General features: G+C 63.2%; 60 protein-coding genes (1 of these 60 cut by a window edge). 23 read left to right on the top strand and 37 right to left on the bottom strand.

Translation table 11 applies throughout. The annotated features are described in order from the left end of the window. The 4 genes from ACIPUD_RS17255 to ACIPUD_RS17240 form a co-directional block, all read left to right on the top strand. A protein-coding gene (locus ACIPUD_RS17255; RefSeq protein ID WP_085352296.1) for a transglycosylase domain-containing protein crosses the window boundary here: on the top strand, positions 1-1292 show its 3' portion. The gene continues 997 nt to the left of window position 1, outside the view; the window shows 1292 of its 2289 coding nt (coding positions 998-2289); its start codon lies beyond the left edge, outside the window; its stop codon occupies positions 1290-1292. An 8-nt stretch (positions 1293-1300) separates the two neighbouring features. Continuing rightward, positions 1301-1879 (top strand): DUF1214 domain-containing protein, encoded by a 579-nt coding sequence (locus tag ACIPUD_RS17250; RefSeq protein ID WP_007593444.1) that lies wholly within the window; start codon positions 1301-1303, stop codon positions 1877-1879. Beyond that, positions 1876-2460 carry a DUF1254 domain-containing protein gene (locus ACIPUD_RS17245; protein ID WP_018458536.1) on the top strand — a complete coding sequence of 195 codons (585 nt, stop codon included), beginning with the start codon at positions 1876-1878 and terminating at the stop codon, positions 2458-2460. The genes ACIPUD_RS17250 and ACIPUD_RS17245 overlap by 4 nt, the downstream gene beginning before the upstream one ends. 425 nt (positions 2461-2885) lie before the next feature. Further along, the gene (locus ACIPUD_RS17240; RefSeq protein ID WP_018458535.1) at positions 2886-3062 is read left to right on the top strand and encodes a hypothetical protein; all 177 of its coding nucleotides are present in this window, start codon (positions 2886-2888) and stop codon (positions 3060-3062) included. 82 nt (positions 3063-3144) lie between these two features. On the opposite strand, the gene ACIPUD_RS17235 is transcribed toward ACIPUD_RS17240, so the two are convergent. The 9 genes from ACIPUD_RS17235 to ACIPUD_RS17195 form a co-directional block, all read right to left on the bottom strand. Further along, a complete protein-coding gene (locus ACIPUD_RS17235; protein ID WP_018458534.1) occupies positions 3145-4047 on the bottom strand; it encodes a universal stress protein in 903 nt (300 codons plus the stop codon). A gap of 253 nt (positions 4048-4300) precedes the next feature. Next, positions 4301-4429: a hypothetical protein gene (locus ACIPUD_RS17230; protein WP_018458533.1), complete on the bottom strand. Its 129-nt coding sequence runs from the start codon at positions 4427-4429 to the stop codon at positions 4301-4303. A 416-nt stretch (positions 4430-4845) separates the two neighbouring features. Further along, on the bottom strand, positions 4846-5196 hold the full coding sequence (gene mnhG, locus ACIPUD_RS17225; protein WP_247455576.1) for a monovalent cation/H(+) antiporter subunit G: 351 nt from the start codon (positions 5194-5196) through the stop codon (positions 4846-4848). Then, entirely contained in the window at positions 5193-5474 is a 282-nt protein-coding gene (locus ACIPUD_RS17220) for a K+/H+ antiporter subunit F (RefSeq protein WP_085352294.1), read from the bottom strand. The genes mnhG and ACIPUD_RS17220 overlap by 4 nt, the downstream gene beginning before the upstream one ends. Then, positions 5471-5959, bottom strand: coding sequence for a Na+/H+ antiporter subunit E (locus ACIPUD_RS17215; protein WP_085352293.1), 489 nt, complete (start codon positions 5957-5959; stop codon positions 5471-5473). Before ACIPUD_RS17215 ends, ACIPUD_RS17220 begins: the two co-directional genes overlap by 4 nt. Continuing rightward, positions 5956-7587, bottom strand: coding sequence for a monovalent cation/H+ antiporter subunit D (locus ACIPUD_RS17210; protein ID WP_446481209.1), 1632 nt, complete (start codon positions 7585-7587; stop codon positions 5956-5958). Before ACIPUD_RS17210 ends, ACIPUD_RS17215 begins: the two co-directional genes overlap by 4 nt. Further along, positions 7584-7925, bottom strand: coding sequence for a Na+/H+ antiporter subunit C (locus ACIPUD_RS17205; RefSeq protein ID WP_018458528.1), 342 nt, complete (start codon positions 7923-7925; stop codon positions 7584-7586). The genes ACIPUD_RS17210 and ACIPUD_RS17205 overlap by 4 nt, the downstream gene beginning before the upstream one ends. Continuing rightward, the gene (locus ACIPUD_RS17200; RefSeq protein WP_446481208.1) at positions 7925-10846 is read right to left on the bottom strand and encodes a monovalent cation/H+ antiporter subunit A; all 2922 of its coding nucleotides are present in this window, start codon (positions 10844-10846) and stop codon (positions 7925-7927) included. The genes ACIPUD_RS17205 and ACIPUD_RS17200 overlap by 1 nt, the downstream gene beginning before the upstream one ends. Positions 10847-11009: 163 nt before the next feature. After that, complete coding sequence (locus tag ACIPUD_RS17195) at positions 11010-11165, bottom strand: hypothetical protein (protein WP_158091577.1); 156 nt, start codon at positions 11163-11165, stop codon at positions 11010-11012. 478 nt (positions 11166-11643) lie between these two features. Between ACIPUD_RS17195 and ACIPUD_RS17190 the strand changes: the two genes are divergently transcribed. From ACIPUD_RS17190 to ACIPUD_RS17180, 3 genes are all read left to right on the top strand, one after another. Continuing rightward, positions 11644-12135 (top strand): GreA/GreB family elongation factor, encoded by a 492-nt coding sequence (locus ACIPUD_RS17190; protein ID WP_446481207.1) that lies wholly within the window; start codon positions 11644-11646, stop codon positions 12133-12135. Between the two features lie 9 nt (positions 12136-12144). Next, positions 12145-12558, top strand: a complete 414-nt coding sequence (rnk, locus tag ACIPUD_RS17185) for a nucleoside diphosphate kinase regulator (RefSeq protein ID WP_446481206.1) — start codon at positions 12145-12147, stop codon at positions 12556-12558. A gap of 655 nt (positions 12559-13213) precedes the next feature. Next, complete coding sequence (locus tag ACIPUD_RS17180; protein ID WP_026233604.1) at positions 13214-13408, top strand: hypothetical protein; 195 nt, start codon at positions 13214-13216, stop codon at positions 13406-13408. Between the two features lie 36 nt (positions 13409-13444). On the opposite strand, the gene ACIPUD_RS17175 is transcribed toward ACIPUD_RS17180, so the two are convergent. From ACIPUD_RS17175 to ACIPUD_RS17165, 3 genes are all read right to left on the bottom strand, one after another. Then, a complete protein-coding gene (locus ACIPUD_RS17175) occupies positions 13445-13840 on the bottom strand; it encodes a response regulator (RefSeq protein ID WP_446481205.1) in 396 nt (131 codons plus the stop codon). Between the two features lie 264 nt (positions 13841-14104). After that, positions 14105-14293 (bottom strand): hypothetical protein, encoded by a 189-nt coding sequence (locus ACIPUD_RS17170; RefSeq protein WP_018458521.1) that lies wholly within the window; start codon positions 14291-14293, stop codon positions 14105-14107. A 235-nt stretch (positions 14294-14528) separates the two neighbouring features. Further along, positions 14529-16490 (bottom strand): hybrid sensor histidine kinase/response regulator, encoded by a 1962-nt coding sequence (locus ACIPUD_RS17165; RefSeq protein WP_247394534.1) that lies wholly within the window; start codon positions 16488-16490, stop codon positions 14529-14531. 407 nt (positions 16491-16897) lie between these two features. On the opposite strand from ACIPUD_RS17165, the gene ACIPUD_RS17160 reads away from it, so the two are divergent. Further along, positions 16898-17158, top strand: coding sequence for a DUF1127 domain-containing protein (locus tag ACIPUD_RS17160; protein WP_083926524.1), 261 nt, complete (start codon positions 16898-16900; stop codon positions 17156-17158). 113 nt (positions 17159-17271) lie between these two features. Here ACIPUD_RS17160 and ACIPUD_RS17155 read toward each other — a convergent pair whose 3' ends face one another. From ACIPUD_RS17155 to ACIPUD_RS17125, 7 genes are all read right to left on the bottom strand, one after another. After that, complete coding sequence (locus tag ACIPUD_RS17155) at positions 17272-17772, bottom strand: GlcG/HbpS family heme-binding protein (RefSeq protein WP_446481226.1); 501 nt, start codon at positions 17770-17772, stop codon at positions 17272-17274. A 29-nt stretch (positions 17773-17801) separates the two neighbouring features. After that, positions 17802-18395 (bottom strand): hypothetical protein, encoded by a 594-nt coding sequence (locus ACIPUD_RS17150; RefSeq protein ID WP_245329517.1) that lies wholly within the window; start codon positions 18393-18395, stop codon positions 17802-17804. A gap of 238 nt (positions 18396-18633) precedes the next feature. Next, entirely contained in the window at positions 18634-19383 is a 750-nt protein-coding gene (locus tag ACIPUD_RS17145; protein WP_446481204.1) for a sulfite exporter TauE/SafE family protein, read from the bottom strand. A gap of 90 nt (positions 19384-19473) precedes the next feature. Continuing rightward, the gene (locus ACIPUD_RS17140; protein WP_018458516.1) at positions 19474-19608 is read right to left on the bottom strand and encodes a hypothetical protein; all 135 of its coding nucleotides are present in this window, start codon (positions 19606-19608) and stop codon (positions 19474-19476) included. A 401-nt stretch (positions 19609-20009) separates the two neighbouring features. After that, a complete protein-coding gene (locus tag ACIPUD_RS17135; protein WP_231188696.1) occupies positions 20010-20321 on the bottom strand; it encodes a conotoxin in 312 nt (103 codons plus the stop codon). A gap of 153 nt (positions 20322-20474) precedes the next feature. Next, complete coding sequence (locus ACIPUD_RS17130; RefSeq protein WP_094183500.1) at positions 20475-21383, bottom strand: DUF1259 domain-containing protein; 909 nt, start codon at positions 21381-21383, stop codon at positions 20475-20477. A gap of 16 nt (positions 21384-21399) precedes the next feature. Then, positions 21400-21633: a hypothetical protein gene (locus ACIPUD_RS17125; RefSeq protein WP_026233600.1), complete on the bottom strand. Its 234-nt coding sequence runs from the start codon at positions 21631-21633 to the stop codon at positions 21400-21402. A 481-nt stretch (positions 21634-22114) separates the two neighbouring features. Here ACIPUD_RS17125 and ACIPUD_RS17120 point away from each other — a divergent pair, with 481 nt between their 5' ends. The 3 genes from ACIPUD_RS17120 to ACIPUD_RS17110 are packed head-to-tail and all read left to right on the top strand — an operon-like array spanning position 22115 to position 24546. Next, positions 22115-23149, top strand: coding sequence for a Cj0069 family protein (locus ACIPUD_RS17120; RefSeq protein ID WP_204510700.1), 1035 nt, complete (start codon positions 22115-22117; stop codon positions 23147-23149). A 3-nt stretch (positions 23150-23152) separates the two neighbouring features. Further along, positions 23153-23749: an ABC transporter ATP-binding protein gene (locus ACIPUD_RS17115; protein WP_085395539.1), complete on the top strand. Its 597-nt coding sequence runs from the start codon at positions 23153-23155 to the stop codon at positions 23747-23749. Next, entirely contained in the window at positions 23746-24546 is an 801-nt protein-coding gene (locus ACIPUD_RS17110; protein WP_085395540.1) for an ABC transporter permease, read from the top strand. Before ACIPUD_RS17115 ends, ACIPUD_RS17110 begins: the two co-directional genes overlap by 4 nt. A gap of 12 nt (positions 24547-24558) precedes the next feature. On the opposite strand, the gene ACIPUD_RS17105 is transcribed toward ACIPUD_RS17110, so the two are convergent. The 3 genes from ACIPUD_RS17105 to ACIPUD_RS17095 all read right to left on the bottom strand — a co-directional run bounded on the left by ACIPUD_RS17105 (position 24559) and on the right by ACIPUD_RS17095 (position 27592). Then, positions 24559-25740: an MFS transporter gene (locus tag ACIPUD_RS17105; RefSeq protein WP_247456219.1), complete on the bottom strand. Its 1182-nt coding sequence runs from the start codon at positions 25738-25740 to the stop codon at positions 24559-24561. A gap of 115 nt (positions 25741-25855) precedes the next feature. Further along, positions 25856-27223 carry an NAD(P)-binding domain-containing protein gene (locus ACIPUD_RS17100; protein ID WP_446481203.1) on the bottom strand — a complete coding sequence of 456 codons (1368 nt, stop codon included), beginning with the start codon at positions 27221-27223 and terminating at the stop codon, positions 25856-25858. A gap of 51 nt (positions 27224-27274) precedes the next feature. Continuing rightward, complete coding sequence (locus ACIPUD_RS17095; RefSeq protein WP_018458504.1) at positions 27275-27592, bottom strand: ArsR/SmtB family transcription factor; 318 nt, start codon at positions 27590-27592, stop codon at positions 27275-27277. A 126-nt stretch (positions 27593-27718) separates the two neighbouring features. Here ACIPUD_RS17095 and ACIPUD_RS17090 point away from each other — a divergent pair, with 126 nt between their 5' ends. Genes ACIPUD_RS17090 through arsC form a run of 3 tightly spaced genes read left to right on the top strand, consistent with a single transcriptional unit; the run spans position 27719 to position 29176 of the window. After that, on the top strand, positions 27719-28081 hold the full coding sequence (locus tag ACIPUD_RS17090) for an ArsR/SmtB family transcription factor (RefSeq protein WP_446481202.1): 363 nt from the start codon (positions 27719-27721) through the stop codon (positions 28079-28081). Then, positions 28074-28778 carry an aquaporin gene (locus ACIPUD_RS17085; protein WP_446481201.1) on the top strand — a complete coding sequence of 235 codons (705 nt, stop codon included), beginning with the start codon at positions 28074-28076 and terminating at the stop codon, positions 28776-28778. Before ACIPUD_RS17090 ends, ACIPUD_RS17085 begins: the two co-directional genes overlap by 8 nt. Next, positions 28775-29176 (top strand): arsenate reductase (glutaredoxin), encoded by a 402-nt coding sequence (gene arsC / locus ACIPUD_RS17080; RefSeq protein ID WP_018458501.1) that lies wholly within the window; start codon positions 28775-28777, stop codon positions 29174-29176. Before ACIPUD_RS17085 ends, arsC begins: the two co-directional genes overlap by 4 nt. Positions 29177-29210: 34 nt before the next feature. On the opposite strand, the gene ACIPUD_RS17075 is transcribed toward arsC, so the two are convergent. The 4 genes from ACIPUD_RS17075 to ACIPUD_RS17060 all read right to left on the bottom strand — a co-directional run bounded on the left by ACIPUD_RS17075 (position 29211) and on the right by ACIPUD_RS17060 (position 33737). Continuing rightward, a complete protein-coding gene (locus ACIPUD_RS17075; RefSeq protein WP_446481225.1) occupies positions 29211-30590 on the bottom strand; it encodes a carbohydrate porin in 1380 nt (459 codons plus the stop codon). 178 nt (positions 30591-30768) lie between these two features. Beyond that, complete coding sequence (locus ACIPUD_RS17070) at positions 30769-31707, bottom strand: tripartite tricarboxylate transporter substrate binding protein (protein WP_446481200.1); 939 nt, start codon at positions 31705-31707, stop codon at positions 30769-30771. A 115-nt stretch (positions 31708-31822) separates the two neighbouring features. Beyond that, positions 31823-32728 (bottom strand): VOC family protein, encoded by a 906-nt coding sequence (locus tag ACIPUD_RS17065; RefSeq protein WP_446481199.1) that lies wholly within the window; start codon positions 32726-32728, stop codon positions 31823-31825. 16 nt (positions 32729-32744) lie between these two features. Next, on the bottom strand, positions 32745-33737 hold the full coding sequence (locus ACIPUD_RS17060) for a zinc-dependent alcohol dehydrogenase family protein (RefSeq protein ID WP_446481198.1): 993 nt from the start codon (positions 33735-33737) through the stop codon (positions 32745-32747). Between the two features lie 112 nt (positions 33738-33849). On the opposite strand from ACIPUD_RS17060, the gene ACIPUD_RS17055 reads away from it, so the two are divergent. The 3 genes from ACIPUD_RS17055 to ACIPUD_RS17045 all read left to right on the top strand — a co-directional run bounded on the left by ACIPUD_RS17055 (position 33850) and on the right by ACIPUD_RS17045 (position 36111). Then, positions 33850-34551 carry a GntR family transcriptional regulator gene (locus ACIPUD_RS17055; protein ID WP_446481197.1) on the top strand — a complete coding sequence of 234 codons (702 nt, stop codon included), beginning with the start codon at positions 33850-33852 and terminating at the stop codon, positions 34549-34551. A 93-nt stretch (positions 34552-34644) separates the two neighbouring features. Continuing rightward, positions 34645-35508 carry a fumarylacetoacetate hydrolase family protein gene (locus ACIPUD_RS17050; RefSeq protein WP_446481196.1) on the top strand — a complete coding sequence of 288 codons (864 nt, stop codon included), beginning with the start codon at positions 34645-34647 and terminating at the stop codon, positions 35506-35508. 9 nt (positions 35509-35517) lie between these two features. Then, positions 35518-36111 carry an amino acid synthesis family protein gene (locus tag ACIPUD_RS17045; protein WP_446481195.1) on the top strand — a complete coding sequence of 198 codons (594 nt, stop codon included), beginning with the start codon at positions 35518-35520 and terminating at the stop codon, positions 36109-36111. Positions 36112-36120: 9 nt separating this feature from the next. On the opposite strand, the gene ACIPUD_RS17040 is transcribed toward ACIPUD_RS17045, so the two are convergent. Next, complete coding sequence (locus tag ACIPUD_RS17040; RefSeq protein WP_446481194.1) at positions 36121-36948, bottom strand: MBL fold metallo-hydrolase; 828 nt, start codon at positions 36946-36948, stop codon at positions 36121-36123. Positions 36949-37043: 95 nt separating this feature from the next. On the opposite strand from ACIPUD_RS17040, the gene ACIPUD_RS17035 reads away from it, so the two are divergent. Further along, complete coding sequence (locus tag ACIPUD_RS17035; RefSeq protein ID WP_204510691.1) at positions 37044-37901, top strand: LysR family transcriptional regulator; 858 nt, start codon at positions 37044-37046, stop codon at positions 37899-37901. Here the strand turns inward: ACIPUD_RS17035 and ACIPUD_RS17030 are convergent. Together ACIPUD_RS17030 and ACIPUD_RS17025 are read right to left on the bottom strand one after the other, a co-directional pair. Next, positions 37898-38659 (bottom strand): hypothetical protein, encoded by a 762-nt coding sequence (locus ACIPUD_RS17030; RefSeq protein ID WP_018458491.1) that lies wholly within the window; start codon positions 38657-38659, stop codon positions 37898-37900. The genes ACIPUD_RS17035 and ACIPUD_RS17030 overlap by 4 nt on opposite strands. 15 nt (positions 38660-38674) lie before the next feature. Further along, positions 38675-38863 carry a hypothetical protein gene (locus ACIPUD_RS17025; protein ID WP_018458490.1) on the bottom strand — a complete coding sequence of 63 codons (189 nt, stop codon included), beginning with the start codon at positions 38861-38863 and terminating at the stop codon, positions 38675-38677. A 254-nt stretch (positions 38864-39117) separates the two neighbouring features. On the opposite strand from ACIPUD_RS17025, the gene ACIPUD_RS17020 reads away from it, so the two are divergent. Beyond that, on the top strand, positions 39118-40104 hold the full coding sequence (locus tag ACIPUD_RS17020; RefSeq protein WP_085352274.1) for a DUF2336 domain-containing protein: 987 nt from the start codon (positions 39118-39120) through the stop codon (positions 40102-40104). On the opposite strand, the gene ACIPUD_RS17015 is transcribed toward ACIPUD_RS17020, so the two are convergent. The 3 genes from ACIPUD_RS17015 to ACIPUD_RS17005 are packed head-to-tail and all read right to left on the bottom strand — an operon-like array spanning position 40101 to position 43105. Further along, positions 40101-40445, bottom strand: a complete 345-nt coding sequence (locus tag ACIPUD_RS17015) for a DUF1491 family protein (protein ID WP_018458488.1) — start codon at positions 40443-40445, stop codon at positions 40101-40103. The genes ACIPUD_RS17020 and ACIPUD_RS17015 overlap by 4 nt on opposite strands. A gap of 55 nt (positions 40446-40500) precedes the next feature. Next, entirely contained in the window at positions 40501-41196 is a 696-nt protein-coding gene (locus ACIPUD_RS17010) for a peptidoglycan-binding domain-containing protein (RefSeq protein WP_018458487.1), read from the bottom strand. Next, entirely contained in the window at positions 41189-43105 is a 1917-nt protein-coding gene (locus ACIPUD_RS17005; RefSeq protein ID WP_446481193.1) for a PAS domain-containing sensor histidine kinase, read from the bottom strand. The genes ACIPUD_RS17010 and ACIPUD_RS17005 overlap by 8 nt, the downstream gene beginning before the upstream one ends. Before the next feature lie 384 nt (positions 43106-43489). Between ACIPUD_RS17005 and ACIPUD_RS17000 the strand changes: the two genes are divergently transcribed. Then, the gene (locus ACIPUD_RS17000) at positions 43490-43915 is read left to right on the top strand and encodes a DUF5330 domain-containing protein (protein ID WP_085362369.1); all 426 of its coding nucleotides are present in this window, start codon (positions 43490-43492) and stop codon (positions 43913-43915) included. A 68-nt stretch (positions 43916-43983) separates the two neighbouring features. After that, the gene (locus tag ACIPUD_RS16995) at positions 43984-44415 is read left to right on the top strand and encodes a SufE family protein (RefSeq protein ID WP_446481192.1); all 432 of its coding nucleotides are present in this window, start codon (positions 43984-43986) and stop codon (positions 44413-44415) included. Positions 44416-44420: 5 nt separating this feature from the next. On the opposite strand, the gene ACIPUD_RS16990 is transcribed toward ACIPUD_RS16995, so the two are convergent. Both ACIPUD_RS16990 and ACIPUD_RS16985 read right to left on the bottom strand, forming a co-directional pair. After that, complete coding sequence (locus ACIPUD_RS16990; protein ID WP_018456864.1) at positions 44421-44837, bottom strand: MucR family transcriptional regulator; 417 nt, start codon at positions 44835-44837, stop codon at positions 44421-44423. Positions 44838-45027: 190 nt separating this feature from the next. Next, positions 45028-45903: a DUF308 domain-containing protein gene (locus ACIPUD_RS16985; protein ID WP_162496370.1), complete on the bottom strand. Its 876-nt coding sequence runs from the start codon at positions 45901-45903 to the stop codon at positions 45028-45030. A gap of 313 nt (positions 45904-46216) precedes the next feature. On the opposite strand from ACIPUD_RS16985, the gene ACIPUD_RS16980 reads away from it, so the two are divergent. After that, the gene (locus ACIPUD_RS16980; protein WP_204510684.1) at positions 46217-47866 is read left to right on the top strand and encodes an ArnT family glycosyltransferase; all 1650 of its coding nucleotides are present in this window, start codon (positions 46217-46219) and stop codon (positions 47864-47866) included. Positions 47867-48053: 187 nt separating this feature from the next. Continuing rightward, the gene (locus ACIPUD_RS16975; RefSeq protein ID WP_018456867.1) at positions 48054-48833 is read left to right on the top strand and encodes a class II aldolase/adducin family protein; all 780 of its coding nucleotides are present in this window, start codon (positions 48054-48056) and stop codon (positions 48831-48833) included. 196 nt (positions 48834-49029) lie between these two features. On the opposite strand, the gene ACIPUD_RS16970 is transcribed toward ACIPUD_RS16975, so the two are convergent. The 3 genes from ACIPUD_RS16970 to ACIPUD_RS16960 form a co-directional block, all read right to left on the bottom strand. Next, a complete protein-coding gene (locus tag ACIPUD_RS16970) occupies positions 49030-50424 on the bottom strand; it encodes a M20/M25/M40 family metallo-hydrolase (RefSeq protein WP_446481191.1) in 1395 nt (464 codons plus the stop codon). Positions 50425-50477: 53 nt separating this feature from the next. Continuing rightward, positions 50478-51806, bottom strand: a complete 1329-nt coding sequence (locus ACIPUD_RS16965) for a glycosyltransferase family 87 protein (protein ID WP_247456206.1) — start codon at positions 51804-51806, stop codon at positions 50478-50480. 133 nt (positions 51807-51939) lie between these two features. Beyond that, a complete protein-coding gene (locus ACIPUD_RS16960; protein WP_446481190.1) occupies positions 51940-53568 on the bottom strand; it encodes a helicase HerA-like domain-containing protein in 1629 nt (542 codons plus the stop codon). Positions 53569-53825: the final 257 nt, after the last annotated feature.

Genomic DNA, 53825 nt, shown 5'->3' with positions numbered 1-53825 from the left:
CCTACACTGAGCGCGTCTTCGTGGTCCGGCTCGCGATCGACACCAACGTGCAGAAGGCGGCGGAGGACGCGGTCGAGAACCAGCTGCGCCAGTTCGGCCGCGACTATCACGCGACGCAGGCCGCGACCGTCGTCTCCGATCTCGACGGCGGCATCCGCGCCATGGTCGGCGGCCGCGACTACGGCGCCAGCCAATTCAACCGCGCCACAGACGCCTACCGCCAGCCGGGCTCGTCGTTCAAGCCTTACGTCTACACCACCGCGCTCCTCAACGGCTTCACGCCGAATTCGATCGTGGTCGACGGCCCGGTCTGCATCGGCAATTGGTGCCCGCAGAACTATGGCCATTCCTATTCCGGCGCGGTGACACTGACGCAGGCGATCACGCGCTCGATCAACGTTGTACCCGTCAAGCTGTCGATCGCGATCGGCCAGAAGGAGCAGCCGAAGGCGCCGAACCCGGCCAAGATCGGCCGCGCCAAGATCGTCGAGGTCGCGCGCCGCTTCGGCCTCAAGGCACCGCTGCCCGACACGCCGTCGCTGCCGATCGGCTCGGACGAAGTCACCGTGCTCGAGCACGCGGTGGCATATGCGACCTTCCCCAACCGCGGCAAGGCAGTGACGCCGCATTCCGTGCTGGAAGTGCGCACCGGCGCGGGCGATCCGGTCTGGCGCTGGGACCGCGACGGGCCGAAGCCGCGCCAGGCGATTCCCGCCTCCGTAGCCGCCGACATGGCTGGCATGATGAGCCACGTCGTCAGCGAAGGCACCGCGCGCCGCGCAGCGCTCGACGGCATTCCGACTGCGGGCAAGACCGGCACCACCAATGCCTATCGCGACGCCTGGTTCGTCGGCTACACCGGCAATTTCACCTGCGCGGTCTGGTACGGCAATGACGACTATTCGCCGACTAACCGCATGACCGGCGGCTCGCTGCCGGCGCAGACCTGGCACGACATCATGCTCGCGGCGCATCAGGGCGTCGAGGTCCGGGAGATCGCCGGTATCGGCATGGGCCAGAAGCTGCCGCCCGAGCGGATCACCAACGCACAGGCCAATGCGGCGCCGAAGGTGCTGGAGACCAAGCCCGGTCCGCCGCCCGTATTGACCAAGCGCGGCGCCGACGTTTTGGTGCGCGTCGAGAAGCTGCTGGATGACGCGGCCAGGACCGCGGCCAAAGCGGCCGCCACCGACCCCAAGCAAGCCAAACCGGCATCGTCCACGAGCGCGCTCGCCTTCCCGCAGAACTATGCGGAAGAGAATGCGAACGCATCCGCCCCGCGCAAGAACTGACCGAACAAGTGCGGCTGATCCTGATCACATTGACGGCCCTTCTGCTCGCAACCGTGGTGGGCGTCGGCGCGACCTGGATGACGACGACGCGCGGCACCGAGATCGGCGCGCTGACCATCGGCCCCTGGACCGCGCGTCCGCGCACCGGCACCGCCGACGTCGATCCCTATTCGCGCGCCACCATCGTGCGCAACGGCGAGCTGCCTATCGGCACCGGCGACGGCGTCGCCTTCACCGCCACCGCCGACGACAAGAAGAAGGTGCTCGACGGCCGCTGCGACGTCGTGGTCTCCGGCGTGACACCGCCGGCACGGTTCTGGACGCTGACGCTTTATGACCGCAAGGGTCATCTCGTTCCCAATTCGCTGCAGCGCTACGGCTTCACCAGCCAGGAGATCGTGCGGCAGTCCGACGGCTCGTTCGAGATCCGCATCGCCTCGCGCTCGCGCGCCGGCAACTGGCTGCCGACCGGCGGCATCGAACGCTACGCGCTGATGCTGCGGCTCTACGACACCCCGGTCGGCGTTGCCACGCGCACCCAGCGCGACGCGCCGATGCCCACGATCACGACGGCGGGCTGCTCATGATCCGGCTGTTGTTCACCATCGTTGCCGGCGTGGTGCTGGGCCTCGTGGTCCATCTCGTCAGCGTGCTGGCGTTGCCGCGGATCGCGACCCAGGACGCCTATTCGCGGCTGACGCCGATGACCAAGCTCAACGCGGTCACGCAGCTTCCGCTCGCCGATCCGCAGACCTCGCCGATGCCGTTCATGGACCCGGCCTTTGCGCTCGCGATCTGCCGCTACGATCTGTCGAACGGGCCGATCAAGCTGACGGTCCCCGTCAGCCAAGCCTATACCTCGGTGTCGTTCTACACTCGCAACGAGATCGCCTACTACGCCATCAACGACCGCTCGGCGGGCAAGAAGGTGATCGAGCTCGACCTGATGACCGAGCCGCAGCACAACGAGCTGCCCGAAGACGAAGAGATCACCGCCGCCGACCGCCTGATCATCGATTCCCCCAGCACCACCGGCCTGATCGTGATGAAGGCGCTCGCCCCCGAGCCCGGCCTGATGCCGCAAGCGCAGTCAACCCTCGCTGCCGCGAGCTGCGGACCGCAGACCGAGCCGCCGGCCAAGGCGGAAGCACCGCGCGGACGGCGCTGAGGCGCGGCTTCGGCGGCGCAAAAACAAAAAAATCGAAAAACAACCCCATGCACAGTAGCGGGGGTATTGAAATCATTAGCCATTTTGATTGCACCAACTAGGCGTTTGCCGAACCGATACATCCCTGCCCGTCGTGCTGTTCAGCTTTGACACGTCGGGCAAAGCACTGGCAGAATGGCATCATCGAAAGTTCACCCGCGCGGAGCAATCCGCCGCGGGTTTTTTCATGCCGGAGCGCAGGTGCCATGATCGAGAAACACTATTGTCCCCCGTGCGGGCGGGACTAGCGACGCTGATGTCCCGAGCCCCGGTCTGTTACTTCAAGATCCTTGCTGATTCCAAATCCTCAATTCCGCTCGGTTTGGCGTCAACTGTTCCCGGTCACGGACGGCCGGTCACCAAGTGCTAAACGCGGAGATTGAGCAATGCCAAAGCATGACGAAACATCGAAGCAGCGGGAGAAGCGGGAACTCGACGAGGAATTGGACCGGCAATTGCAGCAAACCTTTCCGGCCAGCGATCCGCTGAAGATCACGCGGGGCTCAACTAAACCACAAGCAGCAAAGCCGGCTGCGCGCGACAGCGAACGACGGCGCCGCTAGTCTATCGATCATCCGGACAGAGCGGGAGCCGTGGTCTCGCGGAAAGAAGGGTTCGCCGGCGAGCGATGAGCCGCGGTACGCGTCACGCCTTTGGGTCGGTGCCGATCAGCGGATTTGACATTGTGCGTTCAGAGCCCGCGGGAGGAACAACGAGAACGTCCACACTCAACGAACGCAGGACTTCTTCCGTTACGCTCCCGATCAAGGCCCGAACCAATCCAGATCGCCCGTGCGTCCCCATCACCAGCATGTCAGGCTGCCTCTCCGAAACAGCACGGGTGATGACCTGCATGGGCCCGCCCTCGCCGACCTGGAGAGACCATCGTTGCGTGCCGAGCTTGTTCGCCACCAGAAACTTCGTCAGCTCCTCCGTTGCCTTCAGACGCTCGCTATCGACATATCCGCTGATGACGGCCGCGCTCGCACCGGAGCGGACCAATCGCGCTTTCGTCATCGGCGAGAAGGCGTGAAGGATCGTTGTTGCGCCCTGTGTCAAGAGTCCGGTGGACAGCCCCACGCGGATTGCATCGGCGGATGTATCCGACATATCGACCGGCACCAGAGCGCGTTCATAGCGCCGCTGCGCCTCGTTGTTCACCATCAGAACCGGATACCTTCCTCCGCGAATTACACGCTCGATTGTGGTGCCTGTGAAGATGTCGCGCAGAAACTGCTTGCGATGGGCTCCCATTACAACGAGATCCGCGTCGGCTGCTGCAGCCGCTCGCAATATCCCGTCAAAGGGATGGCCCTTGACCACGATCGGGTAGCACTGAACGTTTTGCAGCTCCGGCATGGATGCGATCTGCTCAACCAGCACCCGCTGTGCCTCACGCTCTTCGATGCGGATCAGCTCGGCTGGCTGATCCTCGTCGACGACATGAACAAGGTGCAGAGTTGCATCAGGGGAGCGCGCCAGGAGGCCGGCCTGCCGCAAAGCGCGATTGGACCGCGTCGAGAAATCTGTCGCAGCGACGATATTCATGTCAGAATCCTTACAATTGCGAACGGCCGCCGGCCCGATGGCCTGCCAAGCTCGACCAGCGCGGCAATTCGGTTGCCTTGCGGAGGGCCTATGACGCTGTTGCCTGCCAGCTTCGTTCGTCCAGGTTGGCCTGGACCGACGATCTGGAGCCGAGAAGCAACCAAGCATCGCGCCCCGCGAACATGCGGCGCACGATATCTTTCTCGCTCATAAGCAACTGTTGTACGCGGTGACGGAGGTGAACCTCCCAACGTCACCTTTTAGGATCGTGAGGAATTGGCGCTCGGCGGCGAGCGAATGCCTCGCGGAAGCCATCGGGATCTGAAATCCAGATGAACATGACCCATGAGGTCAGGACGAGCAGCGCGAAGAACACCGACATGAGAAACTCCCGGCTTTGGTTGCAGAAATGTTGAGGTACCATCCCGGACGATCTGAATCGTCCGGGTTACCGGCGGATCTGCAGCTGGGTCCTATAAATCCGGCGTCGTAGCGTTGTAGTCATCACTGCCTCTGTTTGCGGTGCGGCTCGCTTGCGAGCGGCATGTGCATTGCTCTGCTCTGCCGGGCACCGAGCTTCCAGCCCTCGCGAACGCGGCATGGACTGAGTTCGGGGCTGATTGCCTCCGATCAGGCGGCCAACATGCAAAGACTTCGGCGAACTCGCCTACTACTCAGCGTACATGCATCATGTACTTAGAGGTGGGCATGCGATGCAGGAAATCAAATGCGACATTTGGCCTGGATTGGCCGACTGGCCGATCAAGGAACCTGCCGCAAAAAATCGCGCGTCTCGCGCTAATTGCCCTCTGGTCCGCGAACTTGCGCACTCTTTTCGGCGGTATCGCGAAATCGCGCTGCGCCCACCAATACGGTCAGCGCAATAGGCGTGGTTACCACGCCAAGCCCGATGATCAGGATTTCGTGCAGCACGGGCCTGCTCTGAAGTACCGAAAAGCAAACGATTGAAGCAGCTGCAATGAATACGGTGCCCAGCGTTGTCCCGAGCGTCGGCGCGTGGACGCGCTCGTAGAATGTGCCGAACCGCAAAAGGCCCAGCGAACCGACCAGTGTGGCGGCGGCGCCGACAAGAAGGAGAAATGCCGTGAGAGCCGCAGCCCAGGGCGGCAGGTGTTCGATGCTGTTCATTCCATCACCTCGCCGCGCAGCAGAAACTTCGCTAGCGCAACCGTACCAACAAAACCGAAGAGGGCCATGGCCAGAGCCGCCTCGAAATAGAGCGTTTCGCCGGATCGAATCCCGAACGTCAGAAGCAACAACATCGCGTTCACGGACACCGTGTCGAAGCCCAGAACGCGATCCTGTGCTCGCGGCCCCCGAAAGATGCGAACCGCGCCACAGCCGATAGCCAACACCAGAAGTACCTGCGCGGCGACAAGCGCGTAGATCAGCAAGAGCTGGCTCATTCGAATATCTCCAGCAGATGGCGTTCGTAGCGCTGCTTGATCGTGCGGATCCACTCGGCTTCATCGACCAGGTCGAGAACATGGATCATCAACAAGCCCTTCTGGGCATCGAAATTCACCCACAACGTTCCGGGCGTCGAGGTGATGATGCAAGCCAACATGGCCAGTCCGTAGGGATTGCGCATATCGAGCGGAATGTTCACGAACCCGGATTTTCGCTGCCGGCGCCCAAAGCCGAGAATGATCTGGCCAACCGCCAAGTTGGAGCGGATGATATCAATCGCTACCAATCCCAACAGGCGGAGAAGGACGCCGGGTCGCCTGACGTGCGTGCTTGGCAGCTCCAGCACGGTGAGGATCCGCCCGCCGACGAGCGCGATCACACAACCGAGGAGGACATGTCCGACCGTGACTGCTTGATTGAGCAGCAGCCACAATGCGAGAAGACAGAAGCTCACCCGCGGAAAGGGCAGGAATCGCGTCATTCGCCACCCGCCTTTCGGCTGCCTTGGACGCTGATCTCCAGGACGTCGCTGACGTAGCCCGCCGGGGCGTGCAGCGATTGCGCCGTTGCCTGCATGAAACGCATCACCGGACCGGCGAGCACTGTCTGGGTCGCGCAAATGATCAACAGGAACATGATGGGCGCCATTTCGATCAGGCGCACACGCGGCACGGTGCGATCTGGCGAGGCCCAGAAGGAGCGGATACCTGCTCGGGTCAGCGCGACCAACGCCGCAAAACTGGACACGAGGAGCGCCAACAGGAGCGCCCATCCACTGCCGGGAACGGCACCGCCCGGATGCATGTCTGAAGGATGAAGCGCCGCCGTCAGCAGCGCGAATTTGGCTATGAACCCCGACAGCGGCGGAAGCCCGGCGATGACCAGGGCGCATCCGATAAAGGCGACGCCGAGCAATCCCATCGTAGCCACAATGGCCATGCCGACTTCCTCTTCGGTATCGTCCGCATCGTCGTCTTCTCCGTAAGCTTCTCGCGTGACGGCGATCACGTCAGCTCCCGGTTCGCGGCCGCGCTCGATGAGTTCGGCCAGAAGGAAGAACGCGCTGATGCCGAGAGTCGAGCTGACCAGGTAAAACAGTGCTCCGCCGGTGACGCTGACTTGCCCGGTCCCCGTGGCTGCCAGCACGGTTCCGGAGGATACGAGCACCGAAAAGCCGCCGAGACGGGCGGTGTCCTGGGATGCCAATGTGCCGATTGCTCCGAAGGCGATCGTCGCCACCCCGCCCCACAACAGCCAGTCACTGCCGAAGCCCGCTGACGCGCCGCTGCCCTCACCGAAAAGCAGCAGCGATAGACGCAGGATGATATATACGCCGACCTTGGTCATGATCGCAAAGATCGACGCCACCGGTGGACTCGCCGCTGCGTAGGCCGTCGGCAGCCAGAAACACAGAGGCCACATGCCGGCCTTGAGCAGGAAGGCCACGGCCAGCATGCCGGCGCCTGCTTCGAGCAAACCGCGGCTCTCCGCAGAGATTGCAGGTATCCGCGCCGAGAGGTCCGCCATATTGAGCGTCCCGGTGACGCCATAGATCAGGCTGACCCCGATCAGGAACAATAGAGACGCGACCAGATTCACGACGATGTAGTGCAACCCAGCCTTCACCCGTGCGAGACCGGAACCATGCAGCAGAAGTCCGTACGAAGCGGCCAGCAACAACTCGAAGAAGACAAACAGATTGAAGAGATCGCCGGTCAGGAAGGCACCATTGAGGCCCATCAACAGAAACTGAAAGAGCGGATGGAAATGCGCGCCCGTCCGGTGCCAACGGGCAAGAGAGAACACAACCGACGCCAACGCCAGGATGCTGGTCAGGAGCAGCATGAGCGCGGAGAGCCGATCGAGAACGAGGACAATTCCGAACGGAGCAGGCCAATCGCCCAGGCGATAGACTTCCCTGATTCCGGGGTGACCCGAATCAGACATTCCGAGCAAGATCACCGCGACGCAAACGAGTGCAACCGTTGCGGCGACATTGACCGCAGCCACGATGTTGCGGTGCCGCTCTCCATTCAAGAGCAGCATGCCTGCGCCGGCAAGCAGGGGCAGGACGATGGGCGCAACAACCAGATTTGCAATTCCGCTCACGCCTCGGGCTCCTGACCGTCGACGTGATCGGTGCGCGCCAGGCCGCGCGACGCGAGGAGAACGACAAGGAACAACGCGGTCGTCGCAAAACTGATGACGATTGCAGTCAGTACGAGCGCCTGTGGTAGCGGGTCAGCATGTTTCGTTGCATCCCCGATCTCCTTTGCGATCAGCACCGGCGCTCCCGTCCGCACCCGCCCCATGGCCACAATGAAGAGATTGACCGCGTAAGAGAGCAACGAAAGCCCGATGATGACTTGAAACGTGCGCGGCCTGAGGATCAGCCACACTCCGGACGCCGTAAGCGCACCTATGCCGATGGCCAGGCTAAGCTCCATTACACCAACTCCTCTTTCGCTCGCTCATCGTGCGCGCGTTGCCCCGCCTGGAGCGGCACGCCATAGCGACGCAGCGATTGATGCGCGATTGCGATGAGCATCAATACCGTGGCGCCGACGACGAGCGAGAACACACCGATATCGAAGAGAAGAGCGCTAGCCGTGGGGACGCGACCGAGCAGAGGCAGTTCGGCATATGCAAAGTACGAGGTCAGGAAGGGGTGTCCGAAAACGCAGGCGGCAGCTCCCGCACACCCTGCCAGCAAGAGGCCGAAACCCATCCAACGCACCGGCATGACGTGAAGACGAGCTTCCACCCACACCGTGCCGCGAGCCATATACTGCAGGATGAACGCTGTTGCCATTGCGATGCCGGCGACGAAGCCGCCGCCCGGAAGGTCGTGCCCGCGCAAGAGAAGGAAAATGGCCACGACGCCGATCACGGGAAACAGCAGCCCCATCATCAATGCCGCGGTAGCAAGCGTGTCCTTGGCAGTGTCGCCCTTCTGTCGATCGGGATGAGCCTCGTCGTGGGCATCCTGGGCATGCTGCTGTTCGGGAACGGGAATGCTTTCGGGGGCCGGACGGAAACGGCGCAAAAGCGCAAAGACGGTCAGTGCGACGACCGCAAGCACGGTGATCTCGCCGAGCGTATCGAACCCGCGAAAATCCACCAGGATGACGTTCACCACGTTGGTTCCGCCCCCCTTCGTGTAGGCGTTTTCCACGAAGTATCGCGAAATGCTGTGGTTGTCCGGGAGCTGCATGGCCGCCAGCGCAAGCGTGCCCAAACCGAGCCCGGCGAGGAGCGCGATGGAGAAATCGCGAACGCGGTGCCACCGAATGCTGTCGGGCGCCTCTGCCGGGCCTGGTCGCGCAATGCGTTTCGGCAGCCACCGCAAGCCGAGCAACAGGAGAACCGTCGTAACCGTCTCAACGACGATCTGCGTCAGCGCGACATCGGGAGCGGATAACCAGACCAAGCTGACGCAGGTGACGAGACCCGCGGTCCCGAGCAGTATCAGCGCCACCACCCGATGAAATTTGGCCTGGACCGCGGCCGCCACCGCGCAGCCAACGCCCACCACCCAGAGTAGTCCAAAGACGAGGTCGAATTCCCTTCCTGACGGTCCCGTCAGCGAGAGGCCGCGGGCGTAAAGGGGCAGCAGGGCAGCGACGAACGCCACGCCAGCCAGCAGTCTCAATTGTGGTTGGAGACGCCTCGTGCCGAGATTGGTGGCGAGCCATCGCGCAAACCGCCAGGACAATGTCACCAACACCCAGTCAAAGATCCGCTTGCCATTGATGCGACCGAGCAAGGGCGGTCCCTCATGCGCGAGCAGGTAGGAGCGCAGCATGACGTAGACGCCCAACCCGCCGGCCATCGCCACGAAGCTCATCAGAAGTTCAGGCGTAATTCCGTGCCAGAGACGAAGGCTGTACTCCGGCATCGCGGAGCCGAGAACCGCCCGGGCAGCCGTATCGAGGATCGGCGCCACTGTGAGAGCCGGCGCGACACCGACGATGAGGCATGCCAGCACGAGCAGTTCGGCCGGAAGTCGCATCAACAGGGGCGGCTCATGTGGAACGCGTGGCAAGCCGGTTGGAGCCGGGCCGAAGAACACGTCGCGAATGAAGCGCAGCGAATAGGCAACCGTGAACGTGCTGGCGAGAGTGACGATGTACGGCAGCGCCTGATCGACGAGGGAATTGTCATGGACCTCGATCGTCTCGGCAAAAAACATTTCCTTCGACAGAAAACCATTCAGCAGCGGCACTCCCGCCATTGCCGCGGCAGCCACCATGGCCAGCGTCGCCGTAATCGGCATGAAGGCCCACAGCCCGCTAAGGCGGCGGATGTCGCGCGTGCCGGTTTCGTGATCGATGATGCCGGCCGCCATGAACAGCGATGCCTTAAAGGTCGCGTGGTTCATGATATGGAAAATCGCCGCGATCTGTCCGAATGGGGTATCGAGTCCGGTCAAAAGCGTGATCAGTCCGAGATGGCTGATCGTCGAGTAGGCCAATAGCCCCTTCAGATCCTGCTGGAACACGGCGAGAAAGGCGCCCAGAAAAAACGTGATCAGGCCGATCGAGCCCACCAGCCACAGCCATTCATTCGTTCCACCCATTGCCGGCCAGAGCCGCACTAGAAGGAACACTCCGGCCTTCACCATTGTTGCCGAATGGAGATAAGCTGAAACGGGAGTTGGAGCGGCCATCGCGTGCGGCAGCCAGAAATGAAACGGGAACTGGGCGCTTTTTGTGAGAGCGCCGAGAAGGATTAGAACGAGTGCGGGGACATAAAGCGCGTGCGAACGGATCGCGTTTCCGGAAGCCAGCACCTGCTCCAGGTCATAGCTGCCGACGATGTGCCCGATGAGCAGCACGCCGGCGAAGAGGCAAAGCCCACCCGTCGACGTGATCACCAGCGCCATCCGCGCGCCGTCTCTCGCCGCCGCGTTGTGGTGCCAGTAACTGATCAGCAGGAATGAAAAGAGACTGGTCAGCTCCCAGAAAAAAACCAGTTGGAGCAGGTTGCCGGAGAGCACGATTCCCAGCATTGCTCCCATGAAGGCGAGCAGCAGGGAGAAGAACCGCGGAACGGGATCACTGGGTGACATGTAGTACCGGGCATACAGCACCACCAGAAAACCGATGCCGGTGATCAGCATGGCGAAGGCCCATGCGAACCCGTCAAGCCTCAGCACAAATGCGAGTCCAAGTTCAGCGACCCAGTCCGTTCGCCACCCGACAACGCCGCCATTCGTCACGTTCGGATAAGCCGCACCGATGAGGCAAAAAGCTGTAAGTGCGACCGCTCCAGCGAGCCATGCCTCAGCGTTGCGTGCATTGACCCGCAAGAGCGCCGCAATAAAGCTTCCTGCGAAAGGAAGGACGAGAACGGCAAGCAGGAACATTTGCGTTCATTGCCCCAGGCTGCGAGGTGGAGAGATGCTTTCGCTGATCCTCAATTGCTTAGCCGAGGCGGATCGATATCTCCACTGCTAGATTTTAGCGCCATTGTGATGGTTTGGCCGGAAACCGCCATTCCGGCGGACACTGGCTCCGCGATTGAGCGGTTCAGATCCAGTGTGGAAGGGTGCCAGTCGCGGCGGCAACGACGGCGGCGAGAGCGCCCAGCAACGCACAGAATCCGCAGAGCGCGATCCCCCGCCAGCCACTCATCTCGACCGGCTCGGTGTCCTCAGCTGGGCTGACCTCGGAGCGGTATCGCATGTCATGGCGCCCGTTCAGTGTTCCATCGCCAGGTGCAAGCGATCGATGCCGACTATAATAATGGTTCTGTAGAACTACGGCTCACATTCACGTCAAACCGCCGCCCGGGGCCTACCGGTGCGACAAGAGCGATCGCCTGCAGCAACGTCAGCCTGTCCATCCCACGCGGTGTAATCTTCGACGCACGTTCTTGCGCAGCTGGGTAGACCCGCGTGCTTGTTCGATGTCTCACTTCAATGACGCTCCTTGTCTCCTCTCGATACTTCGCGTGCACAGGTGCTGTGCGGTTTCGTCGCAATGTTTCCAGGGAAATGAACCACTATAGTCAGAGCATCATGGCTTATGTCATCGACATTGATGCGCGCACCGCGCGTTTTGCTCTTCACGCCGGCCGCCTCCAAGCAGGCGGTTAGCCGGGCGGTGTTCGCGCCGTCCGGGCCCTTTTCCAGCTTTCGTGACCTCCAGTCGAGAGGTCGTCTTGAAGCAGAAGGAGTGCGCCGTGCTGCCTCTTCCAAAAATTGCACTGACCTCATCAGACTATCCGCGGCTCGAACAGCTCGCCCGGCTCGCCGTCCAAAAAGGAGATTTGGACGGGATATTCCTCATGGGCGAAATCAACCGCGCCGATATCGTCGCGGACGAAACGGACAACGTCCGTCCTTTCGTGACGATCGGATCATGGGTCACCCATTGCACGAATTGGGGCGCTCCGCGTCGCGCCGTGCAACTGGTCTGGCCTGAGGAGTGCTGGTCGGATCCCGCCTGCATTTCGGTGTTGACCCCGCTGGGTACAGCTTTGATCGGACTGCGGGTCGGCGATCAGATGCCGTACTTCGTCGCCGGATGTCTGAATGTCGTCAGGGTCCAAAGCCTGACCCCATCGGATTCAAAGGTCGTCCCATTCTTCCGGAGAGGGCCGACGCGGTCAGGCAACCCGTTCGATGACGACCCCGGACCAACTGCAGCATAGGAGCGACCAATGCGCAATTTCGAAGCTGAGAGCCGGCGAGAACAGCCGGCGTTGCCGCCGATCAAGATTACTGAGGACGAATCACGGCGCCTCAGTTCCTTGGCCCATTCGAGCATGGATCTGTTTCCGCGAGTGGCCCATTTTCTGGCTCGAGAGATGGAACGTGCCACGGTGACGGACGAGAACAACTTGCGAGGCGTGATCAGGATGGGATCGAAAGTGACCTATCGCGATGACGAGACGGGTGCGAGCCGAGAGATCGTGCTGGTCTATCCGCATGAGGCAAACATCGAGCTCAGTCGGATCTCGGTCCTGACGCCTGTTGGAGCGGCCTTGATCGGCCTATCGCCGGGACAGCGGATCGACTTCGAGACGCCCCACAAGCGCACCAGGGGCCTGACCGTTCTCGCTGTGTCCGAATAAGGCGCGTACGTTAAGTCAGACCGAGCATCGCCGTCTTGCGATGTGGGCGCGTAGTCCCGAGGACGTCGCGCCCGGATCTGGCCCTTCGTATGAATTCGACAGCGCACACGCCTTGGTTTCGTAGCGCTGTGGATCACCGCGCCTCTCACTATTGCAGGACTGGTCGCCCAACGACTCTGCGCGGCTTCGATCCATCATAGTGAGTTTGCAACGCGGTGTGCCCCCCAGAGGACCGGGGCTCAGGGGTCGTAAAAGTCGTTCACGAGGACGTCTCAAGTCGCGGCCGTGCGGTTGATCTACACACTCGCTCTTTGGAAAAGGACAGGAACATTCCTGCGATTGCCAAGTTTTCCCGATGCCCTTCCCCAAGGGCGACCCCGAGTGGCCCCAGCTCCATGCCCCCAATAGCCCCGCGAGCTGGGGCCCGTTTTTTTTCGAAATTTGGGCTGATAACGGGAACCAAGAACCACTTCTTTGGTTGGGCATCATTCGCAACCGCACCTCAAATAACGTGGTGCCGACACACGAAGGACCTCAGCTGGCCCAGCCCCGAGCTGAAGCCCTTCTTGTGTCGTGCGCGCATTTTTAAGCCGATTCGGAACGAATATTCGACCCTTGAATCATTCCACGTCAGCTAAGTGTCGGATGTCCAACCGTGTCGCGCTTAAATCAGTTCGCCCGTGAGGCCGCAGCGGCATTGCTGCGCATGGCAAAAACAACAAAAAATCCCACGGTCGCTGCTGGCTTGGTCCAGCGTGCGGCAGACCTGAAAGACCGCACCGGCGAGCTTCCTGCCATTGATGTCGAGGCCATGGCCGAAGAGCCGCCCAAGCCCTTGACGAAGAACTAAGGCTGCCTCGGTCGGAGAAGGCTTCGTCCACTCCCCTCAGGACTGCGCGGGCGGAGTTCCGGTATTCAGAAGTTGAGCTACGGCGGTCACGATTTGCGCAGGTGCAAATGGCTTGGTCAGCAAGATGCTGTTGGGCACGCCGCGGGCGGGCCATTGATCGGCCGCCGCGCCTGTCATGTAAATCACAGAGATGTCCGGATTTAGCTCCCTGGCGCGATGGCCGACTTGCCAGCCATCGAGCTTTCCGAACAAATTTATATCGGTAACGAGTGCGCGATACTTGGTTTGGTTGCCCTGCAGAAGACTAACTGCATCCTCCCCGCTGACGGCGACTTCGGCTTCAAAGCCGCCATCTGACAATGCGTCGGCCACCATGTCGCGGATAAGCTGTTCGTCTTCGACGACGAGGATAGTAACTCCCGTCCCTTGCATGCTGGCCCCCTGCGCACCCCGCTGTGCGATCGGGAAGGAACTCGCGATAAAGAGTTATGTTCCATTTTGAACACAGGGAGCAAGGGTCCCCCGCCCAACGGATGTCAGCTCGACTTCGGGAGTGCAGCTTCTTGCGCGACTTCCCGATCAATTCGCGAAAGCCCACGACATACTCTTGGAGGATGCGCCACCGGGCCTCGTCGCCCTCGCTGACCAGCCGCACGGCCGCAGGCGGCCCTGATCCAGATCGATCTTTTAACTCTCTCAGGGCTGCGGCGGGTCTTCTGGCGGGCTTGGTGGCGGCAGTCCGTATTCCAAGGCGCGCTTTGCCGCCAGCTTTCTGTAAGCCGCGGCCTGGTTCAACAGCTGAGTTTTGAAGGTCGAATCCTGCTCGCCCGCCGCCAATTTCTCCAGACCGACGGCACGCTCCAGGTATTCGTTCAACAGTTTCATCGCCGCCCCCGGCTTTTTTCGGACCCTTAAAAATCTCACGGCGCGAAAAAAGGTCAAGCGGGGAAGTCCCGGCTACCGATCCACTCCCTCAGGGTGAGCGCAGTATGGGAATCCTGGTGCCGTTGAGGCACCAGGCAGTCAGGGAAGGGATGACGGCTAAGGCCCAGAGAACGGACGGTGCTACGGTGGCCGCCGCCGGCCGGCGGTCAGGATAGTACCGCTGGTCAGACCCTGGTCATTCAAACTGATCCAGAATCTCTCGCACCTTCAGCGCCAGTTTTGCTTGCGAGATTGGCTTCTCCAGCAGGTTGACACCTTCATCAAGCCTTCCCTGATGGACCACGGCATTACGCGAATAGCCCGTCATGTACAGGATCTTCAGTCCCGGTCTAATTTGATGCGCGCGCCTGCCGAGCTCGCGACCATTGATCCCCGGCATGACCACGTCAGTGAGAAGAAGGTCCACCTTCGAATCGTCTTGCAGGAGAATGGTCAGAGCGGCCTGAGCGCTGCGGGCCGAGAGGACGCGATAGTTGAGATCCCGCAGGACGTCAGAAATATAGACGCGCAGATCCTCATCGTCCTCGACGACGAGAACGGTCTCGGATAGCTCACCCTCGGCAATTTCCTCAGGTGCGATTTCTTCGGGCCGTGTGCTTCCGGAGAAGCGCGGAAAGTACATCTTGATGGTGGTGCCTTGCCCCACCTCGCTGTAGATTTTTGCGTGGCCTCCGGATTGCTTGACGAAGCCGTAGACCTGGCTCAGGCCAAGGCCGGTGCCGTGGCCCGGCTCCTTTGTCGTAAAGAAGGGTTCAAAGGCGTGACTGAGAACGTCCCGCGACATTCCGCCTCCGGTGTCAGTCACGCAAATGGCGACGTACTGACCGGGCGCCAGTTCAGGATTGAGCCGGCAGTAATCATCGTCGGCGGAGATGTTGGCTGCTTCCAAAGTCAGCTTTCCGCCGTCGGGCATGGCGTCACGAGCGTTGATTGCCAGGTTGACGATGGCTGACTCCAGATGATTGGCGTCGGCTTCGATTTCCCAAAGACCCGCACTTCCGACGGTCTGGACTTCGATGCGCTCTCCGAGCGTGCGCTGAAGAAATTCCTGCAGGCCATTGACGTAGTTGTTTACGTTGATTGGCCTGGGATCGAGCGCTTGTCGGCGCGAAAATGCCAACAAGCGACTGGTTAACGCCGCGGCTCTCTGTGCGCCGCGCTTCGCGTTTGCGAGCGCCCGGTTCAGATTGGCTCCGGGCGCCTTGGCGTGCCGCTCAGCTGTTTCGAGATTGCCAAGGACGATCATGAGCAGATTGTTGAAGTCGTGCGCGATGCCACCGCTGAGTTGCCCCACCGCTTCCAGCTTTTGGGATGCGGCGAGTTGCTCCTGAACGTGCTTGAGCTCGTCCTCGGCGCGCTTCCGGTCCGTAACGTCGCGCGTGACTTTGGCGAACCCGACAATGTTTCCGGCCTCGTCCGTGATGCGATCGATGATGACGGATGCCCAGAAGCGGGAGCCGTCTTTTCGCAGGCGCCAGCCTTCCGCCTCGAAGCGACCATGCTCCGCCGCCTCTGAAAGCGCACGCTTGGGCACACCGAGTTCGATGTCTTCGGGCGTGTAAAAAGCGCTAAAATGCTGACCGATGATCTCCGGCGGCGCGTAGCCCTTGATCCGCTCTGCTCCGGGATTCCAGGTTGTCACGTTGCCCAGTGGGTCGAGCTGAAAGATCGCGTAATCGACCACGGCCTCGATTAGCTGGCGATAGCGCCGCTCACTATTGAGAAGCTCTTCATGGGCTTCCTGACGTTCGGTAACATCTCGCGTGACCTTGGCGAAGCCGATCACTTCGCCGGCTTGATTGCGGACGGCATCGATGATGACCGATGCCCAGAAACGGCTTCCGTCCTTGCGGACTCTCCATCCTTCGGCACTGAAGCGGCCTTCTCGTGCTGCGACGCTCAAGGCGCGCTCTGGAAGCCCATTGGCGCGATCATCTGGCGTATAGAAGGATGCGAACGACTTGCCGATGATTTCGTCGGGCGAGTAGCCCTTCAACCGCTGGGCACCGGAGTTCCAGCTGCGGACTGTGCCGTCGAGGTCGATCATGTAGATGGCGTAATCAACGATTGCGTCAATGAGCAGTTGAAGGCGCGCAGTATCGTCGATCCCGTCAAGTTTTGACTGATGGGCTTGCAAATGGTCGACTCCGGTGTCGGGGGAAACCGTTTAACCGCGAAGTCTTTTTATTGTTCCGTGGTGCTGCTTCGTGCGTTGCATGCCTCTGTCGGGATCTGGATCTCAGTTGTACCAGTGAGGGAGCGAGGATCTCAACCATCAGGCGGCGCTCCGATCAGTGCTCCTCGGTCGGATACACTCATTTGCAGGGTGTGATGCTCCGCGTTGCGGTCAGCTTGATCCAGGGACGGGCGGCGCCGAACGTTCCTTTCAGCATGACCGGCACTCCAGCGACGCCTCCAGCTTCCAGATCAGCGGATCGCTTGTGCGGCAGAGACGAGCATGATAGAAAAGGCCATCGGGTCAAACACAACCGCCCGACCAGCTTTCGAGCCAAGCGTTGTTTCGCTCCATTATGGAGGTGAAACATGTCTTGCGACAGCACCACTGGCTCAATCGGCACATCCAGCGCAGCCTTCGTTCCTTCTCCAAGCCCTGCATGGTTCTGGAAACTCACGCTCGCGCTGCTGGACGGCATCACACGGCGCCGCCAATACGACGAGCTTCTCGAACTGGATGACCGGCTTCTCGCGGACATCGGCTTGTCGAGAACAATCGTTGGGGAAGCTCGACGGTGTTACTTCTCAGGTTGGCGCGACAAATCGGATATTGTCGATTCCTGTCGGTGAGCGCCCCACACCTGCGCGTGCGAAGGCGGCGCGTCTGCTTGTCCCTGTGGATCAGACGGCCGCCAGGCTCGTGAAAGGCCGAAGGACTTTTTGACCGCGATCTTGACGTCTTCTCAGAAGTCCAGCTTGTCGCGTATGGCATCAATTCCGGCTTTCGCGCACGCTTCGTCCGCGTCACCGCCCGGCGCGCCGGACACGCCGACCGCTCCGACCAGGGAGCCGCCGGCTTCAACGATCAGTCCTCCGGCAATGACGACCGCTCCGGGAAGGTTGCGAATGCCCGCCTGCATCATCCCCGGCCGGCTGATCGCATTGAGCTCGGTCGTGCTGGTCTTGAACGAGGCTGCTGTCCACGCCTTGCCTGCTGCCGTCGAGGGCGTGTGAGGGCCTGCAAAGCGATCGCGCAACATCACTTGCGTGACGCCGAAGCGATCGACGACGGCAACTGCAACCTGGTATCCACGGGTGCGGCAGTTCGCCAACGCAGCGCGCGCAAGATCGAGCGCCAGTTCTGGACCGAGCGATTTGTAGGCGACCAGACCTTCCTCCGCCCGTACTGGGCAGATGGACGCAATCAGCAGGGCCGTCGCGACCGACAGGCATCGAACGTTCATGGCAATCTCCGGCATAGGTGACCAAAGGCCTATTTGCTCTCACCATATGTCAGATCATCGAACAGGGTCACGCTATCTGCCTTGGTCCACAGGCCGATCATGCCCGCGTCCGGAATGGTGGCGTCTTCCACCTCGAACAATTGCTTTCCGTCATAGCTCACCTTGAACCGACTTCCTGCAAAGTCGCAGCGCAGCAGGTGCCATTGCCCGGACGACACCGGCGCGCTGACGCCATAGCCGCCTCTGCGACCCACGATCTCGAGCGACATTCGAACGCCATTGATCGTCTTGTAGAGAACGACATTGTCCTCCAGCGCGTTAGCCCGGACCACGTAGTAGTGGTCGGCATCCTTCGCACGCCAAATGAGTCCCGCGGCGCGATCCTCGGAACCGGCAACGGCCTTGAATTTCACCTCGACGAAGCCATCACGGATGGCGGTATCGCGCTTGATGGCGAGGGGAAACGTCGCCCGTCCGGATTGCTTGAGAACGTTCGGCTTGCTTGGCGCCGTAGCCTCGGCCTCGACGGTCCATTTCGGCTGTCCCTTGCCGGTCATCGTCAAAGTCCATCCGTCGGGCGAAGTTCCGGCGGCAGCGTTGTCGAAATTCAGGGTCTCGGCCATCGCATTTCCTCCCACCAAAAAAGCCAGCATGGATGCCAGCGCAAGCCTGGCCCATGCAGAAGATTGAATTCGCGCACGGCCTGCCGCGCTCGATCTGCACTCATCACTCATCGGAGAATGCCAGGAGGCCCCCGTGAAGACGCGGCGCGTCTTCGGATCGAACGCGGCGTGATCGAAATCGCTGTTCAGTCCGTTCGGGATGGCGATGACGCCCAGTCGCTTCAATGGCATGATGCCCTTATCGATCAGCGGAAAAAGGGAGGGTCGAGACGACCAGCGAGAGCCCCGCCAACAGCAACAGTGCCAACACAGCCTTGCGAAAGGTCTCGTCCTGGATGGTCCCGAACATCTTGAAGCCGGACCAAAGGCCGGCGACCATGAAGGGAACGCCCAACGCGTACAGCACCAGTGTTTCCCTGGTAATGGTGCCGGCCGCCGCCTGGGACAAGGAGATGACCACGAAGGCGATGAACAGCACCGGCTGAAACACGGCCCGCTGCAAATCCTTCGGCCAACCGCGCCATTGGCACGATATCGTGGAGATCACGCCGCCGAGCCCCGTCAACCCGCCAAGCATCCCATTCGAGATGCCTATTGCGATGTCTGCTCCGGTGCCGATTCTCATGGGCGCGAGCACAGGGCGCGCCAAGCCGTAAATGGAGTAAATCATCAACAACACACCGACGCCGAACCTCAGATAGAGGGGATTGAGATAGACGAGAATTTCAACGCCAATCGGAATGCCGATGACCGTTCCAAGCGCGAGAGGCCATGCCCTGCGCAGATCCAGGACATGTCGCAGCCTATAAATGCCGTAGCCTTGGGTGAGCAGACCGTACCCCGCGATCAAAGTGGCGGTCTGGATCGGCGTGATGATGTGCAGCCAGACACCAGAGACCACCAGGCCCATCGCGAAGCCAGAGAAGCCGCTGACGAAGCCGCCGGCAAGGGCGGCAAGAGCAAAGATAGCGAAGCCAAGTGCGTCCATATGATCGTCCCGGGATCGAGGTGGCGAGCGCTTGGATGGGACTCCATCTCACGGGGAGGTCTCGGTATCCCCGAATCGTCAGTTGTTATGTCAGATGCTTCTCTCGCCCATCGAATAGCTTCGAAGCGTGCCGTCCTGGTCGTAGACGAAGCGATAATGGACTTCGTCCGACATGCCGCGGATTCGACTCGGGTCGCACGACAGCGGCTTCATGACGTAGGTCATGGCAGTCCTCCATTGAGATCACGGATGAATTTCGAGTTGGATGGTTCACGATCGCTGCCGCCCGGCAGAGTCCGTCGGCACGGTGATCCCACCGCCGACAGCGAGGCCCTGGTGGGCGCGAAACGGATAAAGGGGCTTGGAGAGGGGATCGGAAAACGGAAGACATGCAGCGTCCTTGTCGAAACCGGGACGCGATTCTTGGGCATGTCGCCTCACGGGGAGATCGCTTCCCCGTGAGGCAAATATTACGCGCCGGTCGAATTTGTCAATGCCGTCGAAGCTTTGTTTCTAACCACTAGACGGCGCGGATCCGACCAAGCTTCTCGTCACCTGCTGGTGCTCGTGAACGTGTCACCCATATATGTCGCTGTCGGCTTGGACCGCAGATGATTGATTTTGGCTCAACGGCGCTCGGCGTTGTCAGGCCGGGCCCGCCAATCACGTCCCACCGTTTGATGATCCTGATCCGATTGATCGGCTCGGCCGGCGCGATCGCCATCGGTGCCGCCTTGCGCCTTCCAATCACGTTCGATCTTAACGTCTTCGGCGTTCTTCCTGTCTTGGTCTCGGGCCTGTTCAGCTTGCTCGGGAGTTCGATCCGGCTGCACCGGAACGGTCGCCTGCGCCTGACGTGCAGGAGCCGTCTCGTCGGCGCGTGAGGGACTGAGCGTACAAGACAGTAATACTGCCGCGGTGATCACTAGGACACGCATGCCTACCTCCTCCGTTCGTAGAACGGTAACGACCGATACAAGCTTGGGTTCGGAACGGTCGGAGCCGTTTCAGTGCTGCAATGCGATACTTGCGCGTGAATTTGGCCAGCTCGCATTTCACCGAACCTCTTCGCGCGCAGCTCCCGCCTCGCATCAGCTCTTCGTGCTCGCCGTCTTGTCGAGCGCCGCGCGCAGGCCCTCCGCAAGCTTGACGGCATCATCGTTGGCCCAGAAGTGCATGAAGAAGAGCCGAGGCTGTTCGTCCAGCATGTGGCTGTGCAGCGCGGTCACCTCAATGCCGCGCGTCCGAAGCGCGAGGATAACCGGGTTCACTTCGTCGCTGGTCAGCACGAAGTCGCCCGTAATGGCCGCCCTACCCGCGCCCGTCGGCTGGAAGTTGATGGCGATTGCGACGCCCATGGCGGCGACGGGGGTCAACAGCATGCCGTCCTCCGTGATGGGGTCGCGCCGCTTCACGTTGAACTGGTAGACGCCGCCGTTCGCCTGCCCCTTGACGCCGATGATCTGGTCGAGCTTCGCCGTGTCGAGGTCGATGGCGGGCGGCGGATTCGCCGGCGCCGTGACCGTCAGCGGGGTCTTGCTTTCGGCCAGGGCATCATGGATCGCCGCGGCCAGCTTGACCGGGTCGCCATGTCCGGCGACGTGCATGTAGAACGTCGCCGGGCTCGCACGCAGCAGATGATTGTGCACGGCGGTGATCTCGAGCCCGCTCGCGATCATCTTCGCCATCACCGGATTGATCTCGGTTTCGAGCAGCACAAGATCGCCCATGACCATGGCGCCGCTATGCGCAGGCTTGAACGCGATCCAGCCACCGAGCGCCAGCGCCGGCTTGATCGCGACGCCGTCCAATGTCACGGAGAGATCGGTGCGGGGAAAGCCGTAACGGCGGACGTCGTCCGAGACGGCGGGCTTGCGGCCCAGGGTCTCGTCCACCTTCTGCCAGTCGGCATCCTGGGCATATGCCGGGATGAAGGGGCCGAAGCGAAATGCAAGAAGGCAGACGCCAATGCCGACCACGGCCCAGATGATTCTTTTCATCGTGCTACTCCTCGGCTTAGTTTCGCTCTTTAACCCGACCACTGCTGTCGACGACCAGCGTCACCGCCTTGCCGTTCTTCACCGCCTTGGCGGTGACGCCTTCAGCCGTCGACTTGATATCGCTGACTTGCGCGTAGCCGGCCGCCTGGATCTTGGCGACCAACTCCTCCTGTGTCAGAGCGTGCGCGCTCGACAGCACGCCCGCGATCGCAAGCAACAGGACCGTGCGGAAGATTGCTCGTGTTCGCATGATCATTCTCCTGGTCTTGTCCTGCCCCAAGTGAAGTCCGTTTCGCGATCTTCCCCTACTCGGTGCCAACACGGCGCAACAGGCCGCGGGCATCAATGCGCACAGCGATGCGACCGGCGCGGACGCCGTGCCGAGAAATCGAGCCAGTCTGCTGGATGCAATCGAGGAAAGTATGATGACATGGTGCGCCCTTGGTGATCAGGACGCGATGCTTGGGCATGTCGCCTCACGGGGAGATCGCACATCCCCGAACCCCAAGTAAAAACCCGAGGGCGGCGGCTGTCAACGGGCGTAGGCTTCGGGCGGCCCACCGAAGTCGCCGACGAACGTCACAAAGAATTCACCGCTCCGCGGAACCGCGCCAGCCATGTCTTGAAACTCGCGGACGGCCCCGCTAGTGTCCTTTGCGTGGGGACAAAGCAGACTCCCCGTGAGGCCTCGGTCCAAGCTCTGCGCAGCACGCCATTCGTGGAGCTTGCGCATGGACATCGAACGACACCCTTCTCATCGACACACCGTCGCCATCCTCTCACGCGGAGACGCTGCCGCGCGGCGGGATGCGACGGCGCAAAACAGCCGCTTCGTACACGTCTTCGAAGCACTCGCCGCCGTCGGCATTGAAGCCCAGCCGGCGATCTATGATGAAAGCTTCGCCGAGGACGTTCGTGAACAATTGCTCGCGATTGACGGCGTGCTGGTCTGGGTCAACCCCATTCAAGACCGTCGAGATCGCGCTGGTCTCGACGCATTGCTGCGGGACGTCGCGGCTCAGGGCGTGTGGGTCAGCGCTCATCCCGATGTCATCCTCAAGATGGGCACCAAGGAGGTACTCTATCGTACCCGCTCGATGGGCTGGGGATGCGACACGGCGTTATATCAAAGCGCCGAGGCCATGCGCGCCGAGTTGCCGACACGGCTCGCCGCTGGTCCGCGCGTGATCAAGCGCAACCGGGGCAATGGCGGCCAAGGCGTCTGGAAGGTCGAGAGTCTGCCGACCTCCTCCATGATAAAGGTGCTGGACGCGACGAAAGACGCGCCCGAGGAACTGACGCTGGATGATTTTCTCCGTCGTTGCGCGGAGTATTTCGAGAACGGCAGCGTGATCGACCAACCATTCCAGCCTCGCTTAAGCGAAGGCGTGGTGCGTTGCTACATGGCGGGCGATCGCTGTGCCGGCTTCGGCTATCACAAGGTCAAAGCCCTGGTCGACTCGCCGGCCGCCCGTTCCGAGGCCGGACCGCGCCTCTACACCTCGAACGCAGAGCCGCGTTTCCAGCGGCTGCGTCGGTTGATGGAAGACGAGTGGACGCCCCAGCTGACGTCGTTGCTGGATATTGCGCGACTTGACCTGCCTGCGATTTGGGACGCCGACTTCATGCTTGGTCCGGTCCTTCCCGACGGGACCGACAGCTATGTCCTCGGCGAGATCAATGTCAGCTCGGTGCATCCTTATCCGGACGAGGCGCCGGCGGAGATCGCGAGGCGAGTTGCCGATCGGCTCCGGCGCAAGCTTTGACACATGCTGACGGTCCGCGCGCTCAAGCGCTTGCACCTCTCCGTTTCATTCGACTTGCAGGACGGCGAATGCGTCGCCCTGCAAGGGCCTTCTGGCGCCGGGAAGACCCAGCTCCTTCGCTCGATCGCGGACCTCGATCCCAACGAAGGAATGGTCGAACTGGACGGAACGCTCAGGGAGGCCATGCCCGCTCCGGCTTGGCGCAAGCGGGTGACCTACCTCGCTGCCGAGCCGGGCTGGTGGTCAGACATCGTGCAAGATCACTTCAGCTGCTGGGATGATGCCTTACCGCTGGTCATGAGACTGGGGTTGCCGTGCAGTTGCGGTCCCTGGCCGGTCCAAAGACTGTCGACCGGCGAGCGACAACGGCTGGGGCTGGTGCGGGCGCTGATGCTGCGGTCGCGGGTTCTTCTCCTGGACGAGCCGACATCGGCCCTCGATTCGGCATCGACGGCGGCAGTGGAATCTTTGATCGCGGAACGCATTTCGAACGGAACGAGTGTCGTCTGGAGCACTCACGACAACGCCCAGGCCTGCCGCGTCGGGTCGAGGGTCCTTGTGATGAATGCCGACGGCGGGATCGAGGACAATCGGCCGTGAGTTACATTCACTTGGCATACGGCGATTTGGTTCTGCCCGCGCTCCTTGTCGTCATGGACGGCGCTCTCTCGCTCGCTCTCCGCCTCAAGCTTGAAAAGCAGCTGGCCATCGCCACCGTGCGGATGGTGCTTCAGCTGGTGCTCGTTGGATACGTATTGACGTTCCTGTTTGCCGCGGTCTCGCCGCTCTGGACCGCCCTCGCCGCCGTCATCATGGTTCTCTTCGCGTCACGGGAAATCGTCGCTCGGCAAAAGCGACGCCTGCCGGGTATCTGGAGCTATGGCTTAGGAGCGGGATGCATGCTGCTGGCGGCCGGTACCGTCACGATGTTCGCGCTTCTGACGGAGCTACGCCCGGATCCGTGGTATCATCCGCGCTATGCGCTGCCATTGTTGGGCATGATCCTGGGCAACACCATGACGGGAATAAGCCTGGGCCTGGACGTGCTGACGAATACACTGGTGCGCGAACGAGCCGCCGTCGAAGCTTGCCTTGCTCTTGGCGGTACCCGGTATCAGGCGTTGCTGCCGGTCCTGCGGGACGCATTGAGAAGCGGCTTCACGCCAATCATGAACAGCATGGCTGCGATCGGCCTTGTCTCTTTGCCGGGGATGATGACCGGTCAAATCCTTGCAGGCGTCGAACCGATCGACGCCGTCAAGTATCAACTCTTGATCATGTTCTTGATCGCCGGCGGGACGGGATTGGGGACGCTCGCCGCCGTGACGGGAGGCGCTCGCCTTCTGACCGATCATCGGCATCGATTGCGCCTCGATCGATTTTCCACCGCCGAGTAGAATTGCGCGACCTCATATCGACTTCGCCCCACCAGGCTGCACCTTCCGCGCCCACAGCAGCGCCAGCGGCCCCAGTGCAATCCCGACCGCGAGGACGCTGAACGCCAAGAGCCAGCCGGTCGCGCTCTGCGGGCCGCCGGCTGCATCGAGGGCGGCGCCGGTGCCCCAGGCGCCGACCGCCGACAGGCCGAAGCCGACCGTCGAATGCAGAGCCAGGGTCGCGCCGCGATGTTCGGACACAGCCGCGGCCGACATGCCGGCGGTCAATGCGCCCGAATCCGCGGGCACGGTCAGGCCATAGACGAGCAGCAGCAGTGCCAGCACCCATGCCGGCGCTGTCGCGTTAAGGCCGATGACCAGCGCGACGCAGGCCGACGCGATCATCACGACCGTGATCGCGCGATGGCGCCCGAATTTCAGCGCGGCCTCGTTGCCGAGGATGCTGGCCGGCATCGAGATCACCGCAAAGCAGAAGCTCAGCACGACGGGGCTCAGCCACGACGGGGCGCCTTGATGGGCGACGACGAAGGTCCAGAACCCGACCAGCCAGGTGCGGATGCCGTAGAGCTCGAAGCAATGGGCGCCGTAGCCGAAGATGTATCCGAGCGCCTCGCGATTGGCGAAGACGGGCGCGAAGTTCAAGAGACGTCCCGCCTTCGGCGCGGGCCGCTGCTCCTGCATCAGAAGGCACGCGACGACCATCGCGATCGGACCGAAGCCGGTGACAAGAAAGGCGGTCCGCCATCCCCAACGGTCGGCGATCAGCTGCGCGACCAGGAACGAGAGACCGACGCCGACCGAGAAGCTCGACGTGTATAGCGTGACGGCGCGTGAACTATCGCCGGCGGGAAGCCGATCCGTCAGCGCCTTCAGGCCCGGCATGTAGGCGCCGGCAAATCCAAGCCCTGCCAGGGACCAGATCGCGGTCGCGGACCAAAACCCTTGCGCGAAGATTCCGAACGCTGCGGTCGCCAGCCCGCTGACGATCGAGCCCCAGAGCAGGACGAGCCGTGCGTCGATCCGGTCGGTCAATGTCGTCAGCACGGGCACGGCGAGCATGTAGCCGAACGCGTAACCGCTCGCCATCAAGCCGCCTTCGGCCGCCGAGAGGCCCCACGCCGGCATCAGATGCTGCGCCAGATTGGCGGATAGCGTCACGTGCGGCAGCAGATTGCCGACCTGGCCGATGCACATCACCGCGATCAGAGACCGGCCGCTCAAGTTACGAATGCTGTCCTCCCGCCCCCGCGCCGAAACGGCGCACGAACCACAATGGATAACTCTCCGACATCAGCCGCAAGAACCGACTTCATAAACAACCGCACCCCGAAGCGCCGGCCTTCTTTGCTGCTTCGTCGGCGGCGCAACAGGCCGTTGATTCCTGCTTCGCCGGCCCACCGCAACATCCTGATACAGCGCCGGCGGCTTCGACGCCGCCGCGCGTGCAGACGCCGGTCTCCGGTAGCACGAGCTCCACCCTTGCGGCGGCTTTCTTGTCGCCGGCGAGATCGGCCGCAATCGAGCGCACCTGCTCATATCCTGTCATCATGAGAAAGGTTGGCGCGCGACCATACGACTTCATGCCCGCCATGTAGAAGCCCGGCTCTTCGTGCGCGAGCTCGCGGGCGCCGTGCGGGCGCACGGTGCCGCAGCTGTGCTCGTTAGGATCGATCAGCGGCGCCAGGGCGACCGGCGCCTCGATAGCGGGATCGAGCCGCAGGCGCAATTCGGACAGGAACGAAAAGTCGGGACGAAAGCCCGTCGAGACGATCAGCTCGTCCACGATCACGCTTCGCGCACCACCATCCGAGCCAGCCGCGATCTCGAGGCGACCTTCGGCCTCCGCCAGATGCGTGACGCCGAATTCGGTTTCCACCCTGATCTTGCCGGAGGCAACGAGCGCAGCGAACGCACTGCCGAGCTCTCCGCGTGCAGCGAGCTTGTCATTCCGGCCGCCACCAAACGCCTTGGCGGGATCGGCGGCGCGCAACAGCCAGACAGCTTGCGTCCCCGGCGCCTCGCCCGCGAGATGCACGAGATCGATCAGTGTGCCCACCGCGGAGTGGCCAGCGCCGAGCACCGCAACGGTCCTCCCGGCATATCTGGCGCGACCGGGCCCCCGGACATCGGGCATGCCGTAGGCGATGTGGCCAGCGCATTCACGCTCGCCGATCGCGGGCAGACCATTACCTCCGGCAGGATTGGGCGAGAACCATGTACCTGATGTGTCGATCACGGCATCGGCGCGCAGCACTTCGGGGCCCTTGCCGTTTTGGTAGCGGATTTCGAAAGGGGCCAGCTCACGCCCCTTCGTCTTCGCCTTGTCGAAGCCGACGCGGCTGATAGCGGAGACACGGCTGGATGTCCGGATCACCTCGCGCAATGGCGTTCGCGTCGCAAGCGGCGTCAGATATCGATCGATCAGCTCGCCGCCGGTCGGATAGGCGCTCGGGTCCGGCGAATTCCATCCCGTCGGCGCGAGCAGGCGCGCGGCGGCCTTGTCGACATTGTACTCCCACGGCGAGAAGAGCTGGACCTGCTGCCACTGGCGCACCGCGTGCCCCGCTTCGGATCCTGCCTCCAGAACGATGGGTGACATGCCACGCTCCAGGACGTGCGCAGCTGCTGCGAGGCCGACAGGCCCTGCCCCGATGATGGCGACCGTCTTAGCGTTCATTCGGCTCCTCCCATACTTCTAGAATCATCGAACAACACTAGCCAAAAAAGATCACGCCGCCGTTTGCGTCGTCTTGCATCCGACTTCGTCTGCGCAGCACTCCGCCGCCAGGAAATCGACCAGACCCCGCATCGCGTCGAAGTTTGCGTGGCAAATCAGAGTCGTCGATTCCCGGACCTGGCTGACGAGCCCGACCGAGACCAGGGTCTTGATGTGATGCGACAGGGTCGACGCCGGTACCTTCAGCTTGTCCTGCAAGCGACCGACGGGCATGCCGGAGTGCCCGGCCCGGACCAGGGCCCGGTAGATCTGGAGTCGCGTCCGGTTACCCAAAGCTTCGAGGCGTGCTGCTGCGTCGTCGATCTTCATGGCCTCACAATGCACCCGCTGGTCCGTGCCGTCAACCCTATTTCTAGAATATTCGAAATACTGGGGCCGGTGACGCGCTTCGGATTCGGATTGACGGAGCCGCCATACTTCCATAGGTCTGGATATATGGAAACCGAAGAAGCCGTCCTGGCCCTCGCCGCCCTGGCCCAGTCGACCCGTCTTGAGGCCTTCCGGACGCTGGTCCGGCACGAGCCTGATGGTCTCGCTGCGGGCGATCTTGCCCGGCTGTTGGAGGTCCCCCAGAACACGCTCTCGGCGCATCTGTCGATCCTGACGCGGGCACGCCTCGTCACCTCCGAGCGGCGCAGCCGCTCGATCGTCTACCGCGCCAACCTTGCCGAATTCCGCGACGTTGCGGTCTTCCTGCTGCGGGATTGCTGCGGCGGGCGGCCGGAAGTTTGCGAGCCGGTCGTCGAAACCCTGCAAGCCTGCTGCAAGCCGAGACGAAAGGAGCGGAGCCGTGCCTGATCAATTCGATCTTCCGCGACGCCTCGCAGCCGAGGCGCTGGGCACGGGCATTCTCGTTGCCACGGTGGTCGGCTCCGGCATCATGGCCGAGACGCTGACCAAGGATGTCGCGCTTGCGCTTCTCTGCAACACGTTGCCGACCGGCGCCATTCTGGTCGTCCTGATCACGGTGTTGGGCCCGATCTCCGGCGCGCACTTCAATCCGGCAGTGACGCTGGTTTTCACCGGCAGGCGCGAGCTGCCGGTGAACGACGCCGCACTTTACGTCGTCGCGCAGGTTGCCGGCGGCATCGCGGGAACGATGGCGGCGCATCTGATGTTCGGGCTGCCGCTGCTCGATTTCTCGGCGAAGGTGCGAACCGGGGGACCGCAATGGTTCGCCGAAGCCGTCGCCGCCCTCGGTCTCATCGCGACGATCCTGGCCGGCATCCGGTTTCAGCGGACGGCGGTCCCCTGGCTGGTCGGCCTGTACATCACGGCGGCCTATTGGTTCACGGCCTCGACCTCATTCGCCAATCCGGCCGTGGCCATCGCAAGGTCGCTGACGAACACGTTCTCGGGCATACGTCCCGCCGACCTGCCCGGATTCATTCTCGCGGAGCTCTGCGGAGCCTTAGCCGCCATGCTGTTGATGAATTGGCTGCTCGGACAGCCCCAGGCGCGAGGCCCCATCCCAATCGCGGAGACAACCCGATGAGCGTCACGATCTATCACAACCCCGCCTGCGGCACCTCGCGCAACACGCTGGCGATGATCCGGCAGAGCGGCGTCGAGCCCGACGTGATCGAGTATCTGAAGACGCCGCCGTCCCGCGAAAAGCTCGTCGAGCTCGTCAAGGCCCTCGGCATCTCCGTTCGCGCGCTGCTGCGGGAAAAAGGCACGCCCTACAAGGAGCTCGGCCTCCACGACCCCAAATGGTCGGACGACGAGCTGATCGACCAGATGCTCGCGCACCCCATCCTGATCAACCGTCCAATCGTGGTGACGCCCAAGGGCACACGCTTGTGCCGGCCCTCGGAAGCCGTCATCGATCTCCTGGACAATCCCGTCGGCCGGTTCGTGAAGGAGGATGGCGAGGTGGTCGAGGCGCGATGATTGCCGACATGGCCTCACTCGCGTTTGCCTCGACTTAAAATTTCAGGGTCGTGCGCAATCCGAAAACCGAGGCATTGCGCAATGCCCGTCCCGGCAGCGGACTAGCCGGAGCCGTCGCGCCGCCACCGGGATGGACGATGTATTGAAAGTTCGGCTGAACGGTCCAGCCATCCTTGATCTGGTATTGATAGACGGCCGTGAGCAGCCCCTCGAAGCTTCGCACCGGCCAGCGCGGATCGACGAACCTGGCATAATCGGTGTCGAGCGTCTGGGCCCGTTTTGAGACATGCGCATATCCGGCGGCAATGCCGAACTTGTCGTCGGGGCGTGCATTGCTGAGCCCGATGAGCTCGACGCCGCCATCTGCATAGACATCGACCAGATTGCAGTCAGCCGGCGCGCCGGACACGCGTGCGAAAATGCCGATGCCGCGATCGTCGCTGTTCGGCATCCGATAAATCTGCTGCTCGAAGACCGCCCAGGCTCCAATATCGCCCGACAAGAGCCGCGGTTCCCCGCTGCTCGTTGGCGCGGCCAGCGAGACGCCGTTGGATGCGAAGCGCTGATCCCCGAACGATCCGAAATGACGCCAGCCACCGACCTTGATTTGGCCGGTCAAGTTCGGATCACCCTTTTTGTTGTTCCAGGCATATTGAACCTGGCCGAGCAGAAGCGGCGGATCGTTGACCGGGAAATTGACGCCATACCGGTTACGCTCCTGCGGATCGCCGGGACCGGGACCGGCTTGATCGCCGTCGAAAATCGCGCCTAGGACGGACAGCTGGTCTGTCACGTTCCACAGGAGGCGCGCGCCCACGGCCGCCAAGGGCGGCGACGGCCCGCCGCTTGGCAAAGCAAGCGACGTGATCGCCGGCCAACCCATCGAGGCGTTGGTGAACACATCCGTGTACTTGGTATTGAAGAACTCGCTGTCGGCCGCCAGCTGCCCGAGCTTGAGCGATAGTTTCTTGTCGCCCCACTGCTTCTCGAAATAGGCCTCGTAGAGTCGCGTCGAGGGCAACGCTTCGATCCCGCTGACGACGAAGAAATTCTGCAGATTCGAGCGCGAGAGGCCTTCGCCGTGGATCTGAAACATGTTGGCGTGAAAGGTCAGCTTGTCGATGCCGACGAGTTTTTCGAAATCCAGATCGACGGCGAGATTGAGCCGGCCTTCGTAGACCGCACCCTTCTTCAGACCGCCGGTCGGATTTCCGAGCACCTCGCCGATATAGGTGGCCGCAAACTTCACCCCGTATCTTTGCCAGGGGTTCGGCAGCAGCCCGAGCGTTTTCTCCTCGATGGTGCTCTCGCCTGTATCGGGATCGGCAGGCTTGTCGTCGTCGGTTTTCTTGTCTTCCTGAGCCGCGGACTGGGCAGCCGCGACCAGGCAAGCCGCAACGATCAACGCCCGCATCGAATACCTGATTGCTCTGGCGGCCACGCTCACCTCCCGAGCGATCAATGACGCACGCCGCTGCCCGACATTCAAGCGGGCCGTCAAACGATGTGCGCCGGCGCGGCAATCCGATTCGCGCGCTGAGAACTACCGCATGCGCGAGGCGGTACTATGTTCACTTTTGCACTTTCGACCATCAGATCTTCGGGATCTTCGCCCGCTCCACCACGCCGATCCATTTGCTGATCTCGGTCTCGATCAGCGTCTTCATCTCCTCCGGCGAGCTGCCGCGAACCTCGCCGCCGACGGCGGTCTCCAGGCGCTGCTTGAGGTCGGGATCCTTGAGAGCGTCCAGCGTCGCCGCATTGAGTGCGGCGATGATGCCGGGCGGCGTTCCCTTCGGGGCCAGCAGGCCGGCCCAGGTGCGCACGTCATATCCCTTGATACCGGCTTCCTGAACCGTCGGCACGTCGGGCAACAATGCGGTGCGCGCCGGCGAGGTCACCGCCAGGCCGCGGATCGCACCGCCCTGAATCTGCGAGGCGAGCAGGACGGGGGTGCCGACGATCACCGGAACCTCTCCGCCGAGCAGCGCGGTGACGGATTGGGAATCGCCGCGATAGGGCACGTGCACGATCTCGACGCCGGCGGCTGCGTTCAACAGCTCTCCTGCAAGATGGTGCGTGCTGCCGAAACCGACCGATCCGAAGCTGAGCGCACCGGGCTTCTGCTTTGCCATGGCGACGAGCTCGCCCAGCGATTTTGCCGGATAGTCGCTACGCACGGCAATGACGAGCGCGTAATAGACCAGCGTCGAGATCATCTCGAAGCTCTCGGCCGGCTGGTAGGCGAGGCTCTTGTAGGTCGCCGCGGAAATGGCGTGAGCGCCGGTGACGAGCCCGATCGTGTAGCCGTCGGGCGCCGCCTTCGCGATGGCATCCGCGGCGATGTTGCCGCCGGCGCCCGGCTTGGCCTCGACAATGATCGGCTGCCCGAGCTTTTTCGAGAGCCCGTCGGCGATGATGCGCGACAGCGTGTCGGCCGCGCCGCCGGCGGCAAATCCATGCAACAGCCGGATCGGGCGCGACGGATAATTCTCCGCCGACGCCGAAGTGGTTGCGACAAAAACCGCCAAACAGAAAAATCGCCGCAGCAAGCCGCTTCATCCGTTGCATGGATGCGTCCTCCCTTTTGGTTGTTCTATCGTTGGCCGCGACGAGGCGGCGTTTCTTCAACTCGCGTTTGATCCGCTAGCGGGCGAACTCCGTGCATTCAGGCGATGGCGGCATGCCCCAGACGTCGCGCGGCAGGCCGACCCAGACTTTTGGCCGCTGCGGTCGATCGCGATGCCAGGGACGCGGCTCGAAATAGCCGAGCGCCTCGTCGGTCATGCGGTCGAGATCGAAGAACAGCTCGACCACATGCCCGTCGGGATTGCGGTGGTAGATCGCGGTGTTGTGCCCGGGGCCATGACGCACCGGCCCCCAGAGAACCGGCAGCTTGTGCCGCGCGAGATGATCGCAGGCCTCGTGCATGTGGGCGGCACCACGCAGCTCGAACGCGACATGATGCAGGCCACGGACGGGCGCGCGGGCGAAGTTCAGCGTGTGATGTTCGAAGCCGCTGCGCATGAACACGAAGCGATCCTCGATCCAGTCGGAGACGCGCAGGCCCATCATGTTCGCGTAGAACTCCGAGGCCGCGCGCGGATCGGGCGTAGCAAGCGCGACATGGCCGATCTTGCTGACGGCAAGCGCTCCGATCCGCTCCTGCGCGGGCGTCGGCGTCCAGCCCTGGATCAACTCGAAGCGCGTTCCTTCGGGATCGCTGAACGACAGCAGCCTGGAAACGCCAGGCAGCGGATCGCTCTGAAGTTCGGGCCGCAGATCGGCCTGCTTCAGCGCCGCGCGGAGCGTCTCGATCTCGACATCGGGAGCTATCTCGAAGGCGATGCTCGTCAGCGCCGCGTGGCCGGGTTCGATCGCCAGCGAAAGCTGCTCGGCATCGTTGGCGAGGAAGATGCGGTTGCCGTCGCGGCCGACGAGGCCAAGACCGATCACGGCGCGGTAATAGTCGAGCAACCGCTCGGGATCTGGCGAGGCAAAGCTCGCGTGCCGGAGCCGGGTGAAGCGTGCAATGGGTGCTTGTGTCGTCATCGTGCGATCCACCCCCTCATGGCGTCATGATGATCTTGCCGAGCGCGGAGCCCTGCTCGAGCAGCGTGTGGGCCTGCCTGACCTCGTCGAGCTTCAGGACCGCCGAGATCGCCGGCTTGATCGCATTGCGGCTCAGCGCGTCAATCACATTGCGCATGAGCGCGCGACGCCCGTCGCGATCGTGGTCGTAGATATGAAAGGAGAAGCAGCGTATCGCCGGGCAGATGTCGAGATGGTCGCGCATCGCCGCCATCAGGTTTTCTTCCGGCAACCCGGCGAAGGCGTTGTACGACAGCAGCGTCCCCCATTTGCCGAGCGCGCCGAGATAGCCGGTGAACTCAGGCCCACAGACGTGATCGAGCACGAGGCCGACGCCCTCGCCCTTCGTCAGCTCGCGGGTCCGCGCCACCACGTCTTCGCCGCGGTAGAAGATGATCTCATCGGCGCCGTTGCCCCGCGCGAATGCGGCCTTCTCCTCGGTGGAGACCGTGCCGATGACATTCATCTGTGCGAGCTTGGCAAGCTGTACCAGCGCGGTGCCGACACCACCCGCCGCCCCGATCACCAGCACGCACGCCGGTGCGCGCGGATGGCGGCACTCGTGCAGCAGCGCGTAAGCGACCTGGTAGTTCGACAGGCACACGGCCGCCTGCAGATCGACATTGTCGGGCAGCACATGAATGGCGTCCGCAGGCGCGACCACATAGTCGGCGTAGCAGCCGCCGCGCTGCGACAGGTCGCGTGCGCTCAGCAGCACCTTCTGGCCGATCGCAAGCCCCTCGACGCCGGACCCGAGCGCGGCGATGCGGCCGGCGACGTCGTTGCCCGGATTGGCCGGCAGTGGCGGCATCCATTTGTAGACGCCACGCCGGATCAGCACATCGGGCTGCCCAACGCCGAACGCTTCGGCGCGAATCTGCACCTGGCGTGGTCCGGGCACAGGCACCGGAAGCTCAACCAATTCGAGTGCATCCGGCCCACCCGGCTGACGCACCAGCACCGCTCTCATGATGTCACACGCCTCCCCAGCTATATTTTCGAAAATCATACCGTTTACGAAAATTATTGCAAGATGGTCGTTGGCGGGGCATGTTGAGTCATCGATTCAAATGACAGAAATCATGTCCGAAAGCGCCATTCGCTCCCGCAAGGAATTCGGCAAGACCGTTGCCGCCGACATCACCCATCGGCTGCGCGAGGAGATCATTGCCTGCGCACTTCCGCCGGGCGAGCCGCTGCGATTCGACGTCCTGCGCGAACGATTCGGCGTAAGTTTCACGACGCTGCGCGAGGCGCTGACGGCGCTTACCGCCGAAGGCCTGGTCGACGCGCAGGAGCAGCGCGGATTTCGCGTGGCGCCGGTCAGCCGCCAGGACCTGGTGGAAGTCACCGATGCCCGGGTGCTGATCGAGGTGGAATTGATCCGCCGCGCGATCGAGCGGGGCGACGACGACTGGGAAATCGCCGTCATCTCGACCCTGCACAGATTGAAGCGAATCGAGCAGCGCGGTCCGGAACATCCGCTGCGCGATCCCGAATGGAAGATCGCCCACCGCCAATTCCACCAGGCGCTGGTGTCCGCCTGCGGCTCCGCGACACTCCTCGCCATTCGCGCCGATCTGTTCGATCGCGCCGAGCGCTATCGGCACCTTTCGGCCAATTTCCGGCCGCGCCCACGTGACAAGGCCGGCGAGCACCAGGCGATCATGCAGGCCGCCATCTCGCGCAATCCGGATCTCGCGGTGCAACTGATCGAGACGCATATCCGCTCGACCGCCGACAACGTCGCGACCTACGCCGCGCACCTGCTCGATACTGAATAGGCGACACGGCTTTTTATCGCCGTGGGCTTGCGCCTCGGTCCATTTTCGAAAATAATAGCCAAGATCGAAAATGCCAACCTTTGAGGCGTAACCATGAAGCTGCTGTCGTTTTTGGACGGGAATCGGGAAAGCTGGGGCGCCGTTGCCGAAAATGGTGTCGTGGATCTCGGTCGCGCCCTGCCCCAGTACCCTGTTCTCGCGGACTTCCTCGGCAGCGACGACTATGCGCGGCGCGAGGCCATCGTCGCCGGGCACAAGCCCACAATGGCGCTCAGTGACGTCAAATATCTGCCGGTGATCCCGCGTCCGGAGAAGATCGTCTGCGCCGTGCGCAATTATCTCGACCACCACAATGAAGCCGTGGCGTTCGGGATGAAGCGCGAGATCACGGAATTTCCGCCGATCTTCCTCCGCGTCTGGCGCTCCCAGGTCGCGCACAACGCGCCGGTGATCCGGCCGAAAGTCTCGGACAATTTCGACTGGGAGGGCGAGCTTGCCGTGGTCATCGGCAGGGGCGGCCGTCACATCAGCCAGGCCGACGCCTGGGATCACGTGGCGGGCTATTCGATCTACAACGACGTCAGCGTGCGCGACTGGCAGCGTCACGCCCAGCAGATCGCCTCCGGCAAGAACTTCGTCGGCACCGGCCCGTTCGGACCATGGCTGGTGACGCCGGACGAGATCGGCGATCCCACCAAATTGAAGCTCGAGACGCGCGTCAACGGCGCGGTGGTGCAGTCGTCCGACACCTCGATGCTGATCTTCTCGATTCCGCGGCTGATCGAGTACAGCTCGACCATCTTCGACCTCGTCCCCGGCGACGTCATCGCCACCGGCACGCCGGCCGGCGTCGGCTTCACTCGCAAGCCGCCTGTTTTCCTCACGCCCGGCGATGTGGTCGAGGTCGAGATCGAGAACATCGGCGTGCTGCGCAATCCCGTCGTCGACGAAGCATAGCGCCTGCGCATGTCGTCTCAAGACGTGTCCCATGACATCCGCAAGACCGCGCTTAGCGTCGAGACCACCTGGCACGAGCGCGGTCCCCGGCTGGAGAAGCCTCTGCTGGTCGGGACGGCCATTGCGGTGATCCGCAATCCTTTCGCGGGCCGCTTCGAACCCGACCTGATGCCGTTTCAGGCATCCTTGCGCGAACTCGGGCGCGAGCTCGCAACACGGCTGATCGCGCAGCTCGGCGGCGCCGCGCAGATCGAAGCCTATGGCAAGGGCATCATCGTCGGCGAGGACGGCGAGCTCGAGCACGGCGCGGTCTGGCACGAGGCCGGCGGTCAGGGCATGCGCGAGGTGCTCGGTCAGCCCAAGGCGATCGTTCCGGCGGCGAAGACCATCGGCGGTCCGGGCACGCGGCTCATGGTTCCGCTCGGGCACATCCACGCCGCCTATGTCCGCAGCCATTTCGGCACCGCGGAGATGACGCTGTGGGATTCACCACGGCGCGACGAGCTCGCATTCGGGCTCGTGATGGCGACCGGCGGCCGGCCTCACGCGCGCATCGGAGGCCTCGCGGCATCCGCGATCTCCGCGCACGACGGACAGCGCTGACGGGCGCGATCAATGCGCGTTGCAGCGGCAACGCTCGTAATCGACGGGATCATGGCTGTTGACGATCGTGACGCGTTCGCCGTGGTTCAGCTTCAGCGCGCGCAGTCGCACCTGGTTGGCGATCCGCATGCCGCGGTCCATGTCGGCGCGACGCTGGAAATAGCCCAGCACCAGCGGCATGCGGGGCGATGCGTCGAGCTGGCCGTGATGGAAATAGCTGTCGCCGGCGTGCAGCAGCCATTTGTCGCCTGATCGCACCGCGATACCGCAATGGCCGAGCGTATGGCCGGCGAGCGGGATCATCACGATGTCCGCCTCTGCGTCGCCGAGGGCGCGCACGCCCTTGAAACCGAACCAGTCCTCGCCGGCTTCGCCATAGAATGTCCAGCTCGGGCCATGGCTCCACTGCCCGGTGACATAGCGCCCTTCCGGCGGCGCCGGCTTGCGCTGCACCGCCATGTCGTATTCGGCGCGATGGACATGGATCGCGGCATGCGGGAAGTCCGGCACGCCGCCAGCGTGATCGCGGTCGAGATGGGTCAGCAGCACATGGCGCACGTCCTTGGGGGAATAGCCGAGTGCCTTCACCTGTTGCACCGCCGTCTCCGCCGGATCGAGCCTTGGCGCGGTCTGCCGCAGCCATCGTCGTCCCAGCCGATCGGGCGTTGCGATATCGCCAAGTCCAATGCCGGTATCGACCAGGGCGAGCCCGTCATTGGTCTCCACTAGCAGGCAATGGCAGACCATGCGGGCGCGCTGGAACAGGCTGCCGGTGCCGTTCACGAGGCGCCGCCCCATCGGGCACATCGTGCCGGTGTTGAGATGGTGAATTTTCATCGCGCGTTCCCTGCCTGTTGTGAGCAGAGCGTTCTTGTCATCGCTAGATCCATAGGTAAAATATCGAATATTGATAATATCTCTAGGCATATCCTATGGACATACGCGAACTCCGCTACTTCGCCGCCGTCTACCGCGAGCGCAACCTGACCGCGGCGGCGCGCGTCTGCTTCGTTTCGCAGCCGTCGATCTCCACCGCGATCACCCATCTGGAGGCCGAGCTCGGCACCACGCTGTTCATCCGGCACAAGAAGGGCGTCGCGCCAACCGCCTCGGCCGAGCAGTTTCACACGCTCGCCCGCCGCATCATCGACGAGACCGACGCGGCGCGCAGCCTGTTCAGGAGACCGAGCACCAAAACCAATGTGACGCTCGGCCTGATGCGCACGCTCGACGTGCCCCGGACGATCGCACTGCTCAAGCCGCTGACGGCGCGCGCCGACATCGCACTCCGCCTCGTCGGCAGCGACGAGCGCGCCGACGCGCGGATCATCTCCAAGAGCATGCTGCGCGCTGACGAACATTTCGTGGCGCTGTGGAGCGAGCGCTATGTCGCAGCGCTGCCGCCGTCGCATCCGCTGGCCCTGAAGGAGAAGCTTCGCACCGCCGATCTCGCCGGCGTCCCCTTGATCGACCGCTGCCATTGCGAGCAAAGCGAGTTCTTCCGCCGCAACCCGCAGGCCCGACAGACCGCGGCGATCGCGCAATCAGAGGATTGGGCCATGGCGCTGGTCGCAGCCGGCGTTGGCATCGCCATCGTCCCGGAAGGCGTAGCGCGCGGCAATCCGGATGTCGCGGTGCGCGAGATCGAGGTCAAGGTCAAGCGCGAGGTCGGGCTCGCCTATCGCGCATCCGTGCCGCTACCGGATGCGCTGAAGGATCTTGTCAGCAAGCTCCGGAAGCAGCGGCGCAAGCCCGCGGGGCAACGATCGCGCGCCCGCGGAAAATCCTAACCCTTCGAGACGACCGCACGGCCGTAGGGCGGCTGGGCCGCGACCGGCGGGTTGGCGGTCTGGGCGGCGAGTTCGCCGATCAGGCGGTCGGCATCGGCGGCCATGCCGTCGGGCGCCTGGATCACCAGCCGCTCCAGACCCCAGCGATAGGACGACACGCGCTGCTCGAGGCACTGCTGCACCCACTGGATGATCAGCGAATTCTCCTGCATGCGCTCGACCGCGTCCTCCTTCTCCTTCGGCGAGAGGGAAGAGACACGCGCCATGCTGGCGTTGCGCTTCTTGTCGAGGTCGATGACGCGGATCGCGGAGGCGAAGAACGGCTCGAAGCGGGTGATGTCGTTGCGCACGTCTTCCATCAGCTGCGTATAGCGCGAAGAATGCGAACGGTGCGGCTCGTCGATCAGCGTGCGACCATACATGGTGCGGTCGAACACGATCGTTTGCCGCCAGGGCGAGGGCAGCGCTTTGTAGTCGCCGAACACGCTCTTCCAGGCGGGCCGCGACAGCGGCGGCTCGATCAGGGGATAGGCGAGGTCGCGAAGCTGGCGCTCCTCGTCGGTGAGCTGGAATTGGGATGGCTTCAGGCCAACGCTGGAGGTGACTTCCGCGCCCAGCCAGCGATGCATGTCGTCGCTGCGCATGTCGGCACGGGTCCGGCCGAAATCGCCGCCACTACAGGCGGCAAGCGTCGCGCCCAGCACTGCGAGCATGAGGGCCGTTACGATGGGCCGGATCTGACGGAGGTTCTCCGGCATTGCAAAGTCCGAAGGCTAACGGCGACGACGACGGCGCCCCGGCGCTGTGCCCTGCTCCGGCCCGTGATCGCCGCTGGTTTCGTCGCTCTCGCGCTCGATGCGGATCACGGGAAGGATCAAAATCGTGCCCATGTCCGCGCGCGGAGCCACGTCCACCGACGCGCCCACCCGGCGACCGGCCGGAAATTCGATGATGGTCCCCATATCAGCTCTCTTCAATTGCCGCGCGACCCGGCGCGCCTCTGCAACATGGGGATCATTAAGATCAGTTCATGGTTAACGGGGTGTAAACGTGCCGGCGGCACCGTAACCGCACGGGCGGGACCCACCGTCCCGTTGCGGCACGAGAACGCTTCAAAGCAGGCGTTCGGCTTCACGCCTCGTTTTCCTTAACGAGCCTTTAAAGGAGCCCGCGATAGGCTGCCGGCGAGTATCTCTTCCAGGTCGCGTATCTCTCCATGACCAAGTCGTTGTTTCCAGGATTCGACGGGCTGATGACCCTCTCCCGTCGCGAAGGCGTCGATGTTCGTCCGACGCTGCTGCGCGTGCTGACCGACCTCTATGTCCAGTCGAGCACCCACAGCGACGACGAGCAGCGCCAGTTCGTCGAGCTCGCCACACGACTGATCGACCAGGTCGACGACGCGACGCGCGCGGCCGTCAAGGCGCGGCTTGCGATCTATCCGTCGACGCCCGCCCCGATCATGCAGAAGCTCGGACTGTCGGCCGCGCAGGAGGGCCGCAGGGTTCCGCTCGCGCGCGAAATCCCGGCGCCCGCCTCTGCTCCCCCTCCTGCCCCCTTGCCGGTTCGCACGCCAAGCGACGCCGAGCTGCGCATGGCCTCGAACATGGCAATGCAGCCAACGGACGCGGCCGATATCCACGACATGTTCTTCCGCGCCGGCGCCCCCGAGCGCGCGCTGATCCTGCACAATCTGGCGCAGACCCCGCTGAAGGCGGCGCCGCGGATTCCGATCGTGCGCGCCAAGCGCGCGATCCAGATCCTCGAGATGGCGGCGATCGCGGGCGATGTCGAGAATTTCACCTCCGAGCTCGGCGACAGCCTGATCCTGCCCTCGCGCGTCGCAGCCCAGATCGTCGACGATGCAAGCGGCGAAGCGCTCGCAGTCGCCGCGCGCGCGCTCGACATGCCGAGCCCGGTGTTCCAGCGTATCCTGCTGTTCTTCAAGCCGGAGATCGGCAACTCCGTGACCGACGTGTACCGGCTGTCGCGTCTTTACGATCGCCTCAGCGATCGCGCGGCGCTGGTGATGCTGGCCGCCTGGCGCGGCTCGACGCTCGCCGTCACCCGCGCAAAGTACCAGCCCTCGCTGCATGACAGCGAGCGCCAGCGCGCACGTGCGGGCGCAAGCCAGACGCGCCCGGGCGTGCAGCCCGGCTCCGCGCCCGCGGTGCGGACAGGGACTGACGGATCGGATCGTTAGGCCTTCGCCAGCTCGAGAAAATGTCGCCCGGCGCGGTCTTCGGTCTCGACGATCCAGATATCGGAGTCGAAGCGGATTTCCTTGGTCAGGCGCTCCTCCACCGCGGGCTCCGGCATCGGTTGCGGCGCAAGCGGCACAAAGAAGCGATCGACCGGCCGACCGTCGTCATAAGAGGTCTGCGGCGCCGGCACATAGAGCATCGCATTGCCGTCAAGCAGCGAGACCTTCACGAACACCGCACCCGCCTCCTCCGCGCCGCGACGCCGCACCGCGCCGTACACGCCCTCGGTCTGGCACCGGCGCAGATAGGCTGAGACCCAGATATTTGATTTCAAACGCATGGAGCGCACGATAGGACAGCGCTGCAATCAGCACCAGCCTTCGCAACAGTCACGACTATTCGACGGGGTGTCCGATCGCGGCGCCGAGCTCGCGGAGCAGGCGGTCGGACAGCTGGCCGGTGACCTGCATCTTGTGCTCGCGCTCGAATTTCTGGATCGCGGACTGGGTCTCGGCGCCCATCGCGCCCGTGATCTTCAAATTCCCGTAGCCATATTCGGACAGCGCGCGCTGCACGCCGGCGATGCGCCGCGCGGCCGGGCTCTGCTGCACGGGGATCGGCGCCGGAGGACGCGTGACGGAGGGCGGCGCCGAAATCGTTTGCTTGACCAGATTGGTCATGGGATCGCCCGAGCGCGGCGTCGATGCGGTCGCCTCGACAGGCCTTTCAGGCGGCTTTTCCGCAGGTCTGGGTTCGGCACGAAACTCCGTCGCTCTCGGCTCGAGCGGCGAAGTATCGGCGCCGACGGGACGCGGACGCGGCAAGGGGTTCGACAGCGCCAGGGACGACGGTGCGGGAAGATTGATCACGGTGCCGAACATCGGCGCTGGATGCCGGCCGGTCTGCAGGAACAGCGCATTGGCAACGATCGCGCCGATGGCGGCAACGGCGACGAGACCGGCCAGGGTATCCTTGGGGCTATGCAGCAGCACGCGCAGCACGAGATTGCGCTCGGTCTCGACATCGATGACCGCGGCCTTGGCGCCACGGCGGCGCGGAGCGGCTTCGTCCTTGGCAGACTTTTTAGGCACTTTTCTTCACCAGAGCGGGTTGGTCCTGAACTTGGTCGTGAGGATGGTCCTGAACTTCCTGGCGTAGCACCGGCGTCAGGGTCGCGATCTTGCTCTCGCTCGCCTTGCTGTCGGACATCTTGCCATCAGAAGTCTTCATATCAGACGTCTTGGCTTGCGGCGTGTAGACGAGCGGCAGCTTGACGGTGACGGCAGTGCCCTCGCCGAGCCTGCTTTGTACCGTCAATTCGCCGAGATGCAACGCCACCAGGCTCTTCACGATCGAAAGTCCGAGGCCGGTGCCTTCGTGACGGCGCTGATAGGTCTTGCCAGCCTGGAAGAACGGCGCGCCGATGCGCTTGAGATCGTCAGGCGCGATGCCTATACCGGTGTCGCTGACGCGCAGCGCAAGCTGCGAGCCCGAGACCGCGGCCGTTACGGTGACCTGACCGCCACGCTCGGTGAACTTGACGGCGTTCGCGACGAGGTTGAGCACGATCTGCTTGAAGGCGCGCGGATCGCCGGTCATGACAGGCAGATCCTGCGGCGCATCGGTGACAAGATCGACGCCGTTCTCCCGCGCCTTCAGCGCCAGCAGATTGCAGCAATGCATCAATGATGCACGCGGCGCGAACGGTTCGGACGCCATCTCGAAATTGCCCGACTCCATCTTGGACATGTCCAGGATGCCGTTGACGACCGAGAGCAGATGCTGGCCGGAATCGTTGATGAGCTGGGCGTATTCCCTCCGCTGGGCCGCGCCCAGCATCAAGGTCTGCTCCTGCGTGATCATCTCGGAGAAGCCGATGATGGCGTTCAGCGGCGTGCGCAGCTCATGGCTCATGGTGGCGAGGAAGCGCGTCTTGGCGGCGTCCGCCGCCTCTGCAGCGCTGCGCGCCTGATCGAACGCCTGCTCCCCCAGCTTGCGGTCGGTGACATCGCGCATCACGGCGACGACATCGGCCTCGCGCGTGGCATCACGGCCCATATCCTGATCGAGCGGGCGGCAGCGCATCTCGACCCAGATGAAATCAACCTGGCTGCGCTCAGAGCCGGCACGCTCCCGGCGCAACCGGAACTCGACACTGCGCACGTCGCCGCGCGCGGCATCGGACAGCGCCGTCAGATACGCCGGCCGATCGGCGACATGGACGCGATCGAACAGGCCGTGGCCGAGCAGTTGCGCGACGGGCACGCCGAGCATGGCTTCCACCGCCGGTGAAATGAACTGCACCGCGCCGTTGCGCTGATGCCGCGAGATGACGTCGCTCATGTTCCGCGCCAGGAGGCGGTAACGCTCTTCCTCACGCAACAGCAGCGCAACGCTGGTGCGCGCGAGCGATTCCGCTCCGAAGGCCAGACCTGCGGCATAGAGCGTCGCCGAGGCGACGCCGAACGCTATCAGCACGCCGCGTTCCGCAGCGCTGGTATCGCCAATCGGCAGCCAGCCGAGCTGGCTGACGAGGATCAGGATGCCGGCGCAGGACAGCGCCAGCAGCGAGGCAAAGGCCGCGACGCGGCGCGAGGCCGACAGCGCAGCTTCGAGGGGAACGACAACCAGCCAGATTGCGGCGAATGATTCGATGCCGCCGGTCGTCACCGCAACCGCCATGATCAGGCCCGAGAGCGCCAGCGACGACAGCACATGCGCGCCTTCGTAACGGCCGGTGCGCGACAGGAACCAGGACAACAGGATCGGCGCAATCAGCCAGGCGAAGGCTGCCACCTCGATCGCGCTCGGCGCGCCGCGCATGGCGAGATAGACCGGGAATGCGGCAAAGGCGGCTAGGCTGCCGAGCAGCCGCGGGGCCATGAAGGCACGATGGCGCGCTCGCGTCAGCGCGTCGTAACGCGCGGAGGGATGCAGCAGCGCATCGAGACAATCGCGGATGATACTCAAAACTGTCACGGGTCTCGCGCTTCGGCTCATTCGTCGGGAAGACGCGCCGGAACGCCTCCTTATCGTTGAGCCACCGTGTCAGAGCGACCTTAAACGAACACTAAGGCATCGCGGCGCGCCGCCGGACACCCCGTCATCGCAGGGCTTTTTAGACGATTTGACGACGTCATCGGCGAGGATGGTGAACACAGGGTTTCACCGTGATCCGCATGGTTTCGAAATGGTGGACGGGCGTGGCGGCAGCGCTCACGGCACGGACGTCAATCGAAAATTTACGACACCATCGCTAGCAAAGATTCTTGAGTCAATTTTCCGCGAATTAAGCGGAAGGCAATCACTTGCGATTTATCGAGAGTTGCTAGGTCCGACATCCGCGGAGATCGCCGCGGCGGGATCTAACATACAGGTCGCAAGATGCGCTTTCTGCTTCGCATCACATTCTGGCTCGGGCTGGTGCTGGTGCTCCTGCCGCGGGACAAGACGCCCGAATCGGACAAGCTGCCGCAGATCGGCGCTGCCGACGCGGTGCAGGCTGCGACCGCGGCCGTCTCCGACATGACCCAGTTCTGCAAGCGCCAGCCGACGGCGTGCGAGGTCGGCGGACAGGCCGCCACCATCATCGGCCAGCGGGCGCAGGACGGCGCAAAGAAGATCTACCAGATCATTAACGACAAGAAAGAACAGCTCGAGAAGCCCGACAAGAAGGCGCCCGACCACACCGGCTCGATCGCGCTGGCCGGCGAAGGCGATCTTGCTGCGAGCGAGGCGCCGCGCGACACCCTGTCCCAGGACGACCTCGCGCTGGAATGGCGCGGCCCGGCGCCCGCGACAGCGAATTAGCGCCCAAACCCTATCGATTTCGGCGCTTTGCGTCCCTATATTGACCTGAACGGGAACTTTGGGCCAGCATGACGACGATCGATGAAATCAGGGACAATTTCGAGATTCTGGACGAGTGGGACGACCGCTATCGGTACGTCATCGAGCTCGGCCGCACCCTGGAACTGATGTCCGAAGCCGAGCATTCGGCCGAGAACAAGGTGAATGGCTGTGTCAGCCAGGTCTGGCTTCAGAAGCTGATTGATCGTCGCGATGACGGCGCGCCGATCCTGACATATCGCGGCGACAGTGACGCCCACATCGTGCGCGGGCTGGTCGCGATCGTGCTGTCGCTTTACTCCGGCCGCACGCCACAGGAGATTCTTGCGACCGACGCCATTGCCGTATTCGACGAGTTCGGCTTTCGCGACCATCTGACGCCGCAGCGTTCCAACGGCCTGCGCTCGATGGTCGAGCGGATCAAGACCGACGCGAAAGAGGCGCTCGCGGAAGCGTCGTAGAAACTCTACTTCCGCTTCCGCTGCTGCTGTCCCAGTCCCATCTGCTTCGCAAGCTGCGAGCGGGCCACCGCATAGTTCGGTGCGACCATGGGATAGTCGGCCGGCAGGCCCCATTTCTCGCGATATTGCTCCGGCGTCATGTTGTATTGGGTGCGCAGATGGCGCTTCAGCGACTTGAAGCGCTTGCCGTCTTCCAGACAAACCAGATAATCGGGCGCGATCGACTTCTTCAGCGAGACCGCCGGCTTCGCTGGCTCGAGCGGCGCCGTCTCGGTGCGGCCTGACGAAACGCGCACCAGCGCGCCATGCACCTGGCTGATCAGATTCGGAATCTCAGCCGCAGGCGTTGGATTGTTGCTGAGATAGGCCGACACGATGCCCGCCGTCAGCTCAACGAAATTCTTAGCCCCAGCATCCGACATCGGCCCCGCCTTTCTCCACCTTGCGTCTCACGCGAGAGACGACGCCAAAGTATTCCGTGTCAACAATACGTTCGGCTGAAATGGGACGACTAAGGAATCCGGGCTGATTTACTGACGAAGTGACAAGAACACCACCGCTTTACTTGTCTACGCTAACCTTTGCCTGCACCAGATTTGCCTGCGCCCGCTCTCAAGCGCCGCGCTGGTCGAGGTGGGAGCGCAGCTCGTCGATCGAGGCAAAGCGCATCATCCCCTCAGGCATCTGGGCTTCGATCGAGCCATCGGAATAGAGCGAATAAGCCATGCCGTCGACGATGCCGGATTTGAGCACGGTCACAGGCGTCTGCTCGGCCGCAGCCGCAGGCTCGGGTGCGGGCGGCGGAGCAGGCTCAGCGAAGGTCGACGGCGAGCGCGGTGGCGGGCGCCGCGCGGCGGCCGGCGGCTCCGGAGGCCTCATACGGTCCGGCTTCGGCCAGGCGTCGTCAAAGCTCGCAGGCGGCGTCTCCGGGGCGGCAGGCTCCGCCGACGGCTCGGCATGCGGCAGCGGCGGCAAGCCCTCGCCGGTCTTCGCTTCCGCGCGCTCACGCTCCTTGCGGGAGGTCGAGGCGAACAACAGGTTGCGCCGGCGCGGCGGTTCCGGAACCTCAGGCGGGCTCGGAGCTTCCGGCGCTGCCGGCGGCTCGACGCGCGGACGCTCGCGCGCGGCTGCTTCGTTCTGCCAAGGCGGCGGTCCTGCGGCCGGCAATGGCGGCGCCGGCTCCATCTTCTCGGCGCCCGCCGGCTCAGGCGCGGGGGCAGGCGTCCCGGCCATCCCGAGACCCGGCAGCACGGGCCTGACCCGAACGTCGGATGGTGCAATTGATCCAGCCAGCCGGCGAGCGATGCCCTTCAACTCCGCGACCACCACGTAGAGGCCGGCCAGTAACAGTCCGGAGCAGACGCCGATGGTACCGGAGATTATGAGGGTACTGCCGAGACTGAATTCCCTGACGGTGAAGCCGAACAGGATCGCAAGGAGGCCCGCCAAAACGGCGAAAATCCCCGCGATCAACAATGCCAACGCCATCGAACTCACCCCCGGCCGCGCGCCCATACGCGACACTCGTCACGCCACGATACCGTCATCCGGTGTTCCACGCCAACGTCGAATTATAGGCTGCGTTCCTAAAGGAAAGGAAATCAGGGACTTATTCACATTCCCTTCAGCTACGGCTCGCTACTTCTAGGCTGCTCTCAAGTTGGTCGGATTTGCTGCGTTGCATCAGAAATTTGGCCATAATGCCCAATTACTTGGTAATGGAACTGCGCTATAGGGATTCCGGGGAGCAGGCCCGCGCGCACCAGCAGGGCCAAGAGGGGATTCCGGGTCACCAATAGCCATGACATCCATCACGACTTCGGCGATCGACACGCCTCTGCGGCGCTCGGTTGAACGGACTTGCGACGATCTCGCCATGCTGGTGCTGGCTGCGGTCGCCGTCATTGCAGGCTTGACCTTCCGCGACTATGGGCTCGGCTGGGACGACTACACCCACGCCGAATATGCCGACCTGCTGCTGCGCATGTTCGGTTCCGGTTTCAAGGACACCGCGGCACTCTCCTTCGCCAACCTCTATATGTATGGCGGCGGCTTCGACATGGTCGCGGCCCTCCTGCACAAGGTGATTCCGCTCGAGCTGTTCGAGACGCGCCGTCTGGTCGGCGCCGTCGTCGGCGTGATCGGACTTGCCGTGACGTGGCGGCTCGGCCGCCGTATCGGCGGCCCGCTTGCGGGACTTGCCTCACTCTTGCTGCTCGCGCTCTGCCCGATCTTCTACGGCCACATGTTCATGAACCCGAAGGATGCGCCCTTCGCCGTGGCCATGATCATCCTGATGCTGGGCCTTGTGCGCCTCGCCGAGGAATATCCGCAGCCTTCGCCGCGCACGATCTTGATCGTCGGCCTTGGTGCCGGCCTCTCGCTCGGCACCCGCATCCTCGGCGGCCTTGCGCTGGTCTATGCCGTAATCGGCTTCATGCCGCTGTTCCTGGAGGAACTGCGCAGCGAGGGCCTGCGCGAGTCGGTCCGACGCTTCGCTCATGTCGTCTACGTGCTGCTGCCCGGCCTCGTGCTCGGCTATCTCGTGATGGGGCTGATCTGGCCGTGGTCGATCATGGAGCCCGGCAATCCCTTCGAGGCGCTGACCTACTTCTCGCACTTCTTCGAGAAACCCTGGAAGGAGATGTTCGACGGCGCGATCGTATCCGTGCCTGACATGCCCTGGTCCTATCTGCCGACGCTGTTCGCACTTCAGTTGCCCGAGGTGATGCTGGTGCTGACGTTCGGCGCCGTGATCGGCACCTTGGTTATGCTGCCCCGCCGCGAGGTCCCAGCCCGCCGCAAGACCATCCTGCTGATGCTCACGCTCGCCGCGACGCTGCCGCTCGCGATCGCGATGGTGAAGCGACCGGCGCTGTACAATGGCATCCGCCATTTCGTCTTCGTGATCCCGCCGATGGCGGTGCTCGGCGGCGTCGCCTTTGGCTGGGCCATGGAGCGCCTGCGCGCCAATCATCGCACCTGGCAGCCGGTCGTGCTCGCCACCTTCTGCTTTGGCCTTGCGCTCTCGCTCGCCGAGATGATCCGCCTGCATCCCTATCAATACACCCACTTCAACCACATCGCCGGCACCGTGCGCGGCGCCGACGACCGCTTCATGCTGGATTATTGGGGCCTCGCGCTGAAGCAGGCCTCCGACGAATTGCGCGAGCAGCTGGTCGAACGCCAGGAAGTGCCGCCGCGCAATCGGAAATGGAAGGTTGCCGTGTGCGGTCCGCAGCGTCCCGCCCAGGTCGCGCTCGGCCCCGACTTCACCATTGGCTGGGATTCCAATGCCGCCGATTTCGCCATGACGCTCGGTGAGTTCTACTGCAAGGGCCTCACCGCCCCCGTGCTGGTCGAGATCAAGCGCGACGACGTGGTGTTCGCCCGCGTCTACGATATCCGCGGCAGCAGCATTTCCAGCCTGCTCTCGATCCCGGCGCCGTAAAAATTCTTCTCTCTTGTAGGACCGTAGCCCGGATGAGCGCAGCGACATCCGGGGCCTATCAGGCAGCCCCGCATGTCGCTTCGCTCATGCGGGCTACGCTGGACTGCCGCGCTTTGTGTGCCTTGCTGGCAGGTCGCGGCAGGACTACGCTCCCTCCCTGCAACAACGATGTTCGGAGAGATCAGCCATGTCGCCAGCGGAAGCGCGCCTGAAGGAAGTGCCGTCGAACATGACGGAGGCCGAGTGGCAGCAACGGGTCAATCTCGCCGCCTGCTATCGCCTCGTCTCGCTCTACGGCTGGGACGACTTGGTCGACACCCACATCTCAGCGCGCGTGCCCGGCCCCGACCATCATTTCCTCATCAACCCCTACGGGCTGATGTTCGACGAGATCACGGCGTCGAGCCTCGTCAAGGTCGATCTGCACGGCAACCAGCTCTCCGAGAGCGAATACAGCGTCAACCCCGCCGGCTTCACCATCCACTCGGCGATCCACGAGGTTCGCGAGGACGCCATCTGCGTGCTGCATCTTCACACCCTCGACGGCACCGCTGTCTCGAGCAGCGCCGAAGGCCTGCTGCCGCTGAACCAGACCGCCCAGCTCGTCACCCACGACCTCGCCTATCACGACTACGAAGGTATCGCCCTCGACCACGACGAGCGGCCGCGGCTGCAGAAGGACCTAGGCGACCACAATCACATGCTCTTGCGCAACCACGGCACGCTGACGGTCGGGCGCTCGGTCGCCTCGGCCTTCGAGCGCATGTATCACCTCGAGCGAGCCTGCTCGATGCAGGTGCGTACGCGCGCGCTGGGCACGCCGGTCTACCCGGTCGACGATGTCGCGATCGACAAGAACACCGAGCTGCTCGCCAACCGCGACCGCGCCGAGCTGCGCGCCACCAACCTCGTGTGGCCACCGCTGCTACGCAAGCTGGACCGCGAGCTTCCGGGCTACCGCTCTTGAAATTTTCGGGATTTGGTGTAGGGTAACGGTCAACGAACCTCTACGCCTTTTGGAATGAAACGCCGCCCAATTCCGGGCGGCGTTTTTATTTGGCCCCGTCATTGCGAGGAGCGAAGCGACGAAGCAATCCAGGCTGGCGCCGGAGAGAGATTTCTGGATTGCTTCGCTACGCTCGCAATGACGAGGAAAGAGCGCCCTACTTCACCTCCGCCAGCGCCGCGAGGATGCGGGCCCAGGAACGGATGCCTTTCTGGAAACTGCGGAGGTCGTACTTCTCGTTCGGCGAGTGGATATTGTCGTCGTCGAGGCCGAAACCGACGAGCAGCGAATCCAGCCCAAGCGTACGCTTGAAGTCCGCGACGATCGGGATCGAGGCGCCCGAGCCCATCAACACGGTCTCCTTGCCCCATTCCTCGGTCAGCGCGGTCTTGGCCGCGGCGAGCGGCTTCATGTTCCAGTCGAGCGCAATCGCAGGCCCGGCAGAGTGGTCGCCGAACTCGACCTTGCAGTCTCCCGGAATGCGCGCCGTCACGTACTCACGGAAAGCCTTGCGGATCTTTTGCGGATCCTGCCCTTCGACCAGTCGGAACGAGACCTTGGCCGAGGCCTGCGACGGGATCACCGTCTTCGAGCCCTCACCGATATAACCGCCCCAGATGCCGTTGACGTCGCAGGTCGGACGCGTGGAAGCTTGCTCGACCAGGAGCCTGCCCTTCTCGCCGGCCGGTATCGATAGCCCAACGGGCTTGAGGAATGTGTCCGGCGTGAAATCGAGCTTCTTCCACTGCGCGAGAATATCCGGCGGCGTGTCCTTCACCCCATCATAGAAGCCCGGAATGGTGATGCGATTGTCGTCGTCGAACAGCCCGCCGAGAATTTTGGTCAGCACCCGGATCGGGTTCATCGCGCTGCCGCCGAACACGCCGGAATGCAGGTCGCGATTGGCGGCGGTGATCTTGAGCTCCTCATAGAGCAGGCCGCGCAGGGAGGTCGTGATCGCCGGCGTGTTGCGGTCCCACATGCCGGTGTCGCAGACCAGCACGTAGTCAGCCTTGAACTCGTCCTTGTTGGCTTCGATGAAGGGCACGAAGTTCTTCGAGCCGACTTCTTCCTCGCCTTCGATCAGGAACGTGACGTCGATCGGCAGCGACCCCGTCACCTTCTTCCAGGCGCGGCAGGCCTCGACGAAGGTCATGACCTGGCCCTTGTCGTCCTCGGCGCCGCGCGCCACGATGATCTTGCGACCATCGGCATGGTCGGTCACAACAGGCTCGAATGGCGGACGGTGCCAGAGCTCGAGCGGATCGACGGGCTGCACATCATAGTGGCCGTAGAACAGCACATGCGGACGGCCGCCCGCGACGCTCTTGCCGACGACCGCGGGATGGCCGGCGGTTGGCCTCACTTCAGTGGCAACGCCGAGGCTCGCGATGTCCCTGGCAAGATGCTCGGCCGCCGCCTTGCAATCGGCCGCGAAGGCCGGATCGGCGGAGATCGACTTGATCCGCAACAGCGAGAACAGGCGCTCCAGGCTGTTGTCGAACTCCTTGTCGATGTGGTCGAGCACGGATTGAAGCTGCGCATTTGCCATTGGTCGTATTCCCTGCGTTCGAATCCCAAGACGTCGGGGCTCAAGATGTCTTCTCAAGAACTATCGGCTTTTAGCGCTGCCGCGGCGTTGGGGCCAGCCGCAACCGGCGGATGCCGGATGTGCCATGCGAGACTAGCTGCGAGCACCGCCGTGGCGACGAGGTTGTTGCCCCAGGCCTGCAAGACATTTGGAAACCACGGCAGCGCCAGCAGCATGAGGATGCCGGCGGCGCCAAGGGCGAGCCAGGTTCCCAGGCGCACGTTCGCCCGCTCGTCGAAGGCGGCACGATGCATCAGCACCGTCATCGGGAAGAACAGCCACATGAAGTAGTATTGCCGCGCCAGAGGCGATGCCACCGTCATCAGGCAGAACAGGATGCCGAGTTCCTCGGCGTCCGAGCGCGCCGTGCGCCGCGCTTGCCGTGGCATGACCGCGACGAAGCCGAGTCCGAGCAACGCCGACAGCGCCAGCACGATCCAGTTCGCCGTCCTGTAATCGACGTCGATGACATTCATCGTGCGCGGCGGCTTGCTCGGATCCTCCTGATTGTAGTTGATTGGCCGGACCAGCCGGTGCGTGACAGCAATGAGTGACTGGTTCACCCACGACCAGTTCTGCTCGTCGCGCTGGCCAAATCCTTTTTCCGAACTCGACCCGACCATGCCCTGATACCAGGTCTTGACCTCGGCGGCGTTGCGCTCGAAGCCGCGAATGGGGGCCGGCACGATATAGAGAAGGATGCCGGCGAACGCGACCGTAGCGACGGCGGCTCCCCACTTTCGCCGCCAGACCAGATAGGGCAGCACCGCAATGGGAAACACCTTGATGGCGGCGGCGAGCGCGAACATGAAGCCTGCGAGCCAGGAGCGCTGATGCTGCAAACTCCAGAAGCCGTAGAGCATCATCGCCAGCAAGACGAGGTTCGGCTGGCCAAGATCGAACATGTCGAACACGAAGGTCACGGTGACGAGAGCGGGCAGCGCCTCCAGCCAAGGGCCAGGCGTGCGGCCCGAACCGCTCATGACATTGGAGAGCATCCCGGTGTACCACCACGCCGCAATATTCAGGATCGACAGCACGCTGTAGAGCGCGATCTTGCCGAACCAGCTCGGGACTGCCAGCAGGATCGCCGGCAGCGGTGGGTAGATGAACTCGAAGTACTGGTGGATATCGCCGGGATAGAGCGGCCCACCCTTCAAGACCTGCTGCCCGGCCCAGTACCACAGGCCGTAGTCCTTGGTCTTGCCGTGCCCGAAGATCTCGGGACCAAGGACATCGGCAGCCAGGATGAAGCAGCAGAGCAGGAAGAGCAGGTCGAGTGGCGCACGCAACGACAGGGTTCGGAGTGCGCCGGATCGAACGAAAGATTTAGGTGAGGTCACGATGTGGTCCAGTCAGGGGCCATAGCACCTAGCAGACCAACGAACGCTTGGAGAGTCCTGATCACCCGAATTTGTACCCGCCGCGCACAAGCGGCGGGTTTGCGGAGGAGTTGCCTCAAACGAGGCTTTCTGCCTACCTGCGCAGCAAGCCGCCGAGCGCGCCGCGGACCAGCGTGCGGCCGATCGAGCCACCAAGCTGGCCGGCGACGGACTTGCCGATATTGGCCGCCATCCCCCCGATTACCTGATTGGTGACCGATCGGGTCACGTCGCGGGCGATGACCTGGCCCGTCGAGAGGCGGCCGCGCTTGACGTTCGTGCCGAAGATGGTGCCGACCATCGAGCCGATCTGGCCGAGGATGCCACCGCCTCCAATGCCGCCAGCCGCGCCGGGATCGGCAGTCGCCGCCGTGCCGGCAATGCGCTTCTGGATCATCTCGTAGGCGGACTCTGCATCAACGGCGGTGTCGTATTTGCCCTTCACCGGGCTTGCATCCATGATCGCCTTGCGCTCTTCCGGCGTGATCGGTCCGATCCGGGCCGATGGCGGCCGGATCATCACCCGCTCGACCATCGCCGGCGTGCCGTTGCCTTCGAGAAAGGACACCAGCGCCTCGCCCTTGCCGAGCTCCATGATCACCTTGGCGGTGTCGAGCTTCGGGTTGGGGCGGAAGGTCTGGGCCGCAGCGGCGACCGCCTTCTGGTCGCGCGGGGTGAAGGCGCGCAGCGCGTGCTGCACCCGGTTGCCCAATTGTCCGAGCACGCGGTCGGGCACGTCGACCGGGTTTTGAGTCACGAAATAAACGCCGACGCCTTTGGAGCGGATCAGGCGCACCACCTGCTCGATCTTGTCCATCAGCGCCTTGGGCGCGTCGTTGAACAACAGATGCGCCTCGTCGAAGAAGAAGACCAGCTTCGGCTTGGGCAGGTCACCGGCCTCGGGCAGCTCCTCGAACAATTCCGACAGCATCCACAGCAGGAATGTCGCGTAAAGCCGTGGGCTCTGCAGCAGTTTGTCGGCGACGAGGATGTTGACCATGCCGCGGCCGTCGCGGTCGGTCTTCATGAAGTCCTTCAGCGTCAGCGCCGGCTCGCCGAAGAATTTGGTGGCGCCCTGGTTCTCGAGCACCAGAAGCTGGCGCTGGATGGTGCCGACCGTGGCCTTGATGACATTACCAAAACCCTGCGCCGCCTTCTTGATCTCGGCAAGCGGACTGTCCTCGGCATCCGTCCCCTTCTTGCCCGCATCGGGCACGATGGCATCGAGCAGCGCGCGCAGATCCTTCATGTCGATCAGGGTCAGCCCGTTGTCGTCGGCGACGCGAAAGGCGACGTTGAGCACGCCTTCCTGCACGTCGTTCAGGTCCAGCATACGTGCGAGCAGCAGCGGGCCCATTTCTGTGACGGTCGCACGGACCGGGTGGCCCTGCTCGCCGAACACGTCCCAGAACACCGTCGAGAACTGGTCGGGCTCGAACGTCAGTCCCATCTCGGTGGCGCGCTTGACGATGAAATCCGCGGGCACGCCGACCTCGGAGATGCCCGAGAGGTCGCCCTTGATGTCGGCCGCGAAGACCGGAACACCGGCGCGCGCAAATCCTTCCGCCATAACCTGCAGCGAGACCGTCTTGCCGGTTCCGGTTGCACCTGTGACGAGGCCGTGGCGATTGGCGAACGCCAGCGTCAGCCAAGCCTGCTCGTTTCCTTTACCGACGAAGATTTTGTCGTCGGTATCACCGAGCTTGCTGTCCTGTGCGGTCATTATTCCCTGATCTCTCTGCCCTGTTTCGCATATCGAAACTCGAATGCACAGTTCCGTAGTTTAACGCATGTCGCGCGCTGATTGAAACCATTCAACGCGCTCCGGGCATGCGACATCGTCGGAAATATGCAGGTGGACATCCGCCGAAAGTAGGAAGGACGCATTCGCATCGCGGCATTTTTTTGCCGATTTCATCTCCGCTCTTGCATCACTGCAACACTTCTCGCGCGTTCGAGAATGAATCGGAACGTTGATGG

Source organism: Bradyrhizobium sp. CAR08 (genome assembly GCF_052871955.1).
Note: the sequence above shows the minus strand (reverse complement) of the source record. Positions and strands in the feature narration are given on the sequence as shown.

What these genes read in the sequence shown, in the direction of transcription:
- ACIPUD_RS17245 (WP_018458536.1), top strand. Translation starts at nt 1,876, where the DNA reads ATGATCCGGCTGTTGTTCACCATCGTTGCCGGCGTGGTGCTGGGCCTC.
- ACIPUD_RS17240 (WP_018458535.1), top strand. Translation starts at nt 2,886, where the DNA reads ATGCCAAAGCATGACGAAACATCGAAGCAGCGGGAGAAGCGGGAACTC.
- ACIPUD_RS17235 (WP_018458534.1), bottom strand. Translation starts at nt 4,047, where the DNA reads ATGAATATCGTCGCTGCGACAGATTTCTCGACGCGGTCCAATCGCGCT.
- ACIPUD_RS17230 (WP_018458533.1), bottom strand. Translation starts at nt 4,429, where the DNA reads ATGTCGGTGTTCTTCGCGCTGCTCGTCCTGACCTCATGGGTCATGTTC.
- mnhG (WP_247455576.1), bottom strand. Translation starts at nt 5,196, where the DNA reads ATGAACAGCATCGAACACCTGCCGCCCTGGGCTGCGGCTCTCACGGCA.
- ACIPUD_RS17220 (WP_085352294.1), bottom strand. Translation starts at nt 5,474, where the DNA reads ATGAGCCAGCTCTTGCTGATCTACGCGCTTGTCGCCGCGCAGGTACTT.
- ACIPUD_RS17215 (WP_085352293.1), bottom strand. Translation starts at nt 5,959, where the DNA reads ATGACGCGATTCCTGCCCTTTCCGCGGGTGAGCTTCTGTCTTCTCGCA.
- ACIPUD_RS17205 (WP_018458528.1), bottom strand. Translation starts at nt 7,925, where the DNA reads ATGGAGCTTAGCCTGGCCATCGGCATAGGTGCGCTTACGGCGTCCGGA.
- ACIPUD_RS17200 (WP_446481208.1), bottom strand. Translation starts at nt 10,846, where the DNA reads ATGTTCCTGCTTGCCGTTCTCGTCCTTCCTTTCGCAGGAAGCTTTATT.
- ACIPUD_RS17195 (WP_158091577.1), bottom strand. Translation starts at nt 11,165, where the DNA reads ATGCGATACCGCTCCGAGGTCAGCCCAGCTGAGGACACCGAGCCGGTC.
- rnk (WP_446481206.1), top strand. Translation starts at nt 12,145, where the DNA reads ATGCGCAATTTCGAAGCTGAGAGCCGGCGAGAACAGCCGGCGTTGCCG.
- ACIPUD_RS17175 (WP_446481205.1), bottom strand. Translation starts at nt 13,840, where the DNA reads ATGCAAGGGACGGGAGTTACTATCCTCGTCGTCGAAGACGAACAGCTT.
- ACIPUD_RS17170 (WP_018458521.1), bottom strand. Translation starts at nt 14,293, where the DNA reads ATGAAACTGTTGAACGAATACCTGGAGCGTGCCGTCGGTCTGGAGAAA.
- ACIPUD_RS17160 (WP_083926524.1), top strand. Translation starts at nt 16,898, where the DNA reads ATGTCTTGCGACAGCACCACTGGCTCAATCGGCACATCCAGCGCAGCC.
- ACIPUD_RS17155 (WP_446481226.1), bottom strand. Translation starts at nt 17,772, where the DNA reads ATGAACGTTCGATGCCTGTCGGTCGCGACGGCCCTGCTGATTGCGTCC.
- ACIPUD_RS17150 (WP_245329517.1), bottom strand. Translation starts at nt 18,395, where the DNA reads ATGGCCGAGACCCTGAATTTCGACAACGCTGCCGCCGGAACTTCGCCC.
- ACIPUD_RS17145 (WP_446481204.1), bottom strand. Translation starts at nt 19,383, where the DNA reads ATGGACGCACTTGGCTTCGCTATCTTTGCTCTTGCCGCCCTTGCCGGC.
- ACIPUD_RS17140 (WP_018458516.1), bottom strand. Translation starts at nt 19,608, where the DNA reads ATGACCTACGTCATGAAGCCGCTGTCGTGCGACCCGAGTCGAATCCGC.
- ACIPUD_RS17135 (WP_231188696.1), bottom strand. Translation starts at nt 20,321, where the DNA reads ATGCGTGTCCTAGTGATCACCGCGGCAGTATTACTGTCTTGTACGCTC.
- ACIPUD_RS17130 (WP_094183500.1), bottom strand. Translation starts at nt 21,383, where the DNA reads ATGAAAAGAATCATCTGGGCCGTGGTCGGCATTGGCGTCTGCCTTCTT.
- ACIPUD_RS17125 (WP_026233600.1), bottom strand. Translation starts at nt 21,633, where the DNA reads ATGCGAACACGAGCAATCTTCCGCACGGTCCTGTTGCTTGCGATCGCG.
- ACIPUD_RS17120 (WP_204510700.1), top strand. Translation starts at nt 22,115, where the DNA reads ATGGACATCGAACGACACCCTTCTCATCGACACACCGTCGCCATCCTC.
- ACIPUD_RS17115 (WP_085395539.1), top strand. Translation starts at nt 23,153, where the DNA reads ATGCTGACGGTCCGCGCGCTCAAGCGCTTGCACCTCTCCGTTTCATTC.
- ACIPUD_RS17105 (WP_247456219.1), bottom strand. Translation starts at nt 25,740, where the DNA reads ATGTGCATCGGCCAGGTCGGCAATCTGCTGCCGCACGTGACGCTATCC.
- ACIPUD_RS17100 (WP_446481203.1), bottom strand. Translation starts at nt 27,223, where the DNA reads ATGAACGCTAAGACGGTCGCCATCATCGGGGCAGGGCCTGTCGGCCTC.
- ACIPUD_RS17095 (WP_018458504.1), bottom strand. Translation starts at nt 27,592, where the DNA reads ATGAAGATCGACGACGCAGCAGCACGCCTCGAAGCTTTGGGTAACCGG.
- ACIPUD_RS17090 (WP_446481202.1), top strand. Translation starts at nt 27,719, where the DNA reads ATGGAAACCGAAGAAGCCGTCCTGGCCCTCGCCGCCCTGGCCCAGTCG.
- arsC (WP_018458501.1), top strand. Translation starts at nt 28,775, where the DNA reads ATGAGCGTCACGATCTATCACAACCCCGCCTGCGGCACCTCGCGCAAC.
- ACIPUD_RS17075 (WP_446481225.1), bottom strand. Translation starts at nt 30,590, where the DNA reads ATGCGGGCGTTGATCGTTGCGGCTTGCCTGGTCGCGGCTGCCCAGTCC.
- ACIPUD_RS17065 (WP_446481199.1), bottom strand. Translation starts at nt 32,728, where the DNA reads ATGACGACACAAGCACCCATTGCACGCTTCACCCGGCTCCGGCACGCG.
- ACIPUD_RS17060 (WP_446481198.1), bottom strand. Translation starts at nt 33,737, where the DNA reads ATGAGAGCGGTGCTGGTGCGTCAGCCGGGTGGGCCGGATGCACTCGAA.
- ACIPUD_RS17055 (WP_446481197.1), top strand. Translation starts at nt 33,850, where the DNA reads ATGTCCGAAAGCGCCATTCGCTCCCGCAAGGAATTCGGCAAGACCGTT.
- ACIPUD_RS17050 (WP_446481196.1), top strand. Translation starts at nt 34,645, where the DNA reads ATGAAGCTGCTGTCGTTTTTGGACGGGAATCGGGAAAGCTGGGGCGCC.
- ACIPUD_RS17045 (WP_446481195.1), top strand. Translation starts at nt 35,518, where the DNA reads ATGTCGTCTCAAGACGTGTCCCATGACATCCGCAAGACCGCGCTTAGC.
- ACIPUD_RS17040 (WP_446481194.1), bottom strand. Translation starts at nt 36,948, where the DNA reads ATGAAAATTCACCATCTCAACACCGGCACGATGTGCCCGATGGGGCGG.
- ACIPUD_RS17035 (WP_204510691.1), top strand. Translation starts at nt 37,044, where the DNA reads ATGGACATACGCGAACTCCGCTACTTCGCCGCCGTCTACCGCGAGCGC.
- ACIPUD_RS17030 (WP_018458491.1), bottom strand. Translation starts at nt 38,659, where the DNA reads ATGCCGGAGAACCTCCGTCAGATCCGGCCCATCGTAACGGCCCTCATG.
- ACIPUD_RS17025 (WP_018458490.1), bottom strand. Translation starts at nt 38,863, where the DNA reads ATGGGGACCATCATCGAATTTCCGGCCGGTCGCCGGGTGGGCGCGTCG.
- ACIPUD_RS17020 (WP_085352274.1), top strand. Translation starts at nt 39,118, where the DNA reads ATGACCAAGTCGTTGTTTCCAGGATTCGACGGGCTGATGACCCTCTCC.
- ACIPUD_RS17015 (WP_018458488.1), bottom strand. Translation starts at nt 40,445, where the DNA reads ATGCGTTTGAAATCAAATATCTGGGTCTCAGCCTATCTGCGCCGGTGC.
- ACIPUD_RS17005 (WP_446481193.1), bottom strand. Translation starts at nt 43,105, where the DNA reads ATGAGCCGAAGCGCGAGACCCGTGACAGTTTTGAGTATCATCCGCGAT.
- ACIPUD_RS17000 (WP_085362369.1), top strand. Translation starts at nt 43,490, where the DNA reads ATGCGCTTTCTGCTTCGCATCACATTCTGGCTCGGGCTGGTGCTGGTG.
- ACIPUD_RS16995 (WP_446481192.1), top strand. Translation starts at nt 43,984, where the DNA reads ATGACGACGATCGATGAAATCAGGGACAATTTCGAGATTCTGGACGAG.
- ACIPUD_RS16990 (WP_018456864.1), bottom strand. Translation starts at nt 44,837, where the DNA reads ATGTCGGATGCTGGGGCTAAGAATTTCGTTGAGCTGACGGCGGGCATC.
- ACIPUD_RS16985 (WP_162496370.1), bottom strand. Translation starts at nt 45,903, where the DNA reads ATGGCGTTGGCATTGTTGATCGCGGGGATTTTCGCCGTTTTGGCGGGC.
- ACIPUD_RS16980 (WP_204510684.1), top strand. Translation starts at nt 46,217, where the DNA reads ATGACATCCATCACGACTTCGGCGATCGACACGCCTCTGCGGCGCTCG.
- ACIPUD_RS16975 (WP_018456867.1), top strand. Translation starts at nt 48,054, where the DNA reads ATGTCGCCAGCGGAAGCGCGCCTGAAGGAAGTGCCGTCGAACATGACG.
- ACIPUD_RS16970 (WP_446481191.1), bottom strand. Translation starts at nt 50,424, where the DNA reads ATGGCAAATGCGCAGCTTCAATCCGTGCTCGACCACATCGACAAGGAG.
- ACIPUD_RS16960 (WP_446481190.1), bottom strand. Translation starts at nt 53,568, where the DNA reads ATGACCGCACAGGACAGCAAGCTCGGTGATACCGACGACAAAATCTTC.